This window comes from Sphingobium sp. FG11 (genome assembly GCF_057809915.1).
This window is the reverse complement of the sequence record NZ_JBMDKW010000024.1, coordinates 1-42,839: the sequence shown is the minus strand read 5'-3', so window position 1 is coordinate 42,839 and position 42,839 is coordinate 1. Positions and strand designations below refer to the sequence as shown.

The 42,839-nt window shown below is 62.0% G+C and carries 38 protein-coding genes and 1 pseudogene; 29 read left to right on the top strand and 10 right to left on the bottom strand.

The genetic code is table 11. The features are described 5' to 3' along the window. The 9 genes from ACODSN_RS15600 to ACODSN_RS15560 all read left to right on the top strand — a co-directional run. Window positions 1-407, top strand: a 407-nt coding sequence (locus ACODSN_RS15600; protein WP_489056406.1) for an antibiotic biosynthesis monooxygenase, incomplete at its 5' end; no start/stop codon positions are given. Window positions 408-551: 144 nt separating this feature from the next. Next, window positions 552-956 carry a GFA family protein gene (locus ACODSN_RS15595; RefSeq protein ID WP_489056405.1) on the top strand — a complete coding sequence of 135 codons (405 nt, stop codon included), beginning with the start codon at window positions 552-554 and terminating at the stop codon, window positions 954-956. A 462-nt stretch (window positions 957-1,418) separates the two neighbouring features. Beyond that, the gene (locus ACODSN_RS15590; protein ID WP_489056404.1) at window positions 1,419-2,462 is read left to right on the top strand and encodes an alpha/beta hydrolase; all 1,044 of its coding nucleotides are present in this window, start codon (window positions 1,419-1,421) and stop codon (window positions 2,460-2,462) included. A gap of 220 nt (window positions 2,463-2,682) precedes the next feature. Continuing rightward, entirely contained in the window at window positions 2,683-3,612 is a 930-nt protein-coding gene (locus tag ACODSN_RS15585; protein ID WP_489056403.1) for an MBL fold metallo-hydrolase, read from the top strand. 4 nt (window positions 3,613-3,616) lie between these two features. Further along, the gene (locus tag ACODSN_RS15580) at window positions 3,617-5,215 is read left to right on the top strand and encodes an FAD-dependent oxidoreductase (protein ID WP_489056402.1); all 1,599 of its coding nucleotides are present in this window, start codon (window positions 3,617-3,619) and stop codon (window positions 5,213-5,215) included. Between the two features lie 13 nt (window positions 5,216-5,228). Beyond that, window positions 5,229-5,417, top strand: coding sequence for a DUF2783 domain-containing protein (locus ACODSN_RS15575; RefSeq protein ID WP_489056401.1), 189 nt, complete (start codon window positions 5,229-5,231; stop codon window positions 5,415-5,417). Beyond that, the gene (locus tag ACODSN_RS15570) at window positions 5,417-6,676 is read left to right on the top strand and encodes a spinster family MFS transporter (protein WP_489056400.1); all 1,260 of its coding nucleotides are present in this window, start codon (window positions 5,417-5,419) and stop codon (window positions 6,674-6,676) included. Before ACODSN_RS15575 ends, ACODSN_RS15570 begins: the two co-directional genes overlap by 1 nt. Before the next feature lie 121 nt (window positions 6,677-6,797). Then, a complete protein-coding gene (locus ACODSN_RS15565) occupies window positions 6,798-7,607 on the top strand; it encodes an IclR family transcriptional regulator (protein WP_489056399.1) in 810 nt (269 codons plus the stop codon). A gap of 23 nt (window positions 7,608-7,630) precedes the next feature. Further along, a complete protein-coding gene (locus ACODSN_RS15560) occupies window positions 7,631-8,365 on the top strand; it encodes an IclR family transcriptional regulator (protein WP_489056398.1) in 735 nt (244 codons plus the stop codon). On the opposite strand, the gene maiA is transcribed toward ACODSN_RS15560, so the two are convergent. From maiA to ACODSN_RS15535, 5 genes are all read right to left on the bottom strand, one after another. Continuing rightward, on the bottom strand, window positions 8,362-9,003 hold the full coding sequence (maiA, locus tag ACODSN_RS15555) for a maleylacetoacetate isomerase (protein ID WP_489056397.1): 642 nt from the start codon (window positions 9,001-9,003) through the stop codon (window positions 8,362-8,364). The two genes, ACODSN_RS15560 and maiA, sit on opposite strands and share 4 nt — an antisense overlap. Beyond that, the gene (gene fahA, locus ACODSN_RS15550; protein WP_489056396.1) at window positions 9,000-10,316 is read right to left on the bottom strand and encodes a fumarylacetoacetase; all 1,317 of its coding nucleotides are present in this window, start codon (window positions 10,314-10,316) and stop codon (window positions 9,000-9,002) included. Before fahA ends, maiA begins: the two co-directional genes overlap by 4 nt. After that, the gene (gene hmgA, locus ACODSN_RS15545) at window positions 10,313-11,599 is read right to left on the bottom strand and encodes a homogentisate 1,2-dioxygenase (protein WP_489056395.1); all 1,287 of its coding nucleotides are present in this window, start codon (window positions 11,597-11,599) and stop codon (window positions 10,313-10,315) included. The genes fahA and hmgA overlap by 4 nt, the downstream gene beginning before the upstream one ends. A gap of 656 nt (window positions 11,600-12,255) precedes the next feature. Next, a complete protein-coding gene (locus ACODSN_RS15540; protein ID WP_489056394.1) occupies window positions 12,256-12,888 on the bottom strand; it encodes a tyrosine-type recombinase/integrase in 633 nt (210 codons plus the stop codon). Window positions 12,889-13,188: 300 nt separating this feature from the next. After that, entirely contained in the window at window positions 13,189-14,673 is a 1,485-nt protein-coding gene (locus ACODSN_RS15535; RefSeq protein ID WP_489056393.1) for an alpha/beta hydrolase domain-containing protein, read from the bottom strand. A gap of 373 nt (window positions 14,674-15,046) precedes the next feature. Here ACODSN_RS15535 and ACODSN_RS15530 point away from each other — a divergent pair. Next, window positions 15,047-15,160: pseudogene (locus ACODSN_RS15530) on the top strand (transposase); the annotation flags it as partial. A gap of 93 nt (window positions 15,161-15,253) precedes the next feature. Here the strand turns inward: ACODSN_RS15530 and ACODSN_RS15525 are convergent. Further along, on the bottom strand, window positions 15,254-15,715 hold the full coding sequence (locus ACODSN_RS15525; RefSeq protein ID WP_489056392.1) for a nuclear transport factor 2 family protein: 462 nt from the start codon (window positions 15,713-15,715) through the stop codon (window positions 15,254-15,256). Between the two features lie 625 nt (window positions 15,716-16,340). Next, entirely contained in the window at window positions 16,341-17,597 is a 1,257-nt protein-coding gene (locus ACODSN_RS15520; protein ID WP_489056391.1) for a serine hydrolase domain-containing protein, read from the bottom strand. A gap of 453 nt (window positions 17,598-18,050) precedes the next feature. On the opposite strand from ACODSN_RS15520, the gene ACODSN_RS15515 reads away from it, so the two are divergent. The 19 genes from ACODSN_RS15515 (at window position 18,051) to ACODSN_RS15425 (ending at window position 38,309) form a co-directional block, all read left to right on the top strand. Then, the gene (locus ACODSN_RS15515) at window positions 18,051-18,626 is read left to right on the top strand and encodes an RNA polymerase sigma factor (RefSeq protein WP_489056390.1); all 576 of its coding nucleotides are present in this window, start codon (window positions 18,051-18,053) and stop codon (window positions 18,624-18,626) included. Continuing rightward, entirely contained in the window at window positions 18,626-19,579 is a 954-nt protein-coding gene (locus ACODSN_RS15510; protein ID WP_489056389.1) for a FecR family protein, read from the top strand. The genes ACODSN_RS15515 and ACODSN_RS15510 overlap by 1 nt, the downstream gene beginning before the upstream one ends. 68 nt (window positions 19,580-19,647) lie before the next feature. Then, window positions 19,648-22,356: a TonB-dependent receptor gene (locus ACODSN_RS15505; RefSeq protein ID WP_489056388.1), complete on the top strand. Its 2,709-nt coding sequence runs from the start codon at window positions 19,648-19,650 to the stop codon at window positions 22,354-22,356. Window positions 22,357-22,370: 14 nt separating this feature from the next. Continuing rightward, complete coding sequence (locus ACODSN_RS15500) at window positions 22,371-23,423, top strand: SMP-30/gluconolactonase/LRE family protein (protein ID WP_489056386.1); 1,053 nt, start codon at window positions 22,371-22,373, stop codon at window positions 23,421-23,423. Between the two features lie 172 nt (window positions 23,424-23,595). Further along, on the top strand, window positions 23,596-24,609 hold the full coding sequence (locus tag ACODSN_RS15495) for a zinc-dependent alcohol dehydrogenase family protein (RefSeq protein WP_489056385.1): 1,014 nt from the start codon (window positions 23,596-23,598) through the stop codon (window positions 24,607-24,609). A 126-nt stretch (window positions 24,610-24,735) separates the two neighbouring features. Continuing rightward, window positions 24,736-25,599, top strand: a complete 864-nt coding sequence (locus ACODSN_RS15490; RefSeq protein WP_489056384.1) for an LLM class flavin-dependent oxidoreductase — start codon at window positions 24,736-24,738, stop codon at window positions 25,597-25,599. A gap of 664 nt (window positions 25,600-26,263) precedes the next feature. Continuing rightward, entirely contained in the window at window positions 26,264-28,306 is a 2,043-nt protein-coding gene (locus ACODSN_RS15485; protein ID WP_489056383.1) for a conjugal transfer protein TraG, read from the top strand. A gap of 2 nt (window positions 28,307-28,308) precedes the next feature. Continuing rightward, complete coding sequence (locus ACODSN_RS15480) at window positions 28,309-28,707, top strand: CopG family transcriptional regulator (protein WP_489056382.1); 399 nt, start codon at window positions 28,309-28,311, stop codon at window positions 28,705-28,707. After that, on the top strand, window positions 28,704-29,705 hold the full coding sequence (gene trbB, locus ACODSN_RS15475; RefSeq protein ID WP_489056381.1) for a P-type conjugative transfer ATPase TrbB: 1,002 nt from the start codon (window positions 28,704-28,706) through the stop codon (window positions 29,703-29,705). Before ACODSN_RS15480 ends, trbB begins: the two co-directional genes overlap by 4 nt. A gap of 3 nt (window positions 29,706-29,708) precedes the next feature. Then, a complete protein-coding gene (locus ACODSN_RS15470; protein ID WP_489056380.1) occupies window positions 29,709-30,050 on the top strand; it encodes a TrbC/VirB2 family type IV secretion system protein in 342 nt (113 codons plus the stop codon). Further along, complete coding sequence (locus ACODSN_RS15465; protein ID WP_489056379.1) at window positions 30,047-30,331, top strand: VirB3 family type IV secretion system protein; 285 nt, start codon at window positions 30,047-30,049, stop codon at window positions 30,329-30,331. Before ACODSN_RS15470 ends, ACODSN_RS15465 begins: the two co-directional genes overlap by 4 nt. 10 nt (window positions 30,332-30,341) lie before the next feature. Then, the gene (trbE, locus tag ACODSN_RS15460; protein WP_489056378.1) at window positions 30,342-32,807 is read left to right on the top strand and encodes a conjugal transfer protein TrbE; all 2,466 of its coding nucleotides are present in this window, start codon (window positions 30,342-30,344) and stop codon (window positions 32,805-32,807) included. Continuing rightward, window positions 32,807-33,559, top strand: a complete 753-nt coding sequence (gene trbJ, locus ACODSN_RS15455; protein ID WP_489056377.1) for a P-type conjugative transfer protein TrbJ — start codon at window positions 32,807-32,809, stop codon at window positions 33,557-33,559. Before trbE ends, trbJ begins: the two co-directional genes overlap by 1 nt. Window positions 33,560-33,729: 170 nt before the next feature. Further along, window positions 33,730-35,052: a P-type conjugative transfer protein TrbL gene (trbL, locus tag ACODSN_RS15450; RefSeq protein ID WP_489056376.1), complete on the top strand. Its 1,323-nt coding sequence runs from the start codon at window positions 33,730-33,732 to the stop codon at window positions 35,050-35,052. Window positions 35,053-35,055: 3 nt separating this feature from the next. After that, a complete protein-coding gene (gene trbF, locus ACODSN_RS15445; protein WP_489056375.1) occupies window positions 35,056-35,874 on the top strand; it encodes a conjugal transfer protein TrbF in 819 nt (272 codons plus the stop codon). After that, window positions 35,871-36,710, top strand: a complete 840-nt coding sequence (gene trbG / locus ACODSN_RS15440; RefSeq protein WP_489056374.1) for a P-type conjugative transfer protein TrbG — start codon at window positions 35,871-35,873, stop codon at window positions 36,708-36,710. The genes trbF and trbG overlap by 4 nt, the downstream gene beginning before the upstream one ends. Further along, window positions 36,707-37,903, top strand: a complete 1,197-nt coding sequence (locus ACODSN_RS15435) for a TraB/TrbI/VirB10 family type IV secretion system protein (RefSeq protein WP_489056373.1) — start codon at window positions 36,707-36,709, stop codon at window positions 37,901-37,903. Before trbG ends, ACODSN_RS15435 begins: the two co-directional genes overlap by 4 nt. After that, window positions 37,897-38,127, top strand: a complete 231-nt coding sequence (locus tag ACODSN_RS15430; RefSeq protein WP_489056372.1) for a DUF2274 domain-containing protein — start codon at window positions 37,897-37,899, stop codon at window positions 38,125-38,127. The genes ACODSN_RS15435 and ACODSN_RS15430 overlap by 7 nt, the downstream gene beginning before the upstream one ends. Next, entirely contained in the window at window positions 38,124-38,309 is a 186-nt protein-coding gene (locus ACODSN_RS15425) for a helix-turn-helix domain-containing protein (protein ID WP_489056371.1), read from the top strand. The genes ACODSN_RS15430 and ACODSN_RS15425 overlap by 4 nt, the downstream gene beginning before the upstream one ends. 280 nt (window positions 38,310-38,589) lie before the next feature. On the opposite strand, the gene ACODSN_RS15420 is transcribed toward ACODSN_RS15425, so the two are convergent. From ACODSN_RS15420 to ACODSN_RS15410, 3 genes are all read right to left on the bottom strand, one after another. Then, complete coding sequence (locus tag ACODSN_RS15420) at window positions 38,590-40,413, bottom strand: UvrD-helicase domain-containing protein (RefSeq protein WP_489056370.1); 1,824 nt, start codon at window positions 40,411-40,413, stop codon at window positions 38,590-38,592. An 8-nt stretch (window positions 40,414-40,421) separates the two neighbouring features. Continuing rightward, window positions 40,422-42,332 (bottom strand): ATP-dependent nuclease, encoded by a 1,911-nt coding sequence (locus ACODSN_RS15415; protein WP_489056369.1) that lies wholly within the window; start codon window positions 42,330-42,332, stop codon window positions 40,422-40,424. 147 nt (window positions 42,333-42,479) lie between these two features. Then, the coding region (locus ACODSN_RS15410) for a hypothetical protein (RefSeq protein WP_489056368.1) at window positions 42,480-42,839 on the bottom strand (360 nt) is incomplete at its 5' end.

Below are 42,839 nucleotides of genomic sequence, written 5' to 3'. Positions count from 1 at the left end.
CTTCTCAGTGGAAATTACTGGCCTCCCCGGGTCACTTCTCAACGGCAATCAACAGCTGGGCTTCTTCTTCGACCTTTTGGCCTACACAGGAGCATAATGTGAACGCCCCGCAGAGCAGCGAACTCGGATATCATGTCCTCATCATTCATGAGGTAGAAGACTACGAAAAGTGGAAGGCCATCTTTGACGATGCTGCGGGGATCCGGCGGGACGCCGGTGAGATAGCATATCAGCTCCTCGCTTATGATACGGATGCAACGCAGGTCGTTCATTTCTCTCGTTGGACATCGCTGGACGCGGCGCGCGCGTTCTTCGAGTCCCCAAAGCTGGTCGAGATCAGACGAATGGCCGGCGTCCGTGCGCCGGAGTTCCTTTACCTAAACGCGATTGAGTGCGGGCAGCTTTGAAAGTGCTAGGAGCCGTGGCTCCCGGGCTTCAAAGCAGACTTCAGCATAGTTTAGTCCTTGTGGCATCGATTGCGAAAGCAACTTTGGACGTTGTCGGGCAGTTGCGCACAGCCTCAAGCTGCCACGCAAAAGATAGGAGATCCAATGGCCGTCGAGGGATTGATCAAAGGTGGGTGTCTATGCGGAGCGAGCCGCTATGTGAGCGGCGATAAGCCGATCAACGTACGCGCATGCCATTGTCATCGCTGCCAAAAAGCGACAGGCTCAGCCTTCTATGCTCGTGTGATGGTTCCACTAGACGGCGTGCAGATTACTGGTCCTGTCAATTGGTTCGACGGCGGGACGGGCGTTCGCCGGGGGTTCTGCGCTGAGTGCGGATCGACCTTGTTCTCGGAACGGGCGAACGCGAATACCATCGGCCTTACGATGGGCAGTTTGGATGAGCCCGATAGCTTTACGCCATCGGATCACATCTGGACCTCGAGCAAGCAGCGGTGGGTGCAGTTCGACGATGGTTTGCCTCAATATGCTGAAGGGCCGCCTGCCTGAGTGAAGTTGTTATTTGGGGCCGACGGCTCCCGACCACATTCGGCCATTCGGCGGTCCAAGGTTGAACGGCTAAATACGCCTGAAGCCGTCATTCGCGCCGGGATGTGGCGCGGCAATAGCGCGCCTCAATATTGCCGTTCCAGCTTGGTTGGGCGCACGATCTCTAATTGGGCCCGTGATACAGGTTGCCGACTTACATCACGCTATTCGTCCGCGACATATGCGCCACCGCCCTATCCGCCGGGTCTCCGTGGATCTGCGCACCCTTTTGTTTATATCGACGAGCGAGACTGACAGTGTCCCCCCGCAGCAAAACTTTATAGCCGCCACTCCCGATCCCCAATTTACGAAAGACGAATCAATTTGTATTGAAATAATCGTAGGCAGTGATACAGCGCTCCTGATTATGGGATTCCTGCGATGCCCTTGGGCCGAGAGGCGGTCGGATTTGGGAGTGGATTTATGCGAGCTGCCACGCTCATGATGTTGCTCGGCCTTGCCGTCCATGCCGCACCGGCGGCCGCGGCACAGTGCCCACCCAATCCTAACCCTCGCTTCCGCGTGCCCGACAGCGTGTCGAAACAGGCGGCAGCGAAGCTTTGCGTCATTTACGCGCAGACCGAAGCACGCCCGCCAACGCCGCCGCTCAAGACGCTTGAAGACTTCGACCGAATGAATGCGGCAGTCGAAGCCACTGCCCTGCCGGCAAGCCAGAAGTTCGCTGACGCGATAGGCGTTCGTTCGGTCAGGGAAACGATCGGGGGCGTGAGTGTTTTAAGGATCATTCCTCCCAATGCGCAGCGTGGGCGGCCGCCGCTCGTCTATATTCACGGTGGTGGCTATATTGTCCTTTCCGCCCTCTCGATGCAGGTGCTTCCTTCCCTGCTGAGCAAGGCGCTGGGTCGCAACGTCATCTCGATCGATTACACGCTCGCCCCGCGAGGCAATGTGAACACCATCTCAGATCAGGCGATCGCCGTGTGGCGCGCCCTTATAGCTGCGGGGAACGACCCGCGGGGAATGGGACTGTTCGGTGACTCTGCGGGCGGGAACATGGCGGCCGCGTACACGCTGAAGATGCGGGATCAGGGCATCCCATTGCCCGGCGCGCTTTACCTGTTGTCGCCAGGCGCCGACCTGACGATGAGCGGGGACACCGTTGCCACCATTGGGCCTTATGACCCAATGCTGGAAGCGCGGGACTTCAAGCTGTATCTGGACGCTTATGCCGCCGGGACGGATGTCAGGAACCCTTATATTTCTCCCCTTTTCGGAGACTATACTAAGGCGTTTCCGCCAACATTGATCCAGGCCGGCACGCGTGAATTGCTCCTCAGCGAAGCGGTCAGGGAATATCAGGCGATCCGCGCTGGCGGCCATGAGGCGGTACTCGATCTCTATGAGGGCATGCCCCATGTATTCCCGGCGCTGCTCGCGAACACGCCTGAGTCTGACACGGCGATTTCCAGGGCTGCGGACTTCTTCACAAAGCATTTGCGCAATTAGTGGGCGATTCAGGAGGTGCGGTTCTCAAGATCACTAGCCCGATGCAGGTTGGGTCTCCCCAGTTCCGCTTCAGCCCGAGATCGACAGCGTTCTGCTTGCCGATGGGGCGGGTGGGCTGCCCGTCGCAACATATGTCCAACCGGGTTCTGCTCGTCCAGGAGCGTGAACGCCCAATTTCGGAGCTAATATCTTGTCAAAACCTTTCGCATCTTCGGCCGACATGGCGCCCACTAGGGAGAAGCTGGAGATCCTCGCGGACGGCGTTTATGCGCTGACCGCCGAGGGCGATCCTAATGTCGGGGCGATCGAGGGCGAGGATTTTCTCGTCTGCTTCGAGGCGCGCGCGACGCCGACAGCCGCGCGGGACTGGCTTGCCAAGTTGCGCGAGCATACGGACAAGCCGGTCAAATATCTCGTCTTGACACATTATCACGCGGTTCGCGTACTCGGGGCGAGCGCGTTCGATGCGGACCATATCGTCGCCAGCGAAGTCACACGCCAACTGATCGAGGAGCGTGGCAAGGAAGATTGGGACAGTGAATTCGGCCGCATGCCGCGGCTGTTCAAGCAACCCGAAGAGATTCCGGGGCTGACCTGGCCGACCGAAACCTTCGACACAGACTATCGCATCGAACTGGGCGGCGATCGCGGCGCGATCGACCTTAAATATTGTGGGCGGGGCCACACAGCGGGCGATATCGTTGCCTGGCACGACAAATCCCGGACCCTGTTCGCGGGCGATCTCGTGGAGAGCGAAGCCGCGCTCTACACCGGCGATGCTTTCCACTTCGATTGGTCGACGAGGACGCTCGATGCCGTGAAATCCTTTCGCGCCGAAAATCTGGTCGGCGGACGAGGGACCATCGCCCGGGGCGTCGAAGCGACCGATGCGGCCATCGAGCAGACCCGCGAATTTCTGAACGCGATGATCGAGCATGTGGGTCACGCCCACAAGACCGGGGGCAATCTCAAATCGGCTTTTGAAGCGACCCATGTTGCCCTAGCGCCCAAGTTCGGCCACTGGCCCATTTTCGAGCATTGCCTGCCGTTCGACGTCCAGCGCCTGTGGGATGAATTTGACGGGATCGACTGGCCGCGCATCTGGACGATGGAACGCGACAGGGACGTGTGGGCCAAGTTGCAGGGATAGGATTATGCCCACCGCACTGAGCCGGGACGGCATCCCCATCTGGCGCGATGTCGGGGCGACCCCGCTGGATGACGCACAGGGCGATTTCGAAATCGTCATCGTCGGCGGTGGTCCCGTGGGACTGACGCTGGCGCTCGATATGGGCAAAAAGGGCCGGCGGGTGCTGCTGCTCAATAAGCGCGACTTCGTCGCTGCCGGCTCGAAGGCGATCTGCTTCTCGAAGCGCACGCTCGATATCTGGAACCGCCTCGGCGTGGCGCAGGCGATGATCGCGAAGGGCGTCGCCTGGAATGTTGGCAAGGTTTTCTGGGGGGACAGTGGCGAGCCTGTATTCACCTTCGACATGCTGCCGCTCAAGCATCAGGAGATGCCCGGCTTCATCAATCTTCAGCAATATCTTTGCGAAGACCTTCTGATCGACGCGGTGTCGCAGGTTCCCGGCGTCTCGATGCGCTGGGGCCACGAAGTCACGGGGCTGAAGCAGGTTGAGGGCCGCGTGACGCTGGACGTTGCCGCTCCCGGCGGCAGCTATCGGGTCGATACGCCTTGGATCGTGGCCTGTGACGGGCATAATTCTGCCGTCCGCGCGATGATGGGCCTCGATTTCGACGGCCGCGTTTTTGAGGATAATTTCCTGATCGCCGACGTGAGACTGAAACAGGAGCGCCCAGCCGAACGCTGGTTCTGGTTCGATCCGCCTTTCAATCCTGGCCGCTCCGCTCTGCTGCACAAACAGCCCGATGATGTCTGGCGTCTCGATTTCCAGCTTGGCTGGAACATCGATCGGGAAAGCTGCATGCATCCCGAAAATATTGAACCGCTGGTCCGCGGCATGCTGGGCGACGACATCGAATTCGAGCAGGAATGGTACAGCGTCTACACTTTCCAATGCCGGCGCATGGCGCGCTTCGTCCATGACCGTGTCATTTTTGCGGGCGATGCCGCGCATCTGGTGTCCCCGTTCGGCGCGCGCGGCTGCAATGGCGGCGTCGCGGATGCGGACAATCTGGCATGGAAGCTGGATCGGGTCCTTGACGGTCGCGCCGGACCGGATCTGCTTGAAGCTTATAACCATGAAGCGATCGTCACAGCGGATGAGAATATTCTGAATTCCTCGCGCTCCACCGATTTCCTCACGCCCAAGTCGACAACCAGCCAGGCGTTCCGTGATGCCGTCCTGCAACTGGCCAAGGACCACGCCTGGGCGCGCCCGTTCGTCAATTCGGGTCGCCTTTCGACGGCGGTCGCCTATCCCTGCTCGCCCTTAAACCAGGCGGACCAGCCAGACGATAGCTGGCATGGCATCGCCCCCGGGCATGTCGTCGTCGATGCCCCGCTCGACGAGGGTTGGCTGCTGCACGTTCTGGGCGGAGATTTCGTTCTTCTCGCCGCTGATAATAGCGTGCCGACTGTGCCGGGGCTGCGCACGGTTCTGGTCAGTGAACAGGGCGATCGGCAAGGCATGATCCTGTCCCGCTATGATCTGCGGCCCGGCTCGGCCTATCTTGTGCGACCGGACCATTATGTCGCCGCGCGCTGGCGCCATCCGACGGTCGAACTTATCAAATCGGCTTATGAACGCGCCGCATCGCCGGGAGGTTGAAACCCAGATCGCCATGCCACTGTCAAAAACATCGAACATCGCGAATGTCGACGATTTCTATGCGGCGCTCATCGCCCTGCACGATGGCCTCGACGAGCGGCAAAGCGCCCTCGCCAATGCAAAGCTGATCCTGATCCTGGCCAACCATATCGGCGACGGCGCCGTGCTGGCCGAGGCTCTGGAGCAGGCAAGGCGATCCTGATGAAAATCCGCGATCCCCGATGGACACTGGCGTTGCTGTGTGTCGTTTATACCTTCAATTTCATGGACCGTCAGGTCGTTTCTGTCCTCGCCGAGCCGATCAAGCGCGACCTTGGGCTGAGCGACACGCAACTGGGCATGCTCACGGGTTTCGCCTTTGCCATATTCTACACCGGCTTCGGTCTGCCGGTGGCGGCGCTGGCGGATCGGATATCGCGGGTCAAGGTGCTGGCCGCCGCCTGTTCGCTGTGGAGCCTTTGTTGCGCCGCCTGCGGACTGGCGACGAATTTCGCTCAGCTCGCCGCCGCCCGCATCGGGGTGGGTCTGGGCGAGGCCGGCGGGGTCGCCCCTTCCTATTCGATCATCTCCGACCTCTTCCCCCCATCGCAGCGCGCCCGGGCGCTGGCCTTTTTTTCGCTAGGCGTTCCGTTCGGTCTCGCGCTGGGTTCCGCGCTTGCCGGATGGTCGGCAGCGCAATGGGGGTGGCGAACGAGCCTGTTCATCGTCGGCCTGCCGGGGCTGGCGCTCGCGCTGCTGCTGATCTGGCTCGTCCCCGAACCGCAGCGCGGCGGCATGGATGGCGGAGCGGTCCAGCCCAAGGCGTCGCTTCGTGAAACCGCGAAAATTTTCTTCCGCACCCCGACGATCATTTCGACGGCGTTGGCCTGCGCGATCGGCGGCATCCCCAATTATGCGCTGATGGCCTGGATGCCGGGTTACATGATCCGGGTTCTGGGCATGACCTTGACGCAGGTGAGCATCTATCTCAGCCTGACCATTGCCGTCGCCATGGGTGCGGGCACCTGGCTCAGCGGATTTTTCGCCGACCGGCTGGGGGCAGGCGACAAGCGCGCCTATGCCTGGGTCAGCGGCGCCGCCATGATCTGTGCGGTGCCCTTCCTGATCGCCGGCCTCTGCGCCCAGCGCTGGCAGATCGCCTTGCCCCTGTTGGGACTGAGCCTTGGCTGCGCGGGCGCCTATCTTACGCCGGCGGTCAGCTTCATACAGAATTCGGTCAATGCCTCGCAACGCAGTACCGCCGCTGCGCTCCAGCTCTTGCTCGTCAACCTCGTCGGAATGGGCATCGGCCCGCTCTATGTCGGAATGATGAGCGACTGGCTGCACGGGCGCTACGGGACGGAATCGTTGCGGATCGCGCTCGGAGGACTCGTGCCCTTCCTCGTCGCCGCAGCGATCGCGAACCTGGTGACGGCGCGCCTTGTATCGCGCGCAAGAGTGCGGGCGCTCGCCTCGCAATAATCTCCGCGGGGTCCAGGCTTCGTGCCGGTTGCGAAGGCTGTTATTGCCATTAGGGCTTGACGCTGCGATGGCCGGCATCGAGGCTATGACGACGATGCGGTGAACCTGACGGGCGCTGCAAATGGAGGCGAATGGGGTGGCTGCGGAGGCGCGCGGAGTTCAGTCGATAGAGGTCGGCGCGCGTATATTGGAAGCGATCGCGGATGCAGGCGACCTCGTGATGCTGCGCGATATCGCGCTGGAAGCCGGAATCGCGCCGGCCCAGGCGCACTCCTATCTTGTGAGTTATCGTCGCGCCAACCTCGTAGAGCAGGACAGAGAGTCCGGCCGCTACCGGCTGGGTCCTTTCGCGCTTCAGCTCGGATTGGCCCGACTGCGCAGTTTCCACCCGCTGAAGGCCGCCGGAGAGGCAGCGGCGCGATTTGCGACGGAAACGGCGATGTCGGTCGTCATAACCGTCTGGGGCGCCTATGGCCCTACCGTCGTGCAAACCTATGAAGGATCGGATCAGGTCCACACGGCGCTTCGCCCCGGAACCGTCTTTTCGCTGACTGGGTCGGCGACGGGCCGCATATTCTGCGCGCATCTCGGGGTCGAGATTATCATGGAAGCAATCAAGGCGCAGAAGGCCGAAAAACTGCCCTCGCGCATTGTAGGCTCGGTTTCCGACTTCAGGTCGATCAAGGCGGCCCTGCCGCTTATTCGTGAAGCCGGCTATGCGACGGCGACATCGAACCCCATTCCCGGTGTCAGCGCCATAAGCGCGCCGATATTCGAGACGGGCGGCGAATTGACTGGCGCGATCACCGTCATCGGGTCGGCCCTATCCTTCGATATCGTCCCTTCTACCGAGCGCGTTCGCGATATCATCGAACTGGCGCATGCGATTTCCGCGCGCGCCGGCTATCAGCGCCCGGCCACATCCGCATGACCGTTCCAATACACGCGGGGCAGATGAGCAAAAGCGCGGGACGGGGCATCCAGTCGGTCGAGGTCGGGAACAAATTGTTGGTGGCCCTAATGCGCTCGGGATCGCCGATGATGCTGCGGGATCTTGCGCATGAGGCGGGGATCAGCGCGGCGCAGGCCCATGCCTATCTGGCCAGCTTTCGCCGAACCGAACTGGTCGAGCAGGAGCCGGCGAGCGGACGCTATATCCTTGGGCCAGCGGTCAACCGGCTGGCCAGCGCACGGATGGCGACGTTCGATCCAATGTCGAACATCAACGCCCGCGCTCCCGACTTCGCGCATTCTCTGGGCGTCATGCTCGCGCTGCTGGTCTGGGGTCCGGTCGCGCCGACCGTCTATCGCGTTCATGACTCCAGCCAGGCCGTGAATACGAACCTGCGGCCAGGCACGACCTTCAATCTTCTCAACTCCGCCGCCGGAAGAATATTCGGCGCATTCGACGGCTCGCCGGCCGTGGCGGAACGCCTTGCCGGCGAACTGACCGGCGCGGCCGAGCGCGAGAAAGCGGCGTTCGACTCCGCAGTCGGGCGGATCCGCAAGACGGGCTACGCGATGATGATCGAAAGCCCGGTACCGGGACTGGCCTCAATTGCCGCGCCGGTTCTGCGAAATGATGAGTGTATATTGGTCGCCATGATTATCGGCCGGAAAGCCGCACTGGAAGTTGAGGGCGCGGGCAGCGCTGCGGAGGCGCTGCTGGCGTTTACCCGGCAGGTCTAAGATATATCGGCATCGGGCTGGGCCATGGGATGGGCGGCCACGAATGCGGGCAGAAGCGTCGCCGCGCTGTCGATTTTCTGGACAAGCGGGAAAGGGCTCAGATCGACGTCATAGCGACGCGCGGAGTAGACCTGCGCAACGATGTAGCAATCGACCAGCGTCGGCGCATCGCCGAATGCGAACGCCCCGGAATGACGCGCCAGCAACGTCTCAAGCGCCGCAAAACCCTCGCCGATCCACCGTGCGGTCCACGCTTCGATCTGAGGCTGCTCGGCGTGCAGGTCGGCCTTGAGGGTAGACAGGACCCGCAGATTGTTAAGCGGATGGATGTCGCAGCCGATGATGGCGGCCATGGCGCGGACAATCGCGCGATCGTCGGCGGTATCCGGTAACAAGGGCGGCGAGGGATATCGCTCTTCCAGCCATTCGAGGATGGCCGGGCTTTGGATCAGCATTGCGCCATCGTCCGTTTCCAGCGCCGGCACGAGATGCTGCGGGCTGATAGCGCCATAATCACCGCCCTTGTGCGCGGCGGCCCGCAGGTCATGCGTGACCTGCCCGAACGACAGGCCTTTCAGCCCGAGCGCGATCCGGACGCGATAGGCGGCGCTCGACCGCCAATAGCCGTGCAGGATCATGACGCGCCACTATCCACGATCCGCCCGGTGCAGTCTCCGAACCCGATCGGGACGAAGCCGGGCGCTTCGCAGGTCGCGGTGAGGGTCAGTTCGTCGCCGCCTTCGAGGAAGGCGCGCGTCTCGCCGGTAGGCAATTCGATCGGTGCGGAGCCGTTGCGCGTGATCTCCATCAGGCTGCCGAGACCGTCGCTGGTCGATGCCGATATCGTGCCCGTGCCAAGCAGATCGCCGGGCTGAAGATTGCATCCGTTACACGTATGGTGTGCGACCATTTGAGCCACCGTCCAGTACATGTTGGAAGCGGGGCCGCGCCCGATGCGATGCCGGGCCATTCCGGCGTCGGCCATGGCCTGGCTGCGCAAGCCGACTTCCAGCGTCAGCCCGAGTGCGCCGCGCGCCTGATCGGTATCGTCCCACAAATAGGGAAGCGGTCTGGGGTCGCCCTGCGGTCGCGCCGGCTGCGCGATGCGGAACGGCGCAAGCGCTTCGGCGGTGATGATCCACGGCGAAATGCTGGTCAGGAAGTTCTTCGCCAGGAACGGTCCCAGAGGCTGATATTCCCATGCCTGAAAATCGCGCGCCGACCAGTCGTTCAAAAGGCACAGGCCCGCGACATGCGCGTCCGCCTCGCCGATTGGGATGGGCTGGCCAAGCACGTTGCCGGGGCCGATCCACACGCCCAGTTCCAATTCATAATCAAGCTTCTGGGTCGGCCCGAACAGCGGCGCATCCGCATCCGGCGCCTTGCGCTGCCCGTTCGGACGCCGGACCGGCGTGCCCGATGGCCGGATGGACGATGCCCGTCCGTGATAGCCGATCGGAATATGCTTGTAATTGGGCAGCAGCGGATTGTCGGGCCGGAACAGCGACCCGATATTGGTCGCGTGATGGATGCCGACATAGAAGTCGGTATAGTCGCCGATCCGCGCGGGCAGGTGCATGGTCGCCGCCGATCGGGCGATCAGCATCGGTTCCACAGGGGATCGCTCCTCAGGGTTTGAGAGCAGTTCGGACACCGCTCGCCTCAGCGCGATCCGCACCGGCGCGCCCATATCGAGCAGCGCGTTAAGATGCTCGCCCGCCCCTGCCTCGGCGGCAAGCTGCGCCTCACCTAGTAGCAGTCCTGACGCGGCAAGCGCCTTCAAATCGAGGATAAAATCCCCGATCGCGATGCCGCCGCGCGGAGAGTCTCCGGCCAGCGAGAAAACGCCCAGCGGAAGATTCTGGATTGGGAAACAGCTGTGGCCGTTCGCGCTCCCGACCCAGCTCGTCCTGGAGGCATCATGGGTTTCATCGATCGCCGGGCCATTCATCGGGGCAACTCCGCCTTGGTAAAGCCTGACCAGACGTCATCATAATCCGGCTGGCATCCGGGAAGGTTCAGCGCATGCGCGGTGGGATTGATGATGAAGCGGCTTTCGAACATGAACGCCATCGTCCCTTCGATCCTGTGCGGCTTCAGGTCCGCCGCGATGGCCTTTTCATAACTGGCCTTGTCGGGACCATGGCCGTTCATGCAATTGTGCAACGATGCGCCGCCGGGCAGGAAACCACCCTCCTTGGCATCATAAGCGCCGTGGATCAGCCCCATAAACTCGCTCATGATGTTCCGGTGGAACCAGGGTGGCCGGAACGTGTCCTCCGCTACCATCCAGCGCGGCGGGAAAATGACGAAATCGATATTGGCGGTTCCTGGCGTATCGCTCGGGCTGGTCAGCACGGTGAAGATCGAGGGATCGGGATGGTCGTAACTCACCGTGTTGACGCTGTTGAACCGGCGCAGATCATAGCGATAGGGCGCAAGATTGCCGTGCCAGGCGACCACGTCGAACGGCGAATGATCCAGCTGCGTCGTCCACAGGCGGCCGGCAAATTTCTGCACGATCTCGAACGGCGCGTCGATATCCTCGAACGCGGCGATAGGCGTCTCGAAATCGCGCGGATTGGCGAGGCCATTGGCGCCGATCGGCCCCAGATCGGGAAGGCGCAGCAAAGCCCCATGATTTTCGCAGACATAGCCGCTGGCCGAACCGTTCGGCAGGAAAACGCTGAACCGCACGCCGCGTGGGATGACCGCAATCTGCTGCGGCTCGATCCCGATTACGCCAAGTTCGGTCCTGATCTCCATCCTGCCGGATGCGGGCACGATCAGCATTTCGCCATCGCTGGAAAAGAGGGCGCGGCGGTCCATGTCGCGATTGGCGGAAAACAGGTGGATGCCGATGCCCGTGCCCGCGCGTACATCGCCATTGCCCGCGATGGTCACAAGGCTGTCGAGGAAATCATTCGGTCCGTCGGCGGGCTTGAGTGGGTCCCAGCGCAGCCGGTTCGGCGGGACCGGGTCGGCGAATGGTCCGGCGTTGAAATACGCGTTATTCTCATAGACCGAAAAAGGCCCATGGCTCGCCATGGGTCGCATCCGATAGAGCCAGCTGCGCCGATTTTCACTGCGTGGCGCGGTGAACGCGGTGCCCGAAAGCTGCTCGGCATAGAGGCCGAAGGGCGCTTTTTGCGGCGAGTTTCTGCCCAGCGGAAGCGCGCCCGCGATCACTTCGGTCGAAACATGATTGCCAAAGCCGTGATTGTACGCGCGCATCCATTACTCCAGTGAGTTCACGACTGGGACTGTCTGTCGCTACTCTACAGGGCCGTGGCCTAGTCCGAAGCGTACGCGCCATGCAACCGTAATTTGGCTATAGCAAATTCATTCGCCAATCTGCTTTGCGAATGAGGAGGCTACTCATGCTCAAGCCAGCAGTAGGTTTCAGACATCGCCGGCATAAGAAGGAGCGATTCAGAGTCTTGCTACACGATACATTCGACCCGACGGTTGCGTGCAGACGTCTGCGAGCGCATGTCGTCGGCTCCGCTTGATCTACTCAGGCCCCTATTCTGGTTTACCGACTTTACCCGTGCGGGACAAGAAAGAGGTTTCGGCAAGTGACGATCCGAAAAGAGCTCGAGCACAGAGGTTGCCAGTCTGTAATGGTCCAACAGTGTTGAATCTTAATCGGATTTGCTGGCATCAAGAACGAGCAAAAACCAGAGATGTCGTGCCTTTCCCCTTTAACGATTGGTCGGTCGCTCGGCGTACTGGCAACCTTTGAGATTCGGAGTTCGAAGCCTCCTCCACGCACCAGTAGACTTTGGCCGCTTCTCTCGAAAGCCGTCGTTCGAGGAGGGAGATCGGATCGGCACAAAAGTCCCAAGGCTCCAAGTTCGGCCCCTCGCCGAGACGAGGAGCCGAAGAGTTCAAATTTCGGTGTTCTCGGCAAGGGCGAGCGCATCTTCCACGTCGATCCCGAGATAGCGCACCGTATTTTCGATCTTGCTATGGCCGAGAAGGATCTGGACTGCTCGCAGATTGCCGGTCGCCCTGTAGATGATCGATGCCTTTGTTCGGCGAAGTGAGTGCGTGCCATATTCACTTCGCATCAGACCAACCCCTGTCACCCACTCATCGACAAGCCGGGCATACTGGCGGGTACTGAGATGCCCGGCATGGTCGACCCGGCTTGGAAAGACATATTCGTCGATTGTGCCGCCACGCCGCTCTAGCCAAGCAAGCAGGCTGGCGCGAGCGTCTGGGAGCAACTCGAACTGAACGGGACGGCCGGTTTTCTGCTGCATCACGATTGCCCGCGTTCGAATCTGACAGCCGCTGACAATGTCGCGAATTTTCATCTGCACGAGATCGCAGCCACGCAGTTTACTATCGATCGCGAGGTCAAACAGTGCGCGGTCACGCACGCGTCGGCGCTGATTGAGATAGAATCGAATCTCCCATATTTGCTTCGGTTTCAGGGCGCGTTTCGCACCGACGGTCCTGCCAGCATTCCACACTTGGCGCTTGGCGGCGGTGATTTCTGTTTCAGGCATCTCCATGATCGTTCTCCTTTGGCCACACTGGCCATCTGCAGAACGTTTGATGACGAGGATGCGGAGGAGCGGCTTTGGGGCTCATGCCGACCAAACCACGCCGTTCCGACGCGGGGACGGGGATGTCGGCTTATGCCAGAACCGGCCTTTTCGCTGGTCGGGCCGCGGACAGGTAGGAGATCCCCTCAAACGAGCTGGAAGCGAAGGTCAAGTACCGCCGGCGAGATCATCTGAGTGAAGTCCTTATTGCAGGTGAGCACGACATGGTTTAGGAATTCCCAAAATCAAACGCCTGCCAAGATAGTGTCAGTTAAACCCGGCAGGAAGCAGAGCCTCGACTTCTCCTATTGCGAACGATACATCCTGAGCGAGCAGGTATCCTTCGGCGACATTTATTTCCGCAAGCTTTTTGGCCCGATCCAGATAGGCTGCGCGCGAACCGTAACGGTTTTTAAGCTCCTCGACAGTGAAGGCTTTCCAGCCTGAGAAATTGCCACATGTCTGAGTTATGGAACGAACGCTGACCGGAGGAAGCGCGGGAGGAATAGCGGTGCCCAAAGGCAGCCGCGCTGCCAATAGGGGGAGACCGCCAGCAACCGCACCCTCGGCAGTCATGGCTGGAACCCAGAGTAGTGTGCCGTCCAAACGGGCTATACCTTGCAGATGGGGCTTTGCGGGCATGAGTCGGAACCGCGCGTCTGCTGGAAGCCTCACGTCTCCCGAATCGACTCCGATGCTATTCGCCAGCCCCAGCAGGAGCGGCCGAAGATAAAGGGAATCGCTTAGCGGGCTGAGCGGGACTGCAATGCCGCCATTGCACTTCATGGCTCCGAACACGAGCGCGCTGGAGGCCATTCCAGCGGGAGCGTGGGCAGCAGCGGAAGCGTAGCGATGCAGTCCCCGGACAGCAGGCGCGCGCGCGAAAATGCTTGCGCGAACGCGATAATAATCCGTGTAGGAACTTGTATCGACAACTATGGGGTCGCTCCCGGGGCGTGTGAGGAGCTTTGCGGGAGTAAGGGGTGCCCGATCCGGCGGCATGTAAGGAAACTGCTTTTTGCCGTTCGCGAAATGATTGATAGCAAGAACGACACCATTCCCATTACGCAGGAATGCGGCCTGATAGACGCCACGGCCGCTCGAAGGATCGGTGTTGAAGCCCTCCGCGATAAAGCTGTTTACGAACCACGCGCTCTGGCTAACACCGCCGAGAATGCGACGTTGGAAAACCGGTAGTGCACTCGGCCAAGCCTTGCGAAAGCTGCCGGCGAGCAAACGCCCGAAATCGCGCACGATCACCTCGCCGATACCTTGCGCTTCCCCTGGCACGCCCACCGAAATGCCTGTCTGCCACTGGATATTTGCGAGGGAGAGCCCCTTTTCGAACAAAAATTCTGTCTTTGATCCTCCTTGCGGATCACCCTGTGGCTGGCCGCCGCTACGCATCTGTAGCGAGAGAATGTCCGCCATGATAGCCGAGCCGCGATTCGTCGCTTCGACAAGGATGCCGTCCGCGCGAGCGGGATCGACCGGAATGGTCATCTCGAACGTCGTTTCATAAGGCACGCTTTGCCGCCCGGCTGCCACCGCCTGTAGGCCGGCGACCGCCTCGTCCGCCGCCACCACGCCGCGAATGGTTCCTTCAATGTGGCGGAAGGCACTGCTCGCGGTGCCCGCGGCTGGCTCATCTCTGGTGATCTCAACCGATCTGATCTCTGACGGGGTGGCCGAAGCAGCGTTCGAAGCCACGCAAGCCATCAAGGTCAGCGCGACGATATGGATAAGCGTCAAGATGTAGCTCCTTGCTGGCTCCGCGCCTGTGTTCAAGCGCTAAAGGTTCGATTGGTGCTACGCAACGGCGCCAAATTGAGAACGGGCATTCCGCTTTGGGATAAGCCGGACTTCCATTTGCGCGCAGATATATATGGTCGGGATGGGATGGGTGCTCCCTTCCGGCCGAACTGCCGCGCGCGTGTCCGCGCTCGCGCGACGATCGATGTCGGCGGTCGGCTCATCATCATCCCGCGGTGTCTCCCCCAAGGATGGCAGAGAGGATACCCTAAAGAGTCCAGTCTGGAAGTCCTGGCGACAAGGTTAGATGTGAGCTATCAGTAGGTTGTTCATCCGACCCTGACCGAAGAGACTGAGGTTGCGAAGCTTCAGGATCCGCGTCAAAATCCGCGACGAGGGGATCGTCCGCAATAACGCGGTGTACATCGCGCTCGGCATTCTGCCCGACGGCACGAAGGAGATCCTCGGCCTCTGGATCGAGCAGACCAGATCCTTGATCCACGGCCCCAGCTTGGGCGACGGTTGCGCAGCCCGCGCCGTGTATCTGAACTCCGTCGTCCCCTCTAAGGGACAGCTCCTGCTATTTCCTCTCCGGCTTGGTCGCCCCGTCCCAATGCTCTACGATCTTGCCGTTTTTCACGCGGAACAGATCGAACCAATAGCTAGCATAGGTCTTGGTCGGGTCGGCAGGCTCCGGTCGGTCGAGGCGCTGGACCAGCTGCACTAAATCGCCCTCTCCGATCACCGCCTCGAACTTGGTCGTCTTCACCTGCTCAGGTGCCAGTGGCTTCGGCCAAAATTTGCTAAATGCCTCATGGAAGCCAGCCCGCCCGGTCGCCACTGTCGGATTGTGCTGAATATAGTCCTCGATAAGAAAGCTCTCGGCGCAGGCCAGATCGTGACGATCGAAACATTCGTTCCAGAACTTTACAACCAGGGCCTTGTTGGCAGCAACCTCGGCGGGCGTTTCGGCCGGCGCGCTTGCGACCGCAGTTCCCGTCAAAGCCACAATGGCCGCGATGGCGGTAACGAGTATTTTCATGGACGTTTCTCCCAAGGCTTTTGATGATATTTCGTTTAGCGATAATCCCACGGAAAGCACGCGGCACATCCAGTCGATCTTGCAAGAACGGCCTTTTGCAGAAGCGCAACGGCCCCGCGACCACTCTAGACCCGAAACATTGAGTTGCCGCTATCCCCTTCTGTCAACGTCGGCAAGGCGCTCAGCCTGCCCCAAGATTGCCGCGTAGCCTAAGTGTTCGCTGATTGTTCGCCCTTAGCGTTGTTTGGCGTACCAACCACGCTATGCCCTCCACCAGGCTGCGCCACCGCCGCACAGCCTCCGCGCGCTCAAGTCAGACCGTGAGGTGTTGACCACTGGTCGCCGAACCAACCGGCTCGCGCTGCCCCGACGCGGGAAACCGCTGCGGACTGGCTGGATGCTCGCCGAGACGGGGAGCCAGCTAGCATCAATTGACCGTAAGAAGGTGTCCATTCGTCGTAGGCGCGGCAACATAAAAACGCAGACTTAGCCGTTGTGGTTGAGGCCCAGTCCGGGCCTTCGAAGGCGATGCACCGTCCCGGCTCCATATCCGTGCGCCACTCTCCAACGCCTATCACCAGCCAGTAGCAAATGGTTCGGGTTTGTGCCTGGCGTAGCTGTCCCCCTAGTGCCGGGCCCGTGCCCCGCTTGCCACGTATTTCGTTTTCTCCACCGTAAAGAGTGCGTTTAGGAGCGCGGCGAGCCGCGGATCGGTTCCGTACCAATTGGGGTTCAACATTCTGTTGGGCGTATAGGAAACGCCCAGGCGACGCGCCGGATCGGCAAATGCCGTGCTGCCCCCGAAGCCGCAATGGCCAAAGGATGCGGGGTTTGATCCGAACCTCGTCTGATCGAGGCGAAATCCTGCCGCATATCGGCCCAGTTCGCCATGCACTTGGTTTACGCCGGCAATGCGCGCGCGGGTCGCTTGCTGCAGCACGGGCTTGCTGATCAGCGGGGCCACACCCGGCTGGTCGCTGCGAACGAGATGAGCATAGAGCTTGGCGAGATTGCGGGCGTTTGAGGTGCCGCCCCCGGCAGGGATCCCATGCTCACGATCTTTCCGCTGATTGGGCCCCCACGGAATGAAACCCGATGTGCTCGACGCCGCCGCAGCCGCCGCAGGATTTGGGGCGTCAAAACCCAGACTGTTAGGATCCATCGCCGATACCATCGTGGCGGCGCGATGCTCTTCCTCGGGCGGAAGACCCATGAAGGCATCGATCTTAAGCTTCGATGCTATCTCCTCGGCGAAGAAACGGCTGACTATCCGGCCATCGGTTCGCCGGACAAGCTCGTCTGCAAGCGTGCCAAAGGTCAATGAATGATAGCCAAAGACGCCCGGCCGGAAAAACGGCTCCTGTGCGGCGAGCCGCGCGGCAAGGGCCTTGTGCTCGTAAAAATCTTCGATCGTAGTGGGACCGCGGGCTCCTGTAAGCCCCGCCTGGTGAGACATGAGTTCCCCGACGGTCACCGCCGACTTGCCCTGTGCGGCGAATTCGGGCCAGTACGTCGCCACGGGCGCTTCGTAGTCGAGCTTTCCCCTGTCCACCAACATTGCGATGCACATCGAGGTGAGGCCCTTCGTCGTCGACATGAGCGTGTAGAGCGTATTTTCGGTGACCGGAACCGCCCCGACTTCGTCTGCGCTGCCGCCCCACAGGTCAACGAGGGGCGCGCCGTCCCGGTAAACAGCGAAATGGGCGCCAATCTCCTTGCCTGACGCGAAATTGTCCTCGAATGCGGCACGGACAGGCTCATATCCGGGGGCCACGGTTCCATGGACCGCGCTACGCGGGCTCGGGCTGCCGGCAACGCGCTTAGGCATCTCAGCGGCCATGGCCACACCGGCCAACTGAAGTCCGGCTGCGCCGACGATCATATCCCTGCGAGTCAGAAAACCCGGTCCCATATTCTTCTCCTTACGTCATACTTACGTTTATACTTATATGCTTATCGGTTCGGGGCGACCGAAAACAATCGGCTGTGGTGCCGCGTTAATTGCGGTTGAGGTCTTGGCAACTGATCGACGATGCCTTGTCAAGGGCGGGCAGGCTTGACTTGGGTCTGAAATGTAAAAATCGCAAAATCTACTATAATCAGATATTTATAGTAGTCCGAAAGGATTTCGACATTCGAGCGTTTGGCTTCAAGCGATATCGAATGTCAGAATCGGACCACCAGCTTGGTGAACCCATGCTGATTTATCCTGCCTTGCTTGGATCGCGCAAGAGCTGCGAGCACGTAGTTGCGTATCCGCGTAAATGGCCCAGGCATAGGGTATTTGGGTCTTCGCGAGTCTTGACATAAGGGCCTGATCGCAGGCGGAGGAAATATGTTCAGCGATGACGAGTTGAACGGCTGGTTTCGGCGAGAGGTGCTCAGCCTTGAACCCTCGCTGACGGCTTTTCTGCATCGACATTGTTCACAGACCGACGAGATCGCCGACCTGCGTCAGGAAGTGTATGAAAAGGTGCTGCGCGGCGCAGCCCAGGCTCTGCCGGACCGGGCAGCCGCTTATATTTTCGCGATAGCGCGTAATCTGCTCATCACCCGCGCCAAGCGGGCGCGCATTGTCCGCTTCGATTTCGTGGCCGATCTCGAAAGCTTGCCGGTGCATGTCGATTGGCTGACACCCGAGCGGCACGTGAGCGCCAGTCAGGAGCTTGCTCGCGCACGCGAGGGCCTGGAGCGGCTACCGACCCGTTGTGGCGAGGTTATGCGGCTACGCAGGGTTCAGGGTATGAAGATACGCGAGATCGCCGACCATCTCGGGATCGGTATCGATGCTGTGGAACAGCAGATCACGCGCGGCATCCGCCTGCTCGCCAACCACATGCTGGAAACTGAAGCTTCATCCGGTGCCGAATGCGCGGTCATCCCTGCCGGCAAACCTCGGGAGGGCCGGTGATGTCTGCCGAACTCGTCGAAATCCGGGCGGCCCGGTTCCTGATGCATCGTGACGACGACGACTGGTCACCTGCCGACCAGGCCGATCTGGATAGATGGCTAGCCGAATCCCCCACGCACAAGGCGGCTTATTGGCGGCTGGAGGAAGGATGGCGCCAGACGGATCGGCTGCGGGCGCTTTACGATCCTGTGGAGATGCGACAACCGGCGCAGCGCCGATGGCATTCTATCGCGTCCTTTGCGCTGGCGGCGTCGCTGGTGATCGCGGTTGTGGGATCTGCCATGTGGCCCCGGCGCGAGCCTGCACAGATCGTCAACCTCGAAACGCATATCGGCGAGCGGCGCACCGCCCGTCTTCCGGACGGAAGCACGATCGATCTCAATACCAATACCAAATTGCGGCTGGCCTTCGAAGGGGAGCGCCGCTCCGCCTGGGTGAGCGGGGGAGAAGCCTATTTCCAGATCGCGCATGATCCGGCCCGGCCCTTCGTCATTCATGCCGGAGGGCATGATGTGACGGTGCTGGGCACCAAATTCTCGGTGCGGCGCGAGCGGGACCTGTTGCGGGTCGCCGTCGTTCAGGGTGCGGTCCAGCTCAAGGGCGTCGGGCGCGGCGCGGCGCTGGGATCCACAGTGCTGCCGAGCGGATCGACAGCGGTCGCCAACAGCGTCGCGACCATCGTCAGGCGGGAGCCGCTGGACAAGCTCGATCAGGGGCTGCGCTGGCGCGACGGTGTGCTGGTGCTGGACGGCAAGACGCTCGGCCAGGCCGTGGCAGAGCTAAATCGCTACAACCGCATCCCCATCGTGGTGAAGGGCGACCAACTCGCGGCAATGCCAATCGGCGGGACTTTTCAACTCGGCAATCGCGAAGGTTTCGTCCGGCTCCTGGGCGAAGTCTATGGTGTGCGCATGTCGCGCGCTGCGGATGGAAAAATAATTCTTCAGCGCTGAGCAGGGGTTTTTCGCTCCCCGATAGTCCTACCCTCTGACGGCATATATAGCCGCGAAAGGGGAGAGGCATGAAAAACTGGAAGTACGCCACGGCTGTGGTCATCTGCGGGAGCCTCCTGGCCTACGCAGCACCCGCAATCGCACAAGATTACACCATTCCCAGAGGCGATCTCGAGCCGGCGCTCAAGCAGCTTGCACGAGAATCGGGACTGCAGATGGTCTATCGGCCAGACCAGTTCGCGGGCGCCGTCACTTCCGGAACCAGCGGCAGTTCTTCGCCAGAGGCTGCATTGGTCCAGCTGCTCAAGGGCACCGGCTTCGTGGCCCGCCGCGATGCTTCTGGGGCTCAGGCCATCATAAGGGAAGCACCAAAGGCTCGCCCTATCGCGTTTCAAGCGCAGCAGCCGGTTCAAAACGAGCCAACTGTACGTCCGACTGCGGCCGCACCCGCCGATACGGGTGCCGGCGACATCATAGTTACCGCGCGCAAGCGTGAGGAGACGCTGATCGACGTGCCCGTCGCGATCACTGCGGTGACCGGCGCGGAACTGCAAAAGCGCGGCATCAATTCGATGGACGGCCTTGCCCGCCTCGTGCCCCAGCTGATCGTTGGCGAAAGCGCCGGCGCCCAGGGCGGCAGCATCGTGATCCGGGGTATCAGCGGCTCGGACGGCAACCCCTTTGCCGACCAGGCCGTATCGTTCAACATCGATGGCGTGCAGGTGGCCCGCGGCAATATTCGCCGCATCGGGCAGATGGATATGCAGCAGGTCGAGGTTCTGAAAGGACCTCAGGCTCTGTTCTACGGCAAGAACAGCCCCGGCGGCGTCATTTCCATCCGCACGGGCGATCCGACGAAGACGTTAGAGGGCAGGGCGTCGGTCGGCTATGAGTTCAACGCCCATGAATGGCGCGGTGAAGGCTACATCGCCGGGCCGATCACCGAGGATCTGGGCTTTCGCATCGCGGCCTATGGATCGAAGATGCGCGGCTGGGTTGAGAACACAACACCGCGCGACCTGATCACCGCGCCCAAGCATCGCTATGCGCCAAGGTCCGAAGAATTTTCGGTCCGGGGAACATTGAAGTACGAACCGACGGACAATTTCGACGCCCGCCTGAAGGTTACTTATGGCGAAGTTCATGATGACGGGTTTACATCGAACCTCCAGCTGGTGGCATGCCCGGGCGGTGCACCACTGTTGCCCCAGATCGACAATTGCCGCGCCGATGACAAGGTTTCCACCGGCGCGCGAACCCCGAACTTCGCCCTGCGCCATCCGCCTTTCGGCAAAAACGATGGCCAGCAGCGAGGGGATAGCACGCAGACGCTGGTCAGCTACGAAATGAACTATCGCCCGAGCGACGAGCTGACACTGACCTCGGTGACCGGTCTGTATCAACTGAAACAGGACAGTTTCATCAACGTGAGCGCGACCTATGTGCCGGCAAACATGGTGGCATCTCATCAAACGTTGAAGTTTACGGAACTGTCGGAAGAACTTCGCCTCACCAGCAATTTCGATGGGCCTGTCAATTTCATGATCGGCAGTCACTTTCAGACGAGCAAGGCGTCGCAGGCTTTGAGAGCCTTTGCAAACGGAAGCAATTTCACGACGGTGCCGCCGCTGGTTCCATCGGTGCTCGCGAACAACCTGGCCGAGCAGAAAGGCCGCGCCTATTCGGCGTTCATGCAGATGCAGTGGGATATTACCGAGCAGTTCGAACTGTCAGCGGGCGGTCGTTATTCCTATGAACAGAAAAAGCTGCCGGTCGCCGAAACCGGAACTGCCGTTGATCCGACAACCGGGCTTGTCCTGCCCCGGGTGCCCATCCTCGCCCAGGGTTCCAAGAACAGCTGGAACGACTTTTCGCCCGAAGTCACGCTGTCATACCATCCCGACCGCAACCTGAACATCTACGGCTCCTACAAGCACGGGTTCATCTCCGGTGGCTATAACGGGGGGGCGGCCAACCCGGTCCTTCCCGTGGATTACGACCAGCAGACCGTCAAGGGCTTCGAAGCAGGCGCCAAGGCGTCCCTGCTTGGTGGCGACCTCCGCACCAGCCTGTCGCTCTATACCTATGAGGTAAAGGGCCTGCAGGTCACGATCAGCACGGGTACCGGCGTCCAGGAACTCAAGAATGTCGGCAAGGTGCGGAGCAAGGGCGGAGAATTCGACTTCTCCTACCGCACGCCGTTGGAGGGGCTGAGCCTGCGCGGCGCCATCGCCTATAACAAGGCGCGCTACCTCGACTATTTCGCGAGCTGTTATCGGGGCCAGAGCAAAGCGCTCGGATGCACGTTCGTGGCCGTTCCAGGGGGCCAGCCGGGGCAGGCGATACCCGCTGCTCCAGGCCAAAGCGGAACTTTGCAGGACCTGGCGGGCACCGAAGTGGTTCGCACACCGGAATGGACGGGCAATGTCGGCTTCGACTATGAGATGCCGGTCGGAGCCGGAATGAAACTGGGTCTGTCGACGAACATGACGTTCAGCGCCAGCTACTTGTCGGACCCGAGCTCCACTCCCTATGCACGGGTGCCAAATTACCAGCTGTTTGACGCGACCCTGCGCCTCGCACAGCAGGATGATCGCTGGGACATCGCGCTGATTGGCCGTAACTTGACGGATAAATATTATTGGGCCAGAGCCAGCGGCGTTATCTTGACTGGCACGAACCCAGGCAATGAAACCGGGCCTTCTGTACGTCCCGATTACCAGGCATCGGTGAGCCGTGGTCGGGAAATCATGCTGCGCGTGTCGACCAAGTTCTGATGGCGAGGAGCATCATGATGATGACAGCATCTAAATGGCTGATGGCCTGCGCCTGCGCGATTGTCGCAGGCGGGGCAGCATCACAGGCCCCGTCGAAAGCGGGGCCGACATCCTATCCCACTCTCAGCTATCCCACGACCAGCCGCGCCCCAGCTATACCGCCAAGCGAGGTCGGGCTCCAGACGATCGTCGCACAGCCCTGGTACAGCATGACGACCAGCATGGCGGCGTTCGGCGGGATGGATCAGAACCTCTTCATAGAGGGTCCCCTGTTCGATGCGCAGGGTAACCTCCTGTTCGTCGAGGTGCAGGGGGGACGGGTCATGCGGCTTTCCCCCAAGCAGGACCTGACGATGGTCCTGCCCAAGAATGAAGGCCATTCCTCCGGCCTGGCCTTCCTGAAGAACGGCCGTATCCTCGTGGCGGGCGGCGGGGGCCATATCGTCTCGATCCGGCCGGATGGTTCGGACAGGCAGGTCATCGTCGATGCCAGGGCGGGCTATAAGCCCAACGACCTTGCCATGGACAAGGAAGGCGGTTTCTACTTCACCGACTTCAAGGGCAACAATACCGACCGGACAGGCGGGGTCTATCATGTCGCTGCGGACATGAAGACGATCACCCCCATCATGACCGGCATGTCCGAACCCAACGGGATCGCGATCAGCCCGGACGGCAAGACATTGTGGGTCGGCGAGGTAGGGACCGGGTTCCTCCATCGCATCAATCTCGTCACACCGACGCAAATCGGACCCGTCGTCGCCACCACCATGCGCTACCATTTCACCGGTGCGACCGTGGATTCGCTGCGGACCGACAGCGACGGCAATGTCTATGCCGCGCTCGCCGGCGAAGGCCGGGTCATGGTGTTCAATCCCAAGGGCGTCCCGATCGGCCAGATACTGATCCCCGACCGGGAACGTGGCGAATTGCTGTTCACCACCAGCATGGCGATCAAGCCGGGCACCCGCGAGCTCTATATCCTGTCCAGCGATTATCCCGGACGCACGGCCAAGATCCATCGCGCCGGCGCCTTCGCCAAGGCCGCAGCCTCCCCCAGCCCCTGAGGGGCCGCAGCATGTGGTTATAACACCGCATCAGGGCACCATTGCCCCTCGCAGAGGGAGCGAAACGGAATCGGAGGTTGGCACACAGATTAATGTGGCTAGCCTGATGAACGAGGCGAAAGAGGTTCGATCCGGCGTTGTTCCTCCTCGACCTTCTTAGAGGATTTGAGAAATGAAAGCTGTAAGATGGACTTCCGGCGAGAAACCAGGCCTGGAACTACATGATGAACCCACGCCAGCACCGGGACCAGACGATGTACTGATCCGAGTCCATGCCGCCTCCTTAAATTACCGGGATCAGATCATTCTGGAAGGCAGATATGGGGGGCCCACCAAGGATAAGGGCATACCTCTCTCGGACGGAGCTGGCGAGGTCGTCGCGGTTGGAGGAAGCGTCACTCGGACGAAGGTAGGCGACCGTGTGACGGCCAGCTGTCATCCTCACTGGATCGCCGGGCCTCCGCGGCCGGAGAACTGGTTGGATAGCGTCGGCATCAGCAAGGACGGGATGTTGGCCGAATATATTTTGCTGCACGAGAATGCCATCGTTCATCTGCCTGCCGATATGTCGTTCATCGAGGCGGCGTGTCTCCCCTGCGCGGGGGTTACCGCCTGGACGGGCCTCAATCGTTCATCACCGCTCCAGCCGGGGCAGACGGTTTTGGTCCAGGGCACGGGCGGGGTCGCCTTGTTTGCTCTCCAGGTGGCGCGGATGTTTGGTGCCCGTGTCCTGGCGATCACGTCGACGGATGAAAAGGCAAGGAAACTTGAAGAACTCGGGGCGTACGCTGTCGTTAACTACAGCAAATTTCCGGATTGGGAACGCGAAATCCTTGCCCTCACCGACGGCAGAGGTGTCGATAAGGTGATAGACATTGCCGGGGAGCAGACAATTGTAAAGTCGGCGGCAGCGGCCAGAATTGGCGGCGACATCGCGGTGGTAGGCTTTACGAGCGGGATTGGTGGCGGACTACCGCCTATCAACATCCTGGGGCGGTCGCTCAACATAGGCGGCACGGCCATTGGCCCCCGGGCAGACTTTGAAGCCCTGGTCGCAGCAATGGCCCAGCACAAGGTCACGCCGGTCATCGACAGTGTGTTCCGCTTCGCCCAGTATAGAGATGCATATCGCCGTCTCGAGAGTGGCAGCCATGTCGGGAAAATCGTCATCGAAGTGAGCAAATAGATCGAATCTCGCCAGACTCCGCCACGCTTCCGAAGGGGGTGTCGGAACGGTGAGGTAATGGTGGATGATCGAGATTTGATATGTATCGATCGACCGCTGTAAATCAAGTCAACCTAGGATAGAGCAATGCGCTTCCACGTCGGAGAAACGATGACGGCAGTGCAGAATTATCTGCCTCTCGCCAAAGCTGCGGAATCGTTTGGATATCACGGCTTCGCAGTGTCCGACAGCGTTATTTATCCGCGAGATAGCTGGACAAGTTATGATTATGGGGGGGATGGTTCTCGTAAGTTCATTGAGAAAAAGCCGGTTGTCGAAAGCTTCGTGCTCGCGTCGGCAATTGGTGTCACCACATCCCTAGAAATCACGACGAGTGTGGTGAAGCTTCCTATCCGTCATCCTGTATATGCTGCAAAACTGGCCAGCTCGGTAGCAGCAATGGCACGTGGTCGATTTAACTTTGGTGTAGGCCTGAGTCCCTGGCCGGAAGACTATATCGCACTCGGGGTTTCTTACGATGGCCGCGGCAGTCGGCTGGACGAATGCATAGAAATAGTTCGAGGGCTGACCGGAGGCGGCTACTTCGAATATCACGGAAAATATTACGACTTCCCGCCGATCAAGATCAATCCGGTTCCAAACCGCCCTTTGCCGATCATCGTTGGCGGGCATTCCGATGCGGCCTTGAAGCGCGCTGCGCGAAACGATGGTTGGAGCTGCGCGGGAGCGTCCTTCATGGACCTCGTCGCAATGATAAAGAAGTTGAGTTCTTTCCGCGGAGACTACGAACGAGTCAGCGATTTTCGCATATTCGAGTCCGATATGGGTAAGGTCAATTATGATGATGTCAGGCGCAAGGAGGACGCAGGCGTGACAGATCTGATTGTATATTTCCGTAACATCTACGGCATAGAGGAAGATCACGAGCCGGTTTCTGAGAAGATCGATCGCTTCAAAAGATTCGCCGATGAAGTCATAGCAAGAACCTAGAAACGCGTTTGGCCTTTATACGCTTTTTCCACTGGCCGATCGTAGACGACACTCGTGATGCCGGTCGCCGATTTCGCATCACGTTATCGTTGGGCGCGGAAGTTAGTCGATCTGCTGAGATCCAATATGGGCATGTAGATTACGCAGTTATCTCGTGTCCATTACCCTCAACGATTGCTCTGTCGCTTGGCGTACTGCAAGCCCTTGAGGTTCAGAGTCCAAAGCCTCTTCTACGCACCGGCAGATTTCGGCCGCTTGTGTCGAAAGCCGTCATTCCAGGAAGCCGATCGGAATGGCACGAAAGTCCCAAGGGCGGTCCAAGCGGGTAGCAAGAACGGCCGACACCTTACCGGGTGGAAAAGGTGTCGGCCGTTAAAAAGCAAGCTTGGTGAGGTCGTTTGCAGGAGCCCGGTGGAATACCCTGTCCTTCGTCGCGCTCGCGCCTAGGTCGCGTTGAGCGTCATGTTGTTCGTCATCTGCTCGGTTCCGTTATCGACCGCACGACACAAGTAAGCGTGGGAATAACATTGCACGCGGGTAGGTCACGGGAGGCATCACAGAGGTATTTAATGGCACCAGACGGTGCCTGACGAGATGTCGCAAGTTCTGAGACTTTAGGGCCAGCCCGCAGACACTGACGTCGGCCAAGCGGGTGGAGCCCCGCATGACGCCTACGAAACTCCTCATCGGCCAGATCCTCGTGGTGCTCGCGATCATCCTCGCGAGCATCTGGACGGCGACCCAGTGGGCGGCTGCGCAACTCGCCTATCAGCCCGAACTCGGTGCGCCCTGGTTCATCGCATTTGGGCATCCCGTCTACCACCCCTGGTCGATCTTCCCGTGGTGGTTCTCGTTCGATGCGTACGCGCCGCTGATCTTCGACGAAGCTGGCGCAATCGCGGCGGCCGGCGGGTTTATCGGTTGCGGCGCCGCGATCTTCGGTTCGGTGTGGCGCGCACGCCAGTCCAACAATCTCACGACGTACGGCTCGGCGCGATGGGCGACCCACAAGGACATCAAAGCCACGAATCTTTTTGACGAGCGCGGTGTCCCGCTCGGCCGGATCGGTGGCCATGACCTGCGCCACGACGGCCCCGAACACGTCATGGCGTTCGCTCCGACGCGCAGCGGCAAGGGCGTGGGTCTCGTTGTTCCGACGCTGCTCAGCTGGACCGGCTCGACCGTCGTTCACGACATCAAGGGCGAGAACTGGCAGCTGACCGCCGGCTGGCGCGCGCGCTTCTCGCACTGCCTGCTGTTCAACCCGACGGATGCCCGCTCGGCGCGCTACAATCCTCTGCTGGAAGTGCGCCGAGGCGTGAACGAAGTCCGCGACGTTCAGAACATCGCCGATATTTTGGTCGATCCCGAGGGGGCGCTGGAGCGTCGAAACCACTGGGAGAAGACGAGCCACTCGCTGCTGGTCGGCGCGATCCTCCACGTTCTCTATGCCGAGGAAGACAAGACGCTGGCACGGGTCGCGACTTTTCTGTCCGACCCTCAGCGCAGCTTCGCCGCGACCCTGCGCCGGATGATGGCGACCAATCACCTCGGCAGCGCAGATGCTCCGCTGGTGCATCCGGTGGTCGCTTCCGCGGCCCGCGAACTGCTCAACAAGAGCGAGAACGAGCGCTCGGGCGTGCTGTCGACGGCGATGTCATTCCTGGGTCTGTACCGCGATCCGACCGTGGCTGCGGTCACCTCTACCTCCGACTGGCGCATCGCCGACCTGGTGGAGGCCGCGCATCCAATCTCTCTTTATCTCGTCGTGCCGCCATCAGACATAAGCCGCACCAAGCCGCTGGTCCGACTTATCCTCAACCAGATCGGCCGACGGCTGACCGAGGAACTTCACGGCACGGGCAAGGACGGCGAAGCCGCGCACGGCCGTCACCGCTTGCTGATGATGCTCGACGAGTTCCCGGCACTGGGACGGCTCGACTTCTTCGAGACGAGCCTCGCCTTCCTCGCCGGCTATGGCGTGCGTGCCTTCCTCATCGCGCAGAGCCTCAACCAGATCGAGAAGGCCTACGGCGAGCACAACGCCATCCTCGACAATTGCCACGTGCGCATTGCGTTTGCTACCAATGACGAGCGCACCGCCAAGCGGATTTCAGACGCGCTTGGTACCGCGACCGAGCAGCGCGCCATGCGCAACTATGCCGGTCACCGGCTCGCGCCGTGGCTCGCCCATGTCATGGTCAGCCGGCAGGAGACCGCGCGTGCTCTGCTGACGCCGGGCGAAGTGATGCAACTCGCACCGACCGACGAGCTTGTGCTCATCTCGGGTCATCCCCCGATCCGCGCGAAGAAGCTGCGCTACTATGAGGACCGCCGGTTTACGGCGCGCGTCCTGCCCGCGCCGTCGCTCGACACCGACGGATACAGCGACCTTCCCGCCGCACGGCCCGACGACTGGGCCGGACAGGTGCGCGGCGCCGACATGCGCCTCGCCGCCGGCAATGCTACCGAGGAAGGCGACGATGCCGGCGGCCTCGAACAGGCCCGCCACCCCGCGCACGAAATCGAACCGGCTGTCGTTGTAGAGCCGGACGTCGCCGACCCGCTCGGTCTCGGCGAGGACGATGGCGACCAGGCCGCCGAGCGCCGAGCGATGGACCGGGTGCAGGCGCTCTGCACCGCGCGCACCGTCTATGGTCTCGACACTGCCTCCGGTCGTCCCGACGATTTGCAGCTGGGGTTCTGACCATGGATAAGGTCCGCCACCAGCTGTTCCTGCCCAAGCCGCTCTCCGATCGGCTGGAAGCACTCGCCGCCAAGCCCGGCGCCAGCAAGTCCGCGATCCTCGTCGATGCGGTCACCGCATGGCTCAATCGCCGCGGGGCCTCCGAACTGGAGGATCGGTTCGCGATCCGGCTCGACCGACTGACCCAGGCGATTGGCCGGGTCGATCGCGACGCCTATGTCATCCTCGAGACGCTGGCGCTGTTCATCCGGTTCGAACTCGCGATCCAGACGCCGCTCGCAGAGAACGACCAGGCCGGCCGTGCGCTTGGCGCCAAACGGTTCGAAGCCTTTGTCACCCAAGTCGGTCGGCAAGTCTCGACCGGGCGCCGCACGCTCGGCGCGTCGGGGGACAGCGAATGAGCGCCACGAGCCGCCCATCCGATCTGGCCGCCGATCGCCGCCGCCGCATGCTGATCACAGCCCTCGGCGCCGACATCGCATCCGCTATGCGCGATCCACTGGTCATCGAGATCATGGTCAATCCCGACGGCGCGCTGCGGCTCGACCGCCTCGGTGAAGGGCGCGCCGATACCGAGGTGCGGATCGCGCCCGAACAAGTCGAGCGGATCATCCGGTTGGTGGCGAGCCACGCCCGTGCCGAAGTCCATGCCGAGCATCCGATCATCTCGGCCGAGCTGCCGCCGCATATCGAGGGCCGGGCCGGTGAACGGTTCGAAGGTATCCTTCCGCCGGTGTCTTTCGCGCCCTGCTTCTCGATCCGTAAGCCAGCCCAGAAGCTTCATACGCTCGACGACTATATTGCCGATGGGCTGATGTCGGAGGTCCAGGCCGACGCCCTGCGCGCCGCAGTCACCCAGCGCTACAACATCCTCGTCGCCGGCGGCACCAGCTCGGGCAAGACCACGCTCGCCAATGCGCTTCTCGCCGAGATGGCGTGGGTCGATGCCCGCGTCATCCTGATCGAGGATACGCGCGAGCTGCAATGCCCGCTGCCCGACACGGTCGCACTCCGCACACGGCCGCCGCATGTGTCGATGACCGAGTTGGTCCGCTCGACGATGCGCCTGCGCCCCGATCGCATCGTGGTTGGCGAGGTCCGCGGTCCCGAGGCGTTGGACATGCTGAAAGCCTGGAACACCGGCCATCCCGGCGGAATCGCCACCGTTCACGCCAACAGCGCGACCGCCGCGCTCTACCGCATCGAACAGCTTGTGCAGGAGGCGGTCGTCACCGTGCCGCGCCAGTTGATCGCGGAAGCTATCGACATCGTCGTGTTCATTTCCGGGCGCGGCGTCGACCGCCGCGTCTCGACCATCGCGCGCGTCGCCGGGCTCGATCCCGACACAGGCACCTACGCGCTCGCCGACTTTCCCACCGCCAGACCCAAGGAGATCTGATCCATGACCCGTGCCCAACTGACTCGCCTTTCCGGCAATCGCTTGTCGCTGGTCGGCGCAGCGATAGGCCTCGCGATTACCTTTGCCACCCAGCTCCAGGCTGCCGGCTCCGGCATGCCGTGGGAAGAGCCGCTCCAGCAAGTGCTGGAATCGGTGCAGGGACCGGTTGCCAAGATCGTCGCGGTGATCATCATAATCGTTACCGGCCTGACCCTCGCCTTCGGTGAAAGCGCAGGTGGGTTCCGACGCCTGATCCAGATCGTGTTCGGCCTGAGCATCGCATTTGCTGCGTCCTCCTTCTTCTTGTCCTTCTTCAGCTTCGGCGGCGGGGCGCTGATCTCGTGATCGCCCAAACTGCCTTTGCCAGCCAGCACATCGACGGCTTCGAAGTGCCGATCCATGGTTCGCTGGGATCGCCGCTGCTGCTCGGCGGCGCGCCGCGCGGTCTCGCGATCGTCAACGGGACGTTGGCGGCCGCTGTCGGCCTGGGTCTCCAGCAATGGTTGGCCGGGGCACTGCTCTGGGCGGTCGGTCACAGCATCGCCGTGATGGCCGCTCGCCGCGACCCGAGCTTCGCGCCGGTCCTGCTTCGCCACATCCGCCAGAAGGGGTATTTCGCATGCTGAGGCGCTCGTCATGATGTTTATGGGCGAATATCGCGACCGCGCCGAGCGGCTCGCCGACCATCTTCCCTGGGCGGCACTGGTCGCCCCGGGCGTGGTGCTCAACAAGGACGGCAGCTTCCTGCGGGTGCTGGCGTTCCGTGGTCCCGATCTCGAATCCGCGACCGAAGCCGAACTGGTCGCGGCCTGCGCGCGGGCGAACAATGCGCTGAAGCGCTTCGGCAGCGGCTGGGTCTTGTTCTTCGATGCCGAGCGGCGCGAGGCGCTGGCCTATGCCGACAGCGCGTTTCCCGATGCGGCGAGCTGGCTGGTCGATGGTGAGCGGCAAGCGGCGTTCGAGGCCGAAGGCACGCATTTCGAGAGCCGCTATCACCTGACGCTGACCTGGCTGCCGTCGGCCGATGCGACCGATCGGGCCGGGCGCTCGCTGGTCGAGCGGCCCGATGGTGACAAGGAGCGCGACTGGCGCGGCGCGCTGGAGAGCTTCGTCGCCGAGACCGATCGCGTGCTCGACCTGCTCGCCGGCTTCATGCCCGAGGTTCGGCCACTCGACGACGGCGCAACGCTGACGTTTCTTCACGGCACCATCTCCGACCGGCGACATACCGTCGCTGCGCCGGAAACGCCGATGTATCTCGACGCGGTGCTGGCCGATACGCCGCTGGTCGGCGGGCTCGAGCCGCGGCTCGGCGATCTCCACATCCGCACGCTCACCATCCTCGGCTTCCCGAGCCTCAGCCGGCCGGGCATCCTCGATGCGCTCAACCACCAGGACTTCGGCTATCGCTGGGTCACCCGTTTCATTGCGCTCGACAAGACCCTGGCAACGAAAACGCTCACGTCGCTGCGGCGCCAGTGGTTCAACAAGCGCAAGTCGGTCACCGCGCTGCTGCGTGAAGTGCTCTACAACCAGCCGACGCAGTTGCTCGACAGCGACGCCGACAACAAGGTCGTCGATGCCGATCTCGCGCTGCAGGCGCTCGGCGGCGACCATGTCGCGTTCGGCTACCTGACCACGACGATCACGGTCACCGACCGCAGTCGGGCAGCGGTCGAGGACAAGGTCCGCTCGGTCGAGCGGATCGTCAACGGCCTGGGCTTCACGTGCGTGCGCGAAGGCGTGAACGCGGTCGAGGCATGGCTCTCGTCCCTGCCGGGCCATGTCTACGCCAATGTCCGGCAGCCGCTGGTCCATACCCTCAACCTCGCGCATCTGATGCCGCTGTCATCGGTGTGGGCCGGGCTGATCCGGAACGCGCATCTCGACGGACCGCCGTTGCTGGTCGCCAAGACCGCCGGCTCGACGCCGTTCCGGCTGTCCACCCATGTCGGCGATGTCGGGCATATGATGGTGGTCGGGCCGACCGGAGCTGGCAAATCAGTGCTGCTGAGCCTGATCGCGCTTCAGTTCCGCCGCTACGCCGACGCGCAGGTCTATATTTTTGACAAGGGCAATTCCGCGCGCGCCGCAGTGCTAGCGATGGGCGGCGCGCATCATGCGCTTGGCTCCGCTGAAGCAGACGGCGAAGCGCTCGCCTTCCAGCCACTAGCAGGCATCGATGACGCGGATGAGCGTAGCTGGGCCGCCGAATGGATCGCGGCGCTGCTCGCTGCTGAGAATGTGCTTGTCACGCCGGAAGTGAAGGACGCGATCTGGACCGCGCTCGGCAGCCTCGCCTCGGCGCCACGCGAGGAGCGGACCATGACCGGCCTCGCGCTGCTGCTCCAGTCGAATGCACTGCGGATCGCGCTCCAGCCCTACACGCTCGAAGGGCCGCACGGCCGCTTGCTCGACGCGGCCGAACAACAACTCGCACTCGCCGACGTCCAGTGTTTCGAGACCGAGGCGCTGATGGGCCAGGCCGGCGCGGTGGCGCCCGTGCTGACCTACCTGTTCCACCGACTGGAAGAGCGGTTCGACGGGCGGCCGACCTTGCTGATTCTCGACGAAGCCTGGATCTTCCTCGACCATCCGCTGTTCGCCGCCCGAATTCGCGAATGGCTGAAAGTGCTGCGTAAGAAGAATGTCGCTGTGCTGTTCGCGACCCAGAGCCTCGCCGACATCGCCGGATCGGCGATCGCGCCGGCCATCATCGAAAGCTGCCCACAGCGGATATTGCTGCCCAACGATCGCGCGATCGAGCCGCAGGGCCACGACATCTATGCGCGCTTCGGGCTCAACGACCGCCAGATTGAGCTGATCGCCCGAGCTACGCCCAAGCGCCATTATTATCTTCAGTCCGCGCGCGGCAACCGGCTGTTCGAACTTGGCCTTGGCCCGATCGCGCTGGCGCTTTGCGGCTCGTCCGACCCTGCCGCGCAGGCGCGGATCGACGCCATTCTCGCCGAGCACGGCCGCAGCGGCTTTGCCGCAGGCTTCCTGCGCGATGCCGGGCTCGACTGGGCGGCCGATCTCGCCGCCGACTTTCCGGTCCCCGACCGACCCGATTCCCAAGCCCCCCAAGAAGGAGAAGAGTAATGCGTACCCCCACTCGAAAGCACATCATCGCGTTGGCCCTCTGCCTCGGGACCGTTGGTTCGCTCGGGATGGGCTTGGTGATGTCGGCCACACCGGCATACGCCCAATTCGGCGGCGTCGTGTTCGATCCCAGCAATTACGCGCAGAACATCCTGACCGCCGCGCGCACGCTGCAGACCGTCAACCAGCAGATCCAGCAGCTCCAGAACGAGGCGCAGATGCTAGTCAACATGGGCAAGAACCTGACCCGCATCGACTTTCCGCAGCTCGATGCCCTCAAGCAGAAGCTCGCCGAGATCGACCGGCTTATGGGCCGGGCACAGGCGATCGACTTCCGGGTCGACCAGCTCGACGACAAGTTCCAGTCGCTCTACCGCCAAGACTTCTCGTCGGCGCTGCGCACCGATGCCCGCGTTCGCGATGCCCGGTCCCGGCTTGACGCCAGCATGGGCGCCTTCCGCCAGACGATGACGGTGCAGGCGCAGGTCGTCGAGAACATCCAGTCGGACACCGAGGCGCTCGCCGACATCGTCGCGCGCAGCCAGGGTGCCGAAGGATCATTGCAGGTCAGCCAAGCGACCAACCAACTGCTCGCGCTCACGGCCAAGCAGCAGTTCCAGCTCCAGCACATGATGGCGGCGCAGTTCCGCAGCGAAGCGGTCGAACAGGCGCGCCGCGCCACCCAGGCCGTCGAAGCCCGGGCGGCAACCAAGAAGTTCCTCGGATCCGGATCGGCCTACACGCCCCGATAGCCCCCAAGGGCCGATAGGCCCGACCCGGACCCCGGATCTGCCCGACAGGCTCGATCCGGACCTACGATCGGCGGCGTTCCCTCCCGCCCCGGTCGCCGTCGCGGGGCGCGGTCCAGCTCCCCAGCCGCGTCCCGCGACATCTTTCCAATCGCCAGCAGGAAGGCAGCCACTTGAACGACCTCAATGTCATCGACCGCTTCCTGCAGGCGTTCATCACCTACATCGACAGCGGTTTCGGGCTGCTCGGTCCCGATGTCGGATTCCTGACCGCGACGCTGATCGGCATCGACATCACGCTCGCCGGGCTGTTCTGGGCAATGGGCGGCGAGGACAATGTCATTGGCCGCTTCCTCCGCAAGATCCTCTACATCGGCGCGTTCGCGTTCATCCTGAACAGCTTTTCGACGCTCGCCGACATTATCTTCCGCTCGTTCGCGCAGGCCGGCCTGACCGCCGGTGGTGGCACCTTGTCGGCCGACGACCTGCTCAAGCCCGGGCGCCTCGCCGGGACCGGCTTCTCTGCGGCCTGGCCGCTGCTCGAGCAGGCGAGCGAGATGGTCGGCTTCACGACCTTCTTCGACAATTTTCTGACGATCATGGTGCTGCTGTTCGCCTGGGCGCTGGTGATCGTCGCCTTCTTCATCCTCGCCGTGCAGATGTTCGTCTGCATCCTCGAATTCAAGCTGACCAGCCTCGCCGGCTTCATCCTCGTGCCGTTCGCGCTGTGGAACCGGACGAGCTTCCTCGCCGAGCGCGTGCTCGGCAATGTCGTGAGCTCGGGCATCAAGGTGATGGTGCTCGCCGTCATCGTCGGCATCGGTTCGAACTTCTTCACCGAGTTCACCGAAGCGCTCCAGGGCCAGGACCCCGACATCGGACAGGCCATGAGCCTCGTGCTTGCCAGCCTGTCGCTGTTCGGCCTCGGCATCTTCGGCCCGTCGATCGCCTCGGGTCTGGTCGCCGGCGCGCCGCAACTCGGTGCCGGCGCGGCGCTAGGCACGGCAGTTGGCGCGGCTGGCGTGACCATGCTCGCCGGTGGCGCTGCCGCTGGCGGCGCAAGGGCACTTGGCGGTGCGGCGCTCGGCGCGGTACGATCGGGCACCGCGATGGGGTCGGCCGCTTCGACCGCCTACCAACTCGGCCGCGAGACTGCCGCCACGCCATCGTTCGGCACCGGCCTTGGCGGCGTCGCGCGTGCCGCCGGCAATGCCGCCAGATCGCGCGCGAGCAGTGCGCTCGGTCTGGGCGGGGCCGCTGCCGACGGACGCCAGGCGGCATGGAACGCGCTCAACCAGAACTCGACCCAGAATTCTTCGGCGCCGTCTCAGGGTGGACCGGGCGGTGGCGGGGAGACGGGCACGCCCGCCTGGGCACGTGCGATGCGCGACCAGCAGACCAACCGGCATCGGCGCCAACTTGCCATCCACAGCATTAGCCAAGGCGATCGCGGCGGCGCCTCCGCCACCCCCGATATCAAGGAAAGGAACGACTGAGCCATGTTCTTCAAGCGAAGTGCGCAGCGCTACGGGCGCACACCACCCCCGGAGACGCCGTACCAGCGTGCGGGCCAGCTCTGGGACGACCGGATCGGCTCGGCGCGGGTGCAGGCGCGCAACTGGCGGCTGATGGCGTTCGGCTGCCTCGCCCTGACCGCGGGCACCTCCGTCGGCCTTGCCTGGCAGTCGCTGCAAAGCCGCGTCACGCCCTATGTTGTCGAGGTTGATCGGCTCGGTGAGGCGCGGTCGGTTCAGGCCGCCGATGTCGCTTACCGGCCGACCGATCCGCAGGTTGCGTGGCACCTGTCGCACTTCATCGCCAATGTCCGCTCGGTGTCGCTCGATCCGGTGCTGATGCGGCGCGACTGGCTAGAGGCCTATGATTTCGCCACCAAGCGCGGCGCACAATTCCTCGGCGAATATGCCCGGTCGGCCGCGCCATTCTCCAATGTCGGCGAGCGCACCGTCTCGGTGCAGGTCACCAGCGTCGTGCGGGCATCGGACAAGTCGTTCCAGGTGAAGTGGACCGAGACCGCCTTTGAGCGCGGCTCACAATCCGGCATCAGTCGTTGGACAGCGATCCTGACCACCGTGACCCGCCCGCCGTCCTCCGCCGATGTGCTGCGCAAGAACCCGCTCGGCATCTATGTCGATGCGGTCGACTGGAGCCGCGAGCTCGACACTGCGCCAGCGCAGACTGTTTCTCCGCCGCCTAGCGCGCGGGCCACTGCGAACCCGTCGGGCAATCTGCCGCTCGGATCGCCGCTCAATCCCACCCTCGGCGCCCAGCCGTCCAACATTCAGGAGACCAACCCATGAAACTGGCCTTGTTGCCGACGATCATCGGCATGATCGTAGCATCCCCCACACTCGCGCAAACCCGCGATCAATCTCAGCCGCTCAGGACCATCCAGTCGGCAACGCGGAGCGCAACGATCCAACCGGCCGCGGCCAGTTTCTTCAGCGGCGCGCAAGTCTATCCCTATAGTGAGGGCACGATCTTCCAGGTCTATGCGGCACCAGGGCTGGTCACCGACATCACGCTCCAACCTAGTGAAGGCCTCATCGCTGTCGCGAGCGGCGATACCGCACGTTGGGTGATCGGCGACACGACCAGCGGTTCGGGCGAAGGCAAGCAGACCCATGTGCTGGTGAAGCCCTTCTCGGCGGGCCTCACCACCAACCTCGTCATCACCACCGATCGCCGCGCCTATCATGTTCGACTGGTAAGCACTGCGACCACCGCCCTGTCGTCGATGCGCTGGACATACCCGCAGGATGAGTTGCTGTCGCTACGCCGCAAGACCGAAGCCGTACAGGCCGCTACGCCCGTCGCCAGCGGGCTTGCCATCGAAAATCTTCACTTCAACTATGTCATCACCGGCGACAAGCCGGCCTGGCGGCCGCTTCGCGCGTTCGATGATGGTGCCAAGACCTATGTCGAGTTCCCGGCGTCGCTCGCCAACGGCGATGCGCCTCCGTTGTTCGTTGTCGCGGCCGACGGCAAGGCGGAACTAGTCAACTACCGGGTGCGCGACCGCTACTATGTCGTCGATCGCCTCTTCGATGCCGCCGAATTGCGACTGGGACTGAAGAAGCAGCAAGTCGTGCGCATCGATCGGCTCTCACCTCGTTCCAAGCGGAGGGGCGCATGACGGACGTTGCCGCCAACGAAATCCCGGAAGCTTCACCGCCGAAGGTCGACCCCGAGACATTGAGCATCCGGTCTCGACCGGCACGCGCCATCCGCTTCAGGCGCGGCGCGATCATCGGCGTGACGGCCATTGGCTCGGCGAGCCTGATGGGCATCGCTTGGATGGCGCTCAAGCCGCAGGTGTTCAGGCAGGTCGCCCAAGAAAGCGAACTGTCGCAGCCAATGTCGAAACCGGCGTCGGATGCACTCTCGGGACTTCCGAGCAGCTACGGTGATGCGCCGAAGCTCGGACCGCCCTTGCCCGGCGATCTTGGTCGTCCGATCCTGCGGGCGCAGGAACGCGCGGAGAGCGTGGCTGCTCCCTCCCGGATTGATACCGGCGAGGCGACAAGGCAACAGCGCCTGGCTGAACTCAAGGCGGCGCGCGAGTCCGGGCTCATGACACAGATTGCAACGAGCCGCGGCACGGCGACGTTGCCGTCGGACGGCGCACCCACAGCAGCGGGCACCCGTGCGTCAGCTTCGCCAGCGACCGGCACGCGCAAGGAGCAATTCACTTACGAAAGCGACGCGAAAGGCGATCATAACGCCGGCGGCCTGATCGCACCGGACTCGCCGAATATCCTGCTTGCCGGGAGCGTCATCACGGCCAGCCTCGTCACCGGGCTGAATTCGGACCTTCCTGGAATGGTAGTCGCGCAGGTGACCCAGAACGCGTTCGATACGGTTACGGGTAACATCCTGCTCGTGCCGCAAGGTGCCCGGCTCATCGGCAAATATGATAGCGTCGTTGCGTTCGGGCAACGGCGCGCGATCGTCATCTGGCAGCGACTGATCCTGCCCGACGGCAGTTCGGTTTGGCTCGACAACATGCCCGCTACCGATGCCGCTGGATATGCCGGCCTGTCCGACAAAGTCGACTTTCATACCTGGACACTGCTCAAGGGTGTCGGCATTGCCACGATGCTCGGGGTCGGGTCGGAACTATCGATCTCGAGCGAAAGCGACTTGGTGCAGGCGATCCGAGAGTCCGCCCAATCGAATACGGCGCGAGCCGGCGACCAGATCACGCAGCGAAATCTCGACATACAGCCCACGATTACGATCCGCCCTGGCACGCCAATCCGGCTGCTCGTCACCCGCGACCTCACCCTCGCGCCCTGGAGAGAATTAGGAGGATACAGGATATGGTAGATTTGAAACTGGCCAAGTTGCCTGACAGGACGCCGGTGAAGCTTGCCATCACCATAACGCCGGACCTGCAGAACGCGCTGCGAGACTACGCGGCTGTCTACGCCAAGACCTATGGTTCAGAGGAGCCGATCGCAGAGCTGATCCCTGCGATGCTGGCCGCATTCCTGGACAGCGATCGCAACTTCGTCAGGACGCGCGAGGCCTTTCACCGGGGCCAGTCATGAGCCATTCTTCGAACGAATCCATGGAGCCGATTACGGTCCGCGTGGCTGCCGCCGTCCGGATCACAGGGCTGAGCCGGTCGCGAATCTACGAATTGATCAAGGCCGGCGACATTGAAATCGTGAAAGTCGGAAGGGCGACGCTGGTCCGATATGACAGCCTCAAACGACTGGTCGCACGATAGCCTATCGGCATACGAACAGAACAATTTTTCTCTGGCAGCCTCATGACCATGGAGCAGGATCTTTCAGTTTTACCGTTCAACTGTCTCGAATTTACTGGCAGGTGAATGTCGTATTCGAAGCATCAATGTTGGGATAACTACCGTTCCTGCACCGTCGCCTCACGACCCGATTGCGCCATTCGTTTCTGGCGGCGCGATGTAGCAATCTAACAAAAGCAGTCATTCGGGTTTTTTCATGACACCACCCGGATTTCAGATCGCCAGCGCTCACCGCTCAAATCTATTCCACGGGGATCAGCAGGACGCAGACATCGTCCTTGGGCGACATGATTGTTGTTCGAATCTTCGCGCGGGTCACGCTGACGCGGAAATTCTGGCGCACCTGCGTCATCGGGCCGGCGTTCACATTGCCGCCGACGATCCGATCTGGGTTGCCCACGATCTCGCCTTTAACCCGCTTCGGCCAGCCTTCAAAGATGATGACTTCGTCGAACTGCTTACCTTTTGCCTTGTGCATGTTCATCACGACAACACCTGACTCAGGCTTGTGCGCCGTCGCGAAATGCTCCTGAACGAATGACTGACGCGTGATGGCAAGGGCGTTCTTGTAGCCCCCGGTGTCGCGCCAATCCTGCGAGAGGCTCTGACGGAGCTGCATGCCCCGTTCCAGCAGGCGAACGTTACGGGCTTCCTTGGCAACCTCCACGAGCCGCTTGCAGCCACCCGCCTCGAGGACGGCGCGAACCGCCGTCCAGTCGGCATCAGGCTGGCCGGTCAGCACCACGGCGCTCGCAGCCTGGTGTACGGCGAACGTCGCCTGCAGGACGCTGCTGCCAGGCGTCGCCTTGCCTTTTGCAAGGCATTCGTTCCACTTTTCCAGCGCGGACCTGAACCGCCCGGCTTCCTCCAGGTCGCCCTTCGTCGGCTTCGCGCCGCCGCGTCCGTCGAAGAAGCTGCAAAGCACGTCGACGAACTCGTCGAAGCAGCCATTATGACTGCGCTGCTGCAGGAGCAACGCGATCACCTCGGCGGCCAGGATAGGGCCTTCCATATCGACGGCCGCCGTATGAGCGATCGGCGGCACATTCCCGAACGGCGCGCGCAGATTGTCGGACACCAGACGCGTCATGCGCTTGGTGGGGACCAGGATCGCAAGCGACCACTCGCGCTGGCCTAGCGCGAGGAGCCGTTGCCGGGCCTTCAACACCTGAGCGACAAGCGAGGCATAGGCTTGGTTCGGGTTCGACGCGAACCATTCGGCTTCCACGCCCTGATAGGGTTCGTCGCGAAACTTGCCTGTGAGGAGATGATTGCCGAAGATGGCAATATCGGTGCCCTTGCTGCGGTGATTGTCGCCGGCGAGGTCGTGCTCCGACGGCGTGAACGCAGCCCTGAAGTGGTTCAGCCGCTCGGGATCGGCGCCGATGAAATCGAAGATGCGCTGCTCGGGATCGGCCAGCGCGATCAGCGTGCTGCTCTTCCCGATCGCCTCGACGGCGCGCCATTGCTCGGCGCTGGTGTCCTGAAATTCGTCCAGGATGATAAACGGGTACATGGTCGAGACGAGCTCGCGCACCTTGGCCGAACCGTGCAGCAGGATGGCCACGCGCTCGGCGAACAGATCGAAGCAGACCTTGCCTTCCTCGGTCGCGAGCCGCATGCGTTCGGCCACTTCCAATGCCGCCTTCTGCGCTTTTTCCTGGTCCGACAGCTTCGACGGGGCCTTGAAGCCGCTGCGGATCGACGACAGCGCGATCGCTTCGTTCGGCGGCGTCAGGATCGTCATCCGCCGCGGAAACCCAACCAGGTAGCCGTGGGCCTTCAGGATGCGCCAGAAGAACGAGTGATAGGTATCGACCTCGATCCGATTCTTTTCCTCCTTGGTGACCGACCGCTCTTCGTCGATCGCCTCGAAAACGCGCGAGACGGTCGCGCGCGCGAAACTCAGGAAAAGGATGCGCTGCCCAGGCCGCAGTTTTTCACGCGCGATCTTCGCCGCCTTCAGGATCGACACCGTGGTCTTGCCCGAGCCGGGACCGCCGACGACGAGCTGGGGCCCGTCCGCGGTTAGAACTTCCTTTTGCGCCAGCGTCAGGTCGACCATGGCGCCCTCTAAGCAGCGGGCCCGAGGCCGGCCTGCCCGCCATTCCCGGCCGGAGGCGCGGGCGGAGCCGATGGAGCCGGCGGCGCTGGCGGTGGCGGCGGGACAGAAGGCGCTGGCGGTACTGGCGGTGCCGGGGGCGCGACGGGCGCGGGCGGCGGATCACAGATGGCCTTCAGCGTTATGCACGCGTCGCGGATCCACGATGGAATCTCGGCCTCGGAACACTGACCAAGAAAATCGGCGATGCCCCAACTGCCCTTGGCCCAACCGAAATACTCTTTGAGCGCCGGGATCAGATTGGCCTTTGGATCGGGATATTTGCCGAGAATGTGAGGTGGCCAGTCGAGCGCATCCGAGAACCGCTCGAGCGCCTCCTGGGTCGTATTCTTGAGGATCAGATCCTCGATCCCCTTTTCCTCGTGCATGAAGAGCCGCTCGACCTGAGCTTCGATCGCCGCCTTCGCCGGATCGGTCTGCTTGTCGCATAGCCCGAAGGTCCGCTTGCCAAGACCCTTATATAGCCCCGCGAGGTCGGCGATCTGCGACTCGGTCCCTGCATCGATAATGCAGATGCCCAGCGCCTCGATCGAGGCATAGGTCGCGGCATTCAGCTCGGACAGTCGGCGCGCGGCCACGGGGAAGGCGCTGGCCTCGGTCGCCCCCTCGGCGATTAGCACGCGGCGGGACAGAAGACCCTCGCAGAAGCGGGTGCGAAACTCCTGACGATAGCGCTTGTGCTTGACGCTATCGGGCAACGCGATCTGCGCCTGGCTCAGTGTGCCCGCATTGTCCCGTGACAGGATCACCGTCTCGTCCAGCTTGAACTCCTCAAGAACGTAGGGCGAATGCGACGTGACGATCGACTGCGCCGCCAGCTTGCGCAGCTCGTGTACGATCCGCTTCTGCGCATAGGGCGGGATCGCCGTCTCGACCTCCTCCATCGCGAAGATGACGTTCTGCTTGTCCTCGGCGATCTGCGACAGCATCGCCAGGACCAGCATGTTGATCGTGCCGGTGCCCTGCCGGAAGAACGGCGCCGCGTGAGTACCGTCGCCGGTCGCGATGAAGGCGGTCACGACCTTGCGCAGGTGCTCGCGCGTCAGATTCGACACCTTAAGGTGCGGCTTCACGCCCCATTCGCGCGGCACATATTTCTTCAGCGACTTGTCGATGCTTTCTAGCACGCCGGAAATGCCGAGCGCCGGATCTCTTGCGACGTCGAAGCCGGCGAGCGTACCGATCGTGCCTTCCCACATCTGCGGCCGGATTTCCTTCAAGCGCAGGATGATGTCGAGGAGGCTGCCGTGCTCCAGGCTGAGCGCGCGCGACCCCGTGCGCAGCGAGCGCAGGAAAAGGAAGCCGCAATGTTGCTTGTCCTTCTTGGAGAAGGGCTCGGGCTTGTCGCCTTCGGTTAGGCTGCGCGAATAGAAGGTATTGCCGGTAAAATCGTCTTCGTCCGGGTCATAGGCGCCTATGAAGGTGACACGTAGCGCGGCCTTGATGTCCGCAGCATCGACGCCCGCCGGATTGGCATCGGTGAAGAAATCGCCCGTTGCGACGTTGAGCCATTCGACATGCCCACCGAACCTGGCCTCCTGCTCTTCGGACAGGCCAATGATGGTGACTTCAACCGTGATTTTCGGTGCCTCACCGGGGGCCGCGTCCGCACCCTCAACCGGCTCAGCGCCTTCCTCGGGCTCCGCTGGAGCTACGGCGAGATAATTGCCCTCGAAAAAATCATGCTCGTCGACTGGGGGGCGCCGGCTCAGTCGATCGGGACCCAGCGCAAGATCTATTGCTTCGAGGACAGAGGATTTGCCCGCGTTATTGTCGCCGATGAGGACGGCGTGGTCAGGCAGGACCAGATTCGTAGAACTGATGCCCCGGAAATTATCGATCGATACGGCGTAGATCTTCAACGCAGCCCCCTGGCGCAATTCAGTTCCATTATTTTCCCTGCTTCACCGCTACCTCCGATTCAATCCGACGTCACCCGCCATTCCGGCAAAAGCCACTACGGGGGCGGGACTGCGGCATAAAGGACCCCTGTCCCTGATGTTATCATATTATTTAATGTCGCGTGGCGTATCCGCCTTCCTCGCCCGCGCAAATAACTTCTCGAAGTCGGCGCGGTATCCCTCCGCAAAGCCGCTCGTACCATCAATTTCAACGACGAGTGGATGGCCTGCTCGAGTCACCGCCATGTACGGCGAGACAAAGATATCGCCGCCCGTGTCGATCATCATGTAGGTTAGGTCATCTTTGGCCAGCTGAATGTTGAGTTGCCCCCCTTCGAACGACTCTTTGTACTCATCCATCAGTTCGCCGAGCAGGCTTACGAAGTCCCTAATATGACCTGCATAGTCCTTGCTGTTGATTGCCGTTGAGAAGTGACCCGGGGTTTTCATCGAGAAGTGACCCACCTT

Excerpts from the sequence above, each read along its gene's own strand:
- ACODSN_RS15595 (WP_489056405.1), top strand. The coding sequence starts at position 552 with ATGGCCGTCGAGGGATTGATCAAAGGTGGGTGTCTATGCGGAGCGAGC.
- ACODSN_RS15520 (WP_489056391.1), bottom strand. The coding sequence starts at position 17,597 with ATGATCGTCGGCGCAGCCGGACTTCAGTTGGCCGGTGTGGCCATGGCC.
- ACODSN_RS15430 (WP_489056372.1), top strand. The coding sequence starts at position 37,897 with ATGGTAGATTTGAAACTGGCCAAGTTGCCTGACAGGACGCCGGTGAAG.
- ACODSN_RS15490 (WP_489056384.1), top strand. The coding sequence starts at position 24,736 with ATGCGCTTCCACGTCGGAGAAACGATGACGGCAGTGCAGAATTATCTG.
- trbF (WP_489056375.1), top strand. The coding sequence starts at position 35,056 with ATGTTCTTCAAGCGAAGTGCGCAGCGCTACGGGCGCACACCACCCCCG.
- ACODSN_RS15580 (WP_489056402.1), top strand. The coding sequence starts at position 3,617 with ATGCCCACCGCACTGAGCCGGGACGGCATCCCCATCTGGCGCGATGTC.
- ACODSN_RS15560 (WP_489056398.1), top strand. The coding sequence starts at position 7,631 with ATGAGCAAAAGCGCGGGACGGGGCATCCAGTCGGTCGAGGTCGGGAAC.
- ACODSN_RS15485 (WP_489056383.1), top strand. The coding sequence starts at position 26,264 with ATGACGCCTACGAAACTCCTCATCGGCCAGATCCTCGTGGTGCTCGCG.
- ACODSN_RS15495 (WP_489056385.1), top strand. The coding sequence starts at position 23,596 with ATGAAAGCTGTAAGATGGACTTCCGGCGAGAAACCAGGCCTGGAACTA.
- trbE (WP_489056378.1), top strand. The coding sequence starts at position 30,342 with ATGATGTTTATGGGCGAATATCGCGACCGCGCCGAGCGGCTCGCCGAC.
- trbJ (WP_489056377.1), top strand. The coding sequence starts at position 32,807 with ATGCGTACCCCCACTCGAAAGCACATCATCGCGTTGGCCCTCTGCCTC.
- ACODSN_RS15570 (WP_489056400.1), top strand. The coding sequence starts at position 5,417 with ATGAAAATCCGCGATCCCCGATGGACACTGGCGTTGCTGTGTGTCGTT.
- trbB (WP_489056381.1), top strand. The coding sequence starts at position 28,704 with ATGAGCGCCACGAGCCGCCCATCCGATCTGGCCGCCGATCGCCGCCGC.
- ACODSN_RS15590 (WP_489056404.1), top strand. The coding sequence starts at position 1,419 with ATGCGAGCTGCCACGCTCATGATGTTGCTCGGCCTTGCCGTCCATGCC.
- ACODSN_RS15435 (WP_489056373.1), top strand. The coding sequence starts at position 36,707 with ATGACGGACGTTGCCGCCAACGAAATCCCGGAAGCTTCACCGCCGAAG.
- ACODSN_RS15510 (WP_489056389.1), top strand. The coding sequence starts at position 18,626 with ATGTCTGCCGAACTCGTCGAAATCCGGGCGGCCCGGTTCCTGATGCAT.
- trbG (WP_489056374.1), top strand. The coding sequence starts at position 35,871 with ATGAAACTGGCCTTGTTGCCGACGATCATCGGCATGATCGTAGCATCC.
- ACODSN_RS15420 (WP_489056370.1), bottom strand. The coding sequence starts at position 40,413 with ATGGTCGACCTGACGCTGGCGCAAAAGGAAGTTCTAACCGCGGACGGG.
- fahA (WP_489056396.1), bottom strand. The coding sequence starts at position 10,316 with ATGAATGGCCCGGCGATCGATGAAACCCATGATGCCTCCAGGACGAGC.
- ACODSN_RS15540 (WP_489056394.1), bottom strand. The coding sequence starts at position 12,888 with ATGGAGATGCCTGAAACAGAAATCACCGCCGCCAAGCGCCAAGTGTGG.
- ACODSN_RS15565 (WP_489056399.1), top strand. The coding sequence starts at position 6,798 with ATGGAGGCGAATGGGGTGGCTGCGGAGGCGCGCGGAGTTCAGTCGATA.
- ACODSN_RS15480 (WP_489056382.1), top strand. The coding sequence starts at position 28,309 with ATGGATAAGGTCCGCCACCAGCTGTTCCTGCCCAAGCCGCTCTCCGAT.
- ACODSN_RS15505 (WP_489056388.1), top strand. The coding sequence starts at position 19,648 with ATGAAAAACTGGAAGTACGCCACGGCTGTGGTCATCTGCGGGAGCCTC.
- ACODSN_RS15515 (WP_489056390.1), top strand. The coding sequence starts at position 18,051 with ATGTTCAGCGATGACGAGTTGAACGGCTGGTTTCGGCGAGAGGTGCTC.
- maiA (WP_489056397.1), bottom strand. The coding sequence starts at position 9,003 with ATGATCCTGCACGGCTATTGGCGGTCGAGCGCCGCCTATCGCGTCCGG.
- ACODSN_RS15470 (WP_489056380.1), top strand. The coding sequence starts at position 29,709 with ATGACCCGTGCCCAACTGACTCGCCTTTCCGGCAATCGCTTGTCGCTG.
- ACODSN_RS15500 (WP_489056386.1), top strand. The coding sequence starts at position 22,371 with ATGATGATGACAGCATCTAAATGGCTGATGGCCTGCGCCTGCGCGATT.
- ACODSN_RS15525 (WP_489056392.1), bottom strand. The coding sequence starts at position 15,715 with ATGAAAATACTCGTTACCGCCATCGCGGCCATTGTGGCTTTGACGGGA.
- ACODSN_RS15575 (WP_489056401.1), top strand. The coding sequence starts at position 5,229 with ATGCCACTGTCAAAAACATCGAACATCGCGAATGTCGACGATTTCTAT.
- hmgA (WP_489056395.1), bottom strand. The coding sequence starts at position 11,599 with ATGCGCGCGTACAATCACGGCTTTGGCAATCATGTTTCGACCGAAGTG.
- ACODSN_RS15425 (WP_489056371.1), top strand. The coding sequence starts at position 38,124 with ATGAGCCATTCTTCGAACGAATCCATGGAGCCGATTACGGTCCGCGTG.
- ACODSN_RS15585 (WP_489056403.1), top strand. The coding sequence starts at position 2,683 with ATGGCGCCCACTAGGGAGAAGCTGGAGATCCTCGCGGACGGCGTTTAT.